The sequence below is a fragment of the Halovulum marinum genome (genome assembly GCF_009697225.1).
GTDB classification, from domain to species: Bacteria; Pseudomonadota; Alphaproteobacteria; order Rhodobacterales; family Rhodobacteraceae; genus Halovulum; species Halovulum marinum.
Map to the genome: position 1 here is coordinate 171657 of NZ_WIND01000002.1, position 54627 is coordinate 226283.

Consider the following 54627-nt stretch of genomic DNA (forward strand, 5'->3'; position numbering starts at 1 on the left):
GACGATGGCGACCTCGATCACCAGGTCGTAATAGCAGCGGGGCTTGAGGCGCGGCAGCATGGTCATCTGCGCGCGGCTTTCGATCTGGAACACGCCCACCGTGTCGGCGCGGCAGATCATGTCGTAGGTCGGCGTGTCGCCATCCTCGATCGAGGCCAGCGTTTCCCACCGCTCGTAATGGCGGGCCAGCAGGTCGAGGCCCTTGCGCAGGCAGGTCAGCATCCCCAGCGCCAGCACGTCGATCTTGAGCATGCCCAGCGATTCCAGGTCGTCCTTGTCCCATTCGACGATGGTGCGGTCCTCCATCGCGGCGTTTTCCACCGGGATCAGGCTGGTCAGCCGGTCGCGGGTGATCAGGAAGCCGCCGACATGCTGGGAGAGGTGCCGGGGAAAGCCGACGATCTGCTGCGCGAGGTCCAGCATCTGGTTCAGGTGCCGATCCTCGGGGTCGAGGCCGGCGCGGCGGGCATCCTCGGCGTCGACCTCTTTCGACCACGAGCCCCACTTGGTCGACGAGATCGCGGCGATGGCATCCTCGGACAGGCCGAAGACCTTGCCGACCTCGCGGATCGCGGACTTGGCGCGGTAGGTGATGACGGTGGCGGCGAGGCCCGCCCGCTCGCGCCCGTACTTGGCATAGATGTACTGGATCACCTCCTCGCGGCGCTCGTGCTCGAAATCGACGTCGATGTCGGGCGGCTCGCCCCGGTCCTCGGAGATGAAGCGCTCGAACAGCAGGTCGACCTTGGCCGGGTCCACTTCCGTCACCCCCAGCGCGTAGCAGACGGCCGAGTTCGCCGCCGAGCCGCGGCCCTGGCACAGGATCCCGCGCGAGCGGGCGAAGCGGACGATGTCGTAGACGGTCAGGAAATAGGGCGCGTAGTCGAGCCGGCGGATCAGGCCAAGCTCGTGCGCCAGCGCGCGGGCGACCTTGTCGGGCGGGCCTTCGGGCCAGCGGCGCCTGACGCCCAGCGCGGTCAGGCGTTCGAGGGCCTGCTGGCTGGGCATCGCCTCGCCGCCCAGTTCGGCAAAGACCGGGTCCTCGGGGTACTGGTGGCGCAGCTCGTCCAGCGAGAAGCGGATGCGGCGGAACAGGGTGCGGGCATTGTCCACCGCCTGCGGCAGGTCGGCGAACAGGCGCGCGGTCTCGGCCTCGGGGCGCAGGTGCCGCTCGGCGTTCGGCTCCAGCAGGGTGCCGGCGCGGGCCAGGGTGGTGCCCTCGCGGATGCAGGTCAGCACGTCCTGCAGCGGGCGGCGATCCGGGTGGTGACAGAGCACGTCGCCGACGGCGACCGGGGGCACGTCATGCGCCTCGGCCAGCGCGGCCAGCCGGGTCAGTCGGCGCTGGTCGCCGGGGCCGTGCAGCCGGGTCAGGGCCAGGTGCATGTGCCCGGGGCTGGCGGCGCGCAGCCGGTCCAGCACCTGCGGCAGGCAGGCTTGCACCCGACGGGCGGGCAGCACCGCCAGCAGCAGCCCGTCCAGGTGCGCCAGCAGATCGGGCAAGGCCAGGTGACATTCGCCCTTGGGCGCGCGCCGCTTGCCCAGGCTCAGCAGCTCGCACAGCGTGCGCCAGCCGCCGCGATCCTCGGGCCAGGCCAGCACGTCCGGCGTGCCGTCGGTGAACACCAGCCGGCAGCCGGGGGCATAGGCCAGCCGGGCCTCGCGCGCGGCCATGTGCCCGCGCACCACGCCCGCGACCGAGTTCCGGTCGCAGATCGCGATCCCGGCCAGGCCCAGCCTGGCGGCCATGCCGACCAGTTCCTCGGCATGAGAGGCGCCGCGCAGGAAAGAGAAATTCGAGGTGGCCGCCAACTCCACCCCGCCCGGGGGCAGAACACGCATCTCACCCTCGAACTTGCGCGAGTCGGGCCCGGGTCAAGGGCTGCCGCAGGCAGCGGCCGTCAGGCCGTTCACCCTTGACGCGGGCGCGACCCGCATCCCCATGCTCGCCCTCGGTCTGAGGGACACAGCTGTCCCTCAGACCTTGCCCAGCAAACCCCGTACCCTCACCACAAACGCCACGTCCCAAACCGGGCACCGGGAGCGCGCAGCGATCCCCGCCCCGAAGGGGGCTCGATGCCCCCGCCGGGGCGCGCCCCTCACGCGCGCTCATCCGAACACCCCGTGCATGTACCAGCGCGGCTGCACCGCCTCGCGCGCGTACAGCCCGTGGCGGAACATCCAGAACCGGTAGCCGTCGCCGTCCTCGACCCGGAAATAGTCCCGCGTCGGCGCGCTGCGCCCGTCGCGCCACCATTCGCAGGCGATCCGTTCGGGTCCTTCCGCCCGCGTCACCGCATGGCCCACTTTCCGCCAGCGAAAGCGCAGCGGCGGGCCGTCGGGGATCTGGGCGACGGTCTCGACCGGCTCCGGGCGCGCCAGCAGGAACAGCGGCCGCGACAGCGGCGGCACCGGCGCCTTGGCGGCGGGGCTGGCGGGCTCGCTGCCCGCGCGCAGCCGCGACAGGGGCAGGGTGCCGAAGGCGCGCTCGGGGATATGCGTGTCGGCGCCGACGAAGCCGCGCACCCGCTCGGGCCCCAGCCGCGCGCCCAGCCGGTCGACCAGCGCGGCGAAACCGTCCTCGGCGGCGCGGCGGTCCACCAGGTCGCCCTGCGCGCCGCCGAAACGTTCGCTTTGCGCGACGTCCAGCTTCACCAGGTCGAAGCCGAACCCGGCCTCGATGTCCTGCCGCAGCCCGGCGATGCGGTCCCGGAACAGGCCGGCGATCCGGTCGGCGCGGCGCAGCGGCCCGGCCGAGGCGACCTGCAGCCGCTCGACATGGCCGTCGACGCGGAACAGGCGCAGCTCCAGCCGGCGCGCGCCCAGGCCGCGATCCTCGAGCAGCGGCACCAGCGCCTCGGCCAGCAGGGCGATGGCGCGGTCGATGTCGCTCTCGTGGCTGATCGGGTCGAAGAACGCCTTCTCGGCGCTCAGCGCGGCGGGGGCGCGCAGCGGCGTCAGCGCCTCCTTCTCGCGCCCCAGCGCCCGGTCGAGCCGGGTCATCAGCGCCGCGCCGAAGCGCCGGGCCAGCGGCGCGCGGGGCAGGTCGGCGATGCAGCCCACGGTTTTCAGCCCGACGCGGGTCAGCGCGGTCGCGACCTCGGTCCCGATGCCCAGCGCCGAGACCGGCAGCGCATCGAGCGCGGCGCGGGCCCCGCCCGGAGCCGCCACCGCGCGCGGATGGCTGCCGCCCGAGGCGTGCAGCGCCAGCGCGCGGGCGGCGCCTTGCGTGTCGGCCAGCCCGGCGCGGGCGTGCAGGCCCTGGCCGCGCAGGCGGGTCAGCAGATCGTCCAGCAAACCGTCCTCTCCTTTCCACAGATGCGCGCAGCCGGTGATGTCGAGCATCAGGCGCGGCATCGTTCGTTCGCGCGGGTCGTCCTGTTCCAGCGCCACCAGCGGCGAATAGCGGTCGCACCAGGCCGCGAGCGCGTGCAGCAGGCCTGCGTCGGCCTGCCTGTCCGCCGGCTGCGCGTCCAGGTCCGGGCGCAGCGCGCGGGCGTCGGTCAGCGTCTGGCCCGGGCTCAGCCCCAGCGCCGCCGCCCCCGGCTCCAGCCCGGTCAGGCGCACGGCGTTCTTCACCGTGTCGGTCACCGCCAGCGGCGGCGCCTCAGGTCGCCCGTCGCAGATCCACGACCTGCCCCAGCGCGCCCGGGCGATCCGGTCGGTGGGCAGGTGCGGGAAGGCGAGGGCCAGATACCTCCTGTTCGGTCTGTCGTGGGCCATGGGTGAATGTCTTGCGCTTGGGGTTCCAGGTGACGGACCAGGCGCCGCTGCGCCCGTCGCGGCTGCGTTCCAGCACCAGCCTGTGGCAGGGCAGGCCGATGCCCTCGGGAAAGCTGGCGTCGGGGGGCGAGGGCAGCGGCTCCACCCGCCAGCGGGTCAGGGCGGCGTTGGCTTCCTCCGCGCCGCTCTGGCGTAGGATCAGCACCATCACGCCGCTGTCGCGCGCCCGGATCATCAGCCGCCGCGTCGCCACCCGGTCCAGCAGCTTCGGGTTGCCCTTCACGTGCAGCACCACGGCGGCGAGATCGGTGCAGCGCGCGCCCTCGTCCGCCGCCCAAAGGGCGGATTTCAGGTCCACCGGGTGCACCAGCGTCAGCGCGCCCGGATCCAGCCCGTACTGCGCCAGCCCGTCCGGGCAGAGCAGCCCCGCGTCGGGCAGCGCCGCCGGGTCGGTGACCCACAGCACCCGCCCCCGAGGCCCCCGGCACAGCTGCGCCAGCAGCGCCGCGACCAGCCCGGTCGCCGCGCCGATGCCGCGCGCCAGCGGGGCGCGGACCTCGTGCAGGCCATCCCGTTCCAGCCCGCCGCCCAGCACCGCGTCCGGGCCGGGCAGGCCAAGGCGCAGCCGCGCCGCCCGGCCCTTGCGGGGGCCGAGCGACAGGCGGTCGAGCGTGGCGGCGGCGTGCATCTCCATGCGCTGTCCCCGAGTCGTATGTTCGCGTTATGTTCTCATTACATCTCTCCCCCGGCGCCCGAGTCAAGAGCGGTCCCGCCCGGTAGGAACGGGGCCGCGCGCAGGGGCCGGAACGCAAAGGGAAATTACCTGGAGGCGTCCGCAAACCCTGTTGGCCCGCTTCGCTTTCGAGCAAAGAAGCCAACCAAACCAGCCGCTGTCACTAGCCTCGCACCGTGGCGCCGCAGCGGCAGATGTCCGCATTCAGCCCGGAGCGGACAGCAGCCGACCCTAAGAGCCTGACTCTGAACAGAATTCTTGATCGAGAAGTCGCAACCGGTCTATGCTTTCCTCCAGAAGCGGAGGCTCTGATCATTCTATGACCAAAGTATTACCATGGGAATTTGAAGCGCGCTCAGATCGACTGTTCATCCACTTCGATGTGGATGAACACTTCCTTAAGTTGGGCACCTTCATCGAAACGGCGGAGAGCGCGAGAAAGGTTATTGAGGCGCTCAATAGCACCTTTTTTCAAGGCTCGTTGGACTATGAACTAATAGTCCTACCGCCTGAAAGCGGTACCTTTCTATCGAAACTAGCCGTCCTAGTAGGGGTGCCCGGCGCAGTTTTTGCTTTCCTTAACAGTGACGTAGGGTCTGCCTATGTTGAAGGTTTAACCGGGAAGCCGCCAGCTGAATGGGCAAAGGAAATCGGGGAAAACCACCAAGAACGAATTCAAACCTTGCAAGGACTGGCCTCACCAGAAGATGAAGAGCCGCAGGACGGCGAAGAAGTCTTGGAGCCAACAGTGCCCTTGCCGGAAGATCATGACGCTGCGTGCCGCATGGGAGCGAAGATCGTAGTCGGCATGACGCGGGGCGTGTTCGAAAGAAGCAACGATGAACTTACCAAAATTGGTATGGAAATTGGTGACCTCTCTGACGCCCTAGACGCGCGAGCGGAATTCTTTGCTGCCTGTATCGAAGATCGCGATGTAAAGCGCATTGGCTTTTCAAGCGATGATGATTTCCCGATCCCTCGCAATCAATTCCCTGAGCGCGCCCAGAGACCCGCCCGAAAGGAAAAAGATGATGAGCCACCAGAATGGACGGTCACAATCGAAGGCATTTACGTGACCTCGCCGAACTGGGATCAGGAAGACCAGAAGACTCGTCAATGGAAGGGCAAGGACTCAATTCGTCGTGACTGCTTTTTCGTCATTGAAGACGCTGAGTTCTGGCATTTGGTGAAGCGGAAGGACTTGCACGTCGAGGTTCTGGATAATCTCAAGGTGCAGTGGGCATTTCAGATGATTGATGGAAAGCCCAAAAACCGCCGGGTGTTGCGTGTGCTAGAGTTCAATGGGGACATGCTTGCGGAACCTTTGACGCCCGATGCAATCAAGGCGCTTCTTGGCGATTTTACGACAGCGGATGCGCCACGCAGGCAGCCGTCACTCTTTGATGGCAAAGATGAGTGAAAGGGCCGGCGTCCCCCGGGGGGGCTTGGCGGAAGCGCGGCGGCCTGCCATCAAGGACGCATGAGCACGATCGTCACCGTCACGCTGAACCCCGCGCTGGACATCTCGACCGCGGTCGACGCGGTCGTCCCCGACGAGAAGCTGCGCTGCGACCCGCCGGCGCTGGACCCGGGCGGTGGCGGCGTCAACGTCAGCCGCGCCATCGCCCGGCTGGGCGGGCGCAGCCGGATGCTGGTCGCCCTGGGCGGCGGCGCCGGCGCGGAGATGCGCGCGCTGCTGCGCGCCGAGGGGCTGGAGCCCGAGGATCTGGGCGTCGGCCTGCCGACGCGGCAGAGCATCGCCGTCACCGACCGCGCCAGCGGGCAGCAGTACCGCTTCGTGCTGCCGGGGCCGGCGTGGCAGACCGCCGACTGGGGCCAGGCCGAGGCGAAGATCGCCGCCGCCGCCGGCGACGGCGACATCCTGGTGGCCAGCGGCAGCCAGCCGCCCGGCGTGCCGGCGGATTTCTGGCTGCGGGTGAACGCGGCGCTGGCGCCGCGCGGCGTGCGGACGATCCTCGACACCTCGGGGCCGGCGCTGCGCGCGGCCGAGGCCGCCAGCGCCACGCCGCTGGCGGTGCTGCGCATGGACCGGGCCGAGGCGCGGGCGCTGGCCGGCCGGCCGCTGGACGGGCCGGCGCAGATCGCCGAGGTGGCGCGCGCGCTGGTCGCCCGCGGCGCGGCGCAGACCGCCGCCGTGGCCTGCGGCGCCGAGGGCAACGTGATCGCCGACGCCGGCGGCAGCCATCTGTGCCGCGCGCCGAAGGTCGCGGTGGTCAGCAAGGTCGGCGCCGGCGACAGCTTCGTCGCCGCCTTCGCGCTGGCGCTGGCGCAGGGCGAGAGCGCGCTGGAGGCCGGCGCGCGCGGCACCGCCGCCGCCGCCAGCGCGGTCACCACCCCGGCGACGCAGCTGTGCGATCCGGCGCTGGCCGCGGCGCTGCGCGCGCAGGTCGAGATCGTGCCGCTGTAACCGGCGATTGACGCCACCGGGCGCTGCGGCCACACTCCGCCGCGCCAGTTCGGTATACCAATGCCGCGCCCGTCCGGGCGGCGGCGCCGCCGCGCATCTTCAAGGGAGGAATTTCATGACCCAGACCGCCATCGTCACCGGCGCCGGCAGCGGCATCGGCGCCGCCACCGCCCGCGCATTCCTCGAGGCCGGCTACAACGTCGCCCTGCTGGGCCGCCGCGAGGCGCCGCTGCAGGACACCGCCCAGGGCCACGAGCGCGCGCTGTGCCTGCCCACCGACGTCACCGACGACGCCGCCGTCGACGCCGCGTTCGACAAGGCCGCGGCGCGGTTCGGACGGATCGACGTGCTGTTCAACAACGCCGGCACCAACACCCCGGGACGGCCGATCGACGAGATCGGCGTCGACGAGTGGCGGCAGGTGATCGACGTCAACCTGACCGGCGCCTTCCTGTGCGCCCGCGCCGCGTTCCGGCACATGCGCGCGCAGGACCCGCAGGGCGGGCGGATCATTAACAACGGCTCGATCTCGGCGCATGTGCCGCGCCCCGGCTCGGTGCCCTACACCGCCAGCAAGCACGCGATCAGCGGCCTGACCAAGACGCTGAGCCTGGACGGCCGGCGCTTCAACATCGCCTGCGGCCAGGTCGACATCGGCAACGCGCTGACCGACATGGCCGCGCGCATGGTCGAGGGCGTGCCGCAGGCCGACGGCGCGATCAAGGCCGAGCCGGTGATGAAGGCCGGCGACGTCGCCCGCGCGGTGGTCCACATGGCCAGCCTGCCGCTGGACACCAACATCCAGACGATGACGATCATGGCCTCGGCGATGCCGTACATCGGCCGCGGCTGAGCCTGCGGCGCCCGGAACACCGACGGTCGCGCCGCCTGCGTGGCGCGACCGTCCCGGGCCGCGGGGCCGGGCGCCGGATAGGGGCGACCGGCGCATGTTCCTTGCGGGAAAGTTTTCTTGCGCACCCCGGGCGGCTGCACTTAGCCTTGGACGCGGGCAACAGGGTGGGGACATGGCGCAGATCAACGAGCAGCGAATGGCGGGAGACATCGACGGCGACTTCGTGGTGTTCCTGATCGGCATGCGGATCAACAGGCCCTGGAAGCTGCACAAATGGCTGCCGGTGGTCATGGGCATGCCCCGGATGCTGAAGGAACTGGATGTGCTGCCGGCAGAGGAAACCGGGTTCCTGGGGCACAACGGCCTGGGGCTGGGCACGATCGTCCAGTACTGGCGCAGCTTCGACCACCTTGAGGCGTACGCGCGCTCGAAGGACCATGCCCATTTCCCGGCCTGGATCGCCTTCAACAAGCGGATGAAGACCAGCCGCACGGATGTCGGCATCTGGCACGAGACCTACCTGGTGAAGGCCGGGCAGTACGAGGCGATCTATTCGGGGATGCCGCCCTACGGGCTCGGCCGGATCTCGCGCCTTGTCCCGGCGACCGGCAACCGCAACGAGGCGCGGGCGCGGCTGACCGGCTAGGGCCGGCCGCGCGGGCGGCGGATGCGCGGGCCTAGCGCGGCCCGCCCGCGGTGCCGCCGGGGGTCGTCACCGGCTTTTTCGGCGGGCGCTTGCGCTCGCGCAGCCAGATGTAGAGGCCGGCGCCGACGATCACTGCGGTGCCGGCGATGGTGTTGGCGTCGGGCGGCTGGCGGAACACCGCCCAGCTGATGATCGAGACGTAGATGATCTGGATGTAGACCATCGGCGCCAGCGTCGATGCCGGGGCATAGCGGTAGCCCACCGTCAGCAGCGAATGGCCCAGCGTGGCGAACAGCCCCATGGCGACGAACGCCAGCCAGTCGGCCACGCCCTGCGGCCAGGCCCAGCCGAAGAACAGCACCGGCGAGAGCAGCAGCGTCGGCACCCCCGAGGTGACGATCTGCCCGGTCGGGTTGTCGTCGCGCCCGGCGATCATCCGCGACAGCACGAAGTACATCGACGCGCAGGTCAGCGCGCCCAGCGACAGGAACATCGCCCAGTGGAAATCGGCGCCCCAGGGCTCGGTGATGATCAGCACCCCGGAGAACCCGACCAGGATGGCGAGAAAGCGGCGCAGCCCGACGGTCTCGCCCAGCAGCGGGATCGACAGCAGGCAGACCAGCACCGGCGAGGCGAAGAAGATCGCCGTGGTCACCGTAAGCGGCAGGTAGCTGAGCGCGGTGAAGTTCAACATCGTGCTGCCGAGCAGCATCAGCGCCCGGCCCAGCTGCAGGCCCGGCGCGTTCGGGCGCAGCACCGACAGCCCCTCGCGCGGCAGGAAGATCAGCAGCGAGGCGACGAAATTGCCGGCGTAGCGCACGAACGCCACCTGCAACGCCGGCAGGCCGGCGGCGGCCAGCCACTTGGCGCTGGTGTCGATCAGGGTGAAGCTGAAGAAGGCGCCGGCCATGATGGCCAGCGCCAGCCGCACCCGATCCTCGCGCGGACGCGGGGCGTGTCTCAAGATCGCGCCATCACGATTGCGCGACGTCCCGGTGGTCGTCCTCGAGGAACCAGCGCACGCTGTCCTCGAAGCTGTCGGGCGCGCGGAAGCCGAGGCGCACCGCCTTTTCCGGCAGCAGGCGCTGGCGCCAGCCCATGACGATCTTCTCGATCACCGGGTCGGCGTTCCAGGTGATCAGTTTCGCCGGTTCCGGCCCGGCGACGCGGGTCATGGCGTCGACCATCTCGCCCACGGTGTCGGTGCGGCCCGGCAGGTTGATGTTGCGGTTCGGCCCGAAATCCGCGCCGTCGATGGTGGCGGCGTGCAGCAGGTGCTCGACGATCATCCGCGGCGGCAGGTGCCACACCGGATAGTCGCGCGAGACCGGGCAGTTCGCCGGCTCGCCCTGCAGCGGCTCGCGGAAGATCGACGACATGAACGACGAGGCCGCCGCGTTCGGCCTGCCGGGGCGGATCGAGATCGTCGGCAGCCGCAGCCCGCGCCCGTCGAGAAACCCCTTGCGGCTCATGTCGTTGAGCAGCAGCTCGCCGATCGCCTTCTGGGTGCCGTACGAGGTCTGCGGGTTCAGCTCGACCCCGTCCGTCACCGGGTCCGGCGCCTCGCCGCCGTGCACCGCGCAGGAGGACGAGTAGACCAGCACCGGGCTGTCGCCCTGCCGGCGCGCGGCCTGGAAGATGTTCAGCGTGCCGTCGAGGTTGACCCGCATGCCGAGGTCGAAATCCGCCTCGGCCGCGCCCGAGACCACTGCGGCGAGGTGGAAGATCACGTCCTGCCCGCCTTCGTAGGCCTGCGCGACCGCCGATGCGTCCGAGATGTCGGCGGCCAGCGTGCGCACCGGGAACGGCGCCTCGGGCGCCTTCGGCTCGGCCAGGTCGATCAGCGTCATCGCGGTGATCTGCCGGCCGCGCAGCGAGCCGTCGGCGGCCAGGCGTCTGGCCAGTTTCTGGCCGATGAAGCCGCCGCCGCCGGTGATGAGGACCTTGGTCATGTCGTTTCCTTCCCTTCGGTTCAGCCGGCCATGCCGCCGTCGATGATGTGCGCCTGGCCGGTGGTGAAGCCGCTTTCGTCCGAGGCCAGGTAGACGCCCAGCGCGGCGATCTCGTCGGCGCGGGCGATGCGGCCCATGGGCTGGCGGGCGATGAATTCCTTCATCGCCTTCTCGTAGTTGCCGGTGGCCTTCAGCCGCTGGTGCAGCGACGGGCTGTCGACGGTGCCGGGGCAGATCGCGTTGCAGCGCACGCCGGTGGTGACGAAATCCTTGGCGACCGACTTGGTCAGGCCGATCACGGCGGCCTTGGTGGTGCCGTAGACGCAGCGGTTCGGCACGCCCATCACCGAGCCGGCGACCGAGGCGACGTTGACGATCGAGCCGGCGCCGCGTTCGATCATGCCGGGCAGCGCGGCCTGGATGGTGCGCACCATCGCCCGCACGTTCAGCTCGAACGCGAAGTCGAGATCGGCGTCGGTGGCGTCCAGCACGGTGCCGGCGTGCACCACCCCGGCGCAGTTGAACAGGATGTCCGGCGCCGCCGCGCCGACCGTCGCGCGCACCGCCGCGCCGTCGGTTACGTCCAGCGCCGCGGTCTCGCACTCCAGCCCGGCCAGCAGCTCGGCGTTCAGGTCGGTGGCGGTCACCTCGGCGCCTTCGCGGATGAAGGCCTCGGCGGTGGCGCGGCCGATTCCCTGGCCGGCGGCGGTGATGAAGGCGCGCTTGCCCTTGAGGCGCATGACGGGTCCCTTTCGTCCGTTTAAACTTAGAAGACCATTACGCCGCGCCCGCGGCATTGTCACGGGGGGCGCGCGCGCGGCGGGCGGTCAGGGCTTGCGGGTGTCGTCGAACAGCGCCGAGAACCAGTCCACCATCTCGGGCACCATGCGCTCGCCCCAGCCGGTGGCCTTGGCCAGCCCCAGCGCGTTCTTCGCCGCGCCGGACATCTGGCTGGCCGCGCCCAGCTCGTCCGCCATCTGCACGTAATAGCCGATGTCCTTGCGGGCGTTGGCGACGCTGAACGCCAGCTGGATATCTTCGTCGATCGCGTGCGCCTTGACGAAATCCATCATCCCCGAGCGCAGCGGCCCGGCCGCCATCACCTGGTAGACCGACGCGCGGTCGATCCCGGCGCGGTCGGCCATGGCGAACGCCTCGGACATGGCGCAGGCGGTGGTCATGGCGAAGAAGTTGTTGATCAGCTTGATCGTGTGCCCGGTGCCGACGGCGCCGAGGTGGAACACGTTCTCGCCCAGATCGTCCAGCACCGGCTTGACCGCGTCGTAGGTGGCGCGGTCGCCGGCGGCCATGACGTTCAGCTTGCCGTCGACCGCGTGCGCCGGGGTGCGCCCCAGCGGCGCGTCCAGCATCGTGCCGCCGGCCTGCGCCACCTGCGCCGCCAGCGCCTTGGTCGAGCCGGGCAGCGAGGTGCCGAAGTCGATCACCACCGCGCCCTCGCGCAGGCCCGCGATCACGCCGTCATCGCCCAGCATCCGCGCCTCGACCGAGGCCGAGGTGTCGACGCAGAGCATGACGATGTCCGAGGCGGCGGCAAGCTCGCGCGCGGTCCTCGCCTCGCTCGCGCCGCGGTCGACCGCCTTGTCGACCGCCGCGCGCGCGCGGTTGGCGATCACGGTCAGCGCATAGCCCTTGTCCTGCAGCCGACCGACCATCGCGGCCCCCATCAGGCCCAGGCCGATGAATCCGATTGCGGGTCTGTCGCTCATGGGAGTCCTCCGGAATTGCGTTCGTCACATGTGTCGGCGAGCACCTGGAGCGCACCCGGCCGGCCCGGCTCGTCCGCCATTCCGCGCCGGCGCCGTTGCCGCCGGTGGCGTGCGCCGGGCGCGGCGTCAGCCGGGCGATCAGCGGACGGTCGTCGGCGGTGGTGCTGGTCATGCAGGGTTCCATGTGCGCGGCGGATGCCGCAAGGTCAGGTATCAACCGTAACATGAGCGATTTCAAGTGGTCGCGGACCTGCGCGTCGCCGCCCGAGCGGAACCGGGCCCGATCGGGTCGTCCGGCGCCACGTCCTGTTGATCGCCGCGCAGCGGGGCGCGCACCGTCACGGCTCAGAACCGGCCCCGGGTGATGATGTCCTGCGCCAGTTCCAGCGCGGCGCGGCCGTCGGCGCCGGAGCACAGCGGCGCGGCGCCGTGGCGCACCACGTCGCACAGGTGGTCGATCTGCGCCGCCAGCGGCTCGGTCGGCGGCACCGGCGCGGCGGCGGTGCGCACCGCCGGCTCGGACCAGTCGCGGGCGCCGTCCCACAGCGTCAGCGACGGAAATCCCAGCGCGCCGGCGGTGCCGACGAAGCGGTAGCAGTCGTCGCCGCCGGCGGCGATCGCCGGGTTCTCGCCGGTGGCGGTCTCGAACCCCCAGGGGCTGGGCGCGCTGTCGGTGAACAGGATGGTGCCCAGTGCGCCGTTCTCGAAGCGCAGCGCGACGGCGCCGCTGTCCTCGGTCGCGCCGCGGCGGATCGCGGTGGACAGCAGCGGCTGCGCCTCGGCGATCGGCCCCAGCAGGTAGTGCAGCAGGTCGAGGTCGTGCACCAGGTTGATCAGCACCGGCGAGCCCGCGTCGCCGCTGCGCCAGGGCACGTCGAAATAGCCGTCCGGCTTGCGCACGCACCACATCCCCGAGACGCCGACCACCCGGCCGATGGCGCCGGTGGCCAGCAACGCGCGGGCGCGGGCGGCGACGGCGTGGGTGCGGCGGTGGTGGCCGACCAGCAGCGGCACGTCGGCGGCCTCGCAGGCGGCGATCAGCGCGTCGGCCTGCTCCAGCGTGGCGGCGATCGGCTTCTCGACCAGCACTGTCCAGCCCCGCGCCGCCGCCTGCGCGCCCAGCGGCGCGTGCAGCCCGGTGGGGGTGGCGATGATCGCCGCCTCGGCGGCGACGTCGACATCGTCGAGCGCGGCGAAGCAGGGCGCGTCGTGCGCGGCGCGCAGGGGCTCGGACGGATCGACCACGGCGGCCAGGGTGGCGCGGGGATGCGCGGCGACCGCCTGCGCGTGGCGCGCGCCGACCGAGCCGGCGCCGACCACCACGACGCGCACCGGGTCCCCCACGGACGGCGCCGCGCCCGCGCTCATCGCGGCGCCAGGTCCGGGGGCCGCAGCGCGCGCCCGGGCCGGGCCGGCGCCCGGGCCGGCGCCCGGACCGGCAACGCGGACGGCGAGGCGGGCAGGGGCAGGGGCCGCGCCGCGATCACATCACCGCGCCGATCTGCCAGGGCACGAACTCGTGGTCGCCCAGCCCCTGCGCCTCGGACTTGGTCTTCTCGCCCGAGGCGACGCGCAGCAGCGTCTCGTAGATCTCGCGGCCGACCTGCTCGACGCCGGCGCCGTCGAGGATCGAGCCGGCGTTGATGTCCATGTCGTCGGTCATGCGTTCGTACATCCGGGTGTTGGTGGCGATCTTCATCGACGGCGTCGGCTTGGCGCCGAAGGCCGACCCGCGGCCGGTGGTGAACGCGATCAGGTTGCAGCCCGAGGCGATCTGGCCGGTGACGCTGGCCGGATCGTAGCCGGGGCTGTCCATGAAGGTGAAGCCCTTCGCGGTCACCGCCTCGCCGTACTTGTAGACCCCGGTCAGCGGCGTGGTGCCGCCCTTGGCGGCCGCGCCCAGCGATTTCTCGAGGATCGTGGTCAGCCCGCCCGTCTTGTTGCCGGGCGAGGGGTTGTTGTCCATCGAGCCCTTGTTGCGGACGCAGTAGTCCTCCCACCAGCGGATCCGTTCGAGCAGCTTCTCGCCGATCTCGCGGCTGGCGGCGCGGGCGGTCAGCAGGTGTTCGGCGCCGTAGATCTCGGGGGTTTCGGCCAGCACGCCGGTGCCGCCCTGCGCGACCAGCAGGTCGCAGGCGTGGCCCAGCGCCGGGTTCGCGGTGATCCCCGACCAGGCGTCCGAGCCGCCGCACTGCAGCGCCAGCATCAGCTCGGACGCCGGGCATTCCTCGCGCCGGGCGGCATCGACCAGCGGCAGCATCTGCTCGATCTTCTCGATGCCCATTTCGACCGTCTTGCGGATGCCGCCGACGTCCTGGATGTTCATCTTCTGGAACAGCGGGCCGGGGACCAGCCCGTAGGCCTCGACCAGCCAGTCTATCTGGTTGATCTCGCAGCCCAGCCCGGCCATCAGCACGGCGCCGACGTTGGGGTGCTTGGCGTAGCCCCACATCACCCGCTGCAGCGCCTCGAAGCCGTCGCCGTCGCCGGCCATGCCGCAGCCGGTGCCGTGCACGAAGGCGGCGACGCCGTCGACGTTGGGATAGGCGGCCAGACGCTCGGGGGTGAAGTGCGCGGCGATCATCCGCGCCGCGGTCGCCGAGCAGTTCACCGAGGTCAGCACCGCGATGTAGTTGCGGGTGCCGACGCGGCCGGTGGCGCGGCGGTAGCCCATGAAGCTGTCGCGGCTCGCCGGTTCGGACGCGGGGCGCAGGTTGGTCGAGAACTCGTAGGTCTGCTCGACATTGCGGAATTCCAGGTTGTGCGTGTGCACGTGCGCGCCCTGCGCGATGTCCTCGGCGGCATAGCCGATCAGCTGGGCGTATTTCCTGACCGGGGCGCCCCCGGGGATGTCCTCGGCCGCCATCTTGTGGCCGCGCGGGATCAGCTGGGTCGCGCCGGCGGTGCCCACCTCCAGCGGGCGGACGGCGGTGACGACATTGTCGGAGGCATCGAGGCGGATGGTGTCGGGCATGGCGGACTCACTGGGAATTTGGAGCGAACCTATCAGGCCGCCCGGGGGGTTGAAAGACGTGATCGGTGCCGCGGCCGGACCCGCTCGGTGTTCCGCATGACGACCGGCCGGGCGATGGGGGTGATGCTGACCGCCCGTCGGCGCGGCGCCTGCGTGGTCGCGGCCCATACCAGGCCCATACCCGGCCCATGCCCGGCCCAGACCAGGCCCATACCAGGGAAGCCGCCGACGAGAAGGCGAAGACCGCGACCGATATTGGGCGGCAGCAGGGCGGTCCGCCGGCCTTCACCGCCGAGCGGGAGGATCGGGCCGGCGGCGCCCCGGTGCCGGGGCGCCGCCGCAAGCTCAGGCGCTCTTGACCTCGATGCGCTTCACCCTGGCCTGCGCCTCGGGGGTCTGCGGCAGGCGGACGGTCAGCACGCCGTTCCTGAACGACGCCTGTGCCTTCTCGCCGTCGACGCCCGGCGGCAGCGGGATCGTGCGGTAGATCGCGCCATAGCTGCGCTCGGACAGGTAATAGCCCTTCTTGTCCTCCTGCCGCTCGACCTTCTTCTCGCCCTTGATGGTCATCATGTCGTCGGTGACGGTGACGTCGATGTCCTTCATGTCCATGCCGGGCAGTTCGATCGAGACCTCGATCGCGTCCTCGGTCTCGACCACGTCCGAACGGGCATCGCCGCCGCCCCAGGGCCAGTCGAGCGCCCCGAGGCCGTCGCCGAAGCGGCTCCAGAACTTTTCGAAGACCTGGTTCATGTCGCGTTGCAGCGCCATGACCGGGTTCCGCTCGGAGGTCTTGGCATCGGGCGCGTCGTCCTTGCGCGCCCAGGGGATCAGGTCCTTGATCTGCATCTGTCGCACTCCATTCTCAGGCGGCTTTCACCGCGATCTTCCTGGGTTTCGCGGCCTCGGCGCGCGGCAGCGTCAGGGTCAGCACGCCGGCGCGCATCTCGGCCGCGATCTTGTCGGGGTCGAAATCCTCGGACAGGGCGAAGGCACGCTCGTAGTCGCCCTCGCCGTACTCGGCATAACTGAGTTGCAGGTTCTCGGGGCGCGTCGTCCGGGCCTGGCCGCGGATCGTCAGCACCCGGTTCTCGAGCGAGATGTCGACCGAGTCGGGCGCCACACCGGGCATCTCCAGCATCAGCGAGATGCCCTGCCCGGTTTCGGCGATGTCGGCCACCGGGCGAAAGACCGGAATGTCCCGCGTCGTCCCGGCAGGCTCGGTCGTCGGGGTCGTTGTCACTTCGTTGGTCATCTTCGATCCTCCTTTCAGGCCGCCCTGATCTCGATCCGGCGGGGCTTGTCCTGTTCGCGGCGGCCGATCACGATCTGCAGAACGCCATCGCCGAGGCGGGCCTCGACGTTCTCGGGGTCAGCCTCGAACGGCAGGCGGATGGCGCGGCTGAACCGGCCATAGCGGCGCTCGCGCCGGTGCCAGGTCGCGTCTTCGGCCGCGTCGGGCGCACGGCGCTGGCCCGCGATGGTCAGCACGTTGTCCTTGACGGTGATGTCGATGTCCCCGGACTCGACGCCGGGCAACTCCGCGGTCACCGCGGCCGCCTCGGGGCCCTGCCAGACGTTGACGGCGGGAAAGGCGGATGCGGTGCGGGGGATGTGGCCCCGGTCGAGTTCCCGGGTCATGCGGCGCATCAGATCGAAAGGATCGCCGCGCAGGTAGGCGGATGCGGGAAACAGCATTGGTCGCTCTCCTCTGGCGTTGCTTCACATCATCGCGGCTGAACGGTCCGCGAGGACGCCCGTGAGGAGACGACACGACAGGCCCGGCGGCGCGTGCTGCCGGTATTCAGTACGACCTCGGGCCGCCCCGATACTTGCGGGCGGGCGTCGGTCCGCTGCCATAGCCGGACCAGTCGCAGTAACGAAACCCCACCTGGGCGTTCCGGTTCTGATAAGGGAGCGCGGCGCGCAGGTTTCAAGTGGCCGGAAACCTGATCCGGTCGGAATTCGCCGTGCTCAGGCGCAGACCGCAGCCGAGGTATCCCAGCGGTGGATCGGGACGTGCGGCTGGCCCGACAGGCGCGCCCGCGCGGCCTGCCACATCTCGCGCCACATCCGCCAGTCGTGCAGCTCGGTCTCGGGGCGGGCACGCGAGCGGGCGGTGAAGCTGGGGAAATGGTCGCGGCCGGTAGGCTGGCCGGTGCGGTTGAAGCGGATGTCGAACGACCAGCGGTAGACGTCCGAACGGTTGGGCAGCGAGGCGTGCGGCGTCAGCGGGTGGAAGATCACCGCCGCGCCCGCCCGGCAGGGCAGCGGCACCGCCCGCTCGGCCGGCACCAGCGTGCGCGGGATGCCGGTCTGCACCCAGCCGCAGTGCTCGATCAGGCCGCCGCGGTGCCCGCCCGGGATCACCTGCAGCGGCGCGCTGTCCAGGGTTACGTCGGTGATCGCCAGCCAGACGGTGACCATGTCGGTGCGGTCGGCCTCGGGCAGGGTCACGCCGCGGTCCTGGTGCCAGTCGGTCAGGCTGACATGGGCGCGGGTCTCGTCGGCGTGCACCTCGCGCTGGGGCGGCTTGATGCGGATGTGCTGGATCGGGTTCGAGGTGATCTCGGGGCCGATCAGGCGTTCGACGATGTCCAGCAGCCGGGGATGGGTGATCATGTCGAAGGCGGCGGGGCCGAAGTGCATCGGCGTGTCCGCCGCGATCGCCCCGCCCGGCAGCGAGCAGTCCATCGGCTGGAACCAGTCGCAGCCGGCGGCATAGGCGGCCGACAGCTTGCCCCAGAAGTCGAGGGCCGCGCCGGGAGGGACGCGACCCTCTGCCCTCCACCCCTCGTAAAGCCGGTCCATCAGGGCGGAGTATTCCGCGTGCAGCGCGTCGAGGACGCCGCGGTCGACCGCGTCCTCGACCACCAGGTAGCCGTCCCGCCCGAAGGCGTCGATCTGTTCCGCGCTCAGCGTCACAGCAGCACCGAGACCAGCGACGGCCAGACCAGCAGCACCGCCAGCGCCAGCAGCTGGATGCCGATGAACGGCAGGAAGCCGCGGAAGATGTCGGTCAGCGAGATGTGCGCCGGGGCCACCGACTTCAGATAGAACGCCGCCGGCCCGAAGGGAGGCGACAGGAAGCTGACCTGCATGTTCATGGTGAACACCACGCCGAACCAGATCCCGACGTGGGCCGGGTTCAGGTCGCCGAGGTAGCCCAGTTCCTCGACCGGCAGGCGCAGCACGATCGGCAGGAACACCGGCATGATCAGCAGCACGATGCCGACCCAGTCCATGAACATGCCCATCACCAGGAAGATCAGCATCATCACCAGGATGATGCCCATCGTCGGCAGCTCGGCCCCGACGATCAGCGTGGCGACGTAGCTGGGGCCGCCGGCCAGCGTGTAGGCCGCCGCCAGCGCCGCCGCGCCGATCGTCACCCAGATGATCGTGCCGGTGGATTTCAGCGTGCGCATGACGCTGTCCCAGACGACCTCGAACGACATCTCGCGCCGGACCGCCGAGATCACGAACACCGCGATCACGCCCATGCCCGCCGCCTCGGTGATGCCGGTGATGCCGCCGTAGATCGAGCCCAGCACCACGCCGATGACGATCAGCGGCGCCACCAGGCCCTTGCCCATGTTCCAGCCGCGGGCGGTGGTCTCGCGTCCGAAGACGAAGAAGATCAGCACCAGCGACAGCACCAGCGCGCCCAGCAGCCACGGCAGGTCCGACATCATTCCCAGCGGGATCGGATCGACCCCCACGGTCACCGCGTTGGCGCCGGTGGCGGTCAGGAACAGCAGCCGCAGCGTCAGCACCGCGCCCGTGCCCGCCACCAGGCAGGACAGGAAGGCGAGGAACATGTTGCGCTTCTCGCTGCTGGTGGGATCGTTCGGGTCGGGCTCGGGCAGCGGCGCCTGGTCCGGGTTCAGCCGGGTGCGCACGATGATGTAGATGATGAAGAACGAGGCCAGCATGAATCCGGGCAGGAAGGCGGCGGTGAACAGCGCCTTGATCGAGGTCTCGGTCACCAGCCCGTAGAAGATCAGCACGATCGACGGCGGGATCATCGTGCCCAGCGAGCCGGAGGCGCAGATCGTGCCGATCGCCAGGTTCTGGTTATAGCCCAGCCGCAGCATCTGCGGCAGCGCGATCAGGCCCAGCAGAACCACCTCGCCGCCGATGATCCCGGACATGGCGGCCATGATCACGGCCATGACCGAGGTCACGATGGCGATGCCGCCGCGCGTGCGCGACAGCCACACGTTCAGCGACGAGTACATGTCCCGCGCGATGCCCGAGCGTTCCAGCAGCGCCGCCATGAAGATGAACAGCGGCACCGATATCAGAACGTAGTTCGTCATCTGCCGGTAGATCGCCTGGCCGAGCACGGCGAGCGGGCCGCGCCCGAACCTGGAGAAGTCGCCGCTCATCACCTCGCCGAACAGCAGGTCGGGGCCGAATTTCAGCACCAGGGTGACGAACGCCAGGAACGCCGAGGCGAAGCCCAGCGGCATGCCGATGGCCAGCAGCACGAACATGCTGAGCAGCAGGATCAGCGACAGGGTGCCGATATCAACCATTGTCGCGCTTTCCTTCCAGGGTGCGGCGGATGTTCTCGATCTCGATCTCGTCGATCTCGTCGGCGGGGGTGTGGTGCTCGGGCGCCTTGTTCCAGTCGGCGATCAGGTTCGACAGCGCCTGGATCGCGACCAGGCAGATGATGAACAGGATCGCCGGCTTGACCGTGGCCGGGATCGGCGGATCCCAGGCGGTGCCGAAGGTCTCCATCCGCAGCAGCTTGTCGCGCGATTCGTTGTAGCCGCCCCAGACCAGGCCGAAGGTGAACACCCAGATCAGCGCGACCGAGATGCAGTCCGACAGCTTCTGCCCCCAGCGGGGCATCATGTCGTAGATGATGTAGATGCGGATGTGGCTGCGCTGCTGCATCGCGTACTGACCCGAGAACAGGAACACGAAGGCCGCGATCCACAGCGACAGCTCGTTCGCCCACAGCGTCGGCTTCTCGAACATGTAGCGCGAGATCACCTCGTAGAACATCACGATCACGATGAAGACCACGCCCATCATCGCCAGCCGCGAGGTCACCAGCGACAGGATGTCGAAGAAGCCCTGCGGCTCGGGCTCGATGGCGCCGATGTGGTCCGAGAAGTAGAGCGACGTGGCCAGCAGCGCCGTGATCAGCAGACCCAGCATCAGCTGCACCATCGGCTGCCCTTCGGGGCGGATCATCTCGTGCATGCCGATCTCGGAGGTCCCGGTGGCGAAGGTGACGATCAGCCAGGTGACCATCAGGCCGGTCAGGACGAGGCTGGCGATCATCGCCAGCTTGACGGGCCCCCTGAACGGGCCGAGCCAGACGCTCTTGGAATGCATCCGCGGGTCCTCCGGAAACTACGCGGTGAAGATGAAACCGGCGAGCCCCGAAGGGCCCGCCGCAGGATCAGGCGGGATGGCCCGAAGGCCGTCGCGTCACTCCGACAGCAGGCCGAGCTGCTTCAGATATTCCTTGTGGCTCGCGACCAGCGCGGCCGCCTCGGGGCTGCGCGTCGCCCAGTCGTCCCACGCGGTCTGCGCCGCGGTGCGGAACGTGGCGCGGTCCTCGGCGGACCAGTTGTGCAGCGTGATTCCGGCCTCGGTCAGGCGGGCTGCTGCCTCGGCGTTGGCCTTCTCGAAGAACAGCGCCGACCGCAGCGCCAACTTCTCCATGGCGACCTCTACGATCCGCTTTTGGTGCTCCGGCAGGTTGTCCCACACGTCCTTGTTGCACGCCAGGTGATCCGACGGCATCGAGTGGAAGCCGGGGTAGGTGGCGTGCTTGGCAAGATCGAACAGGCCGATCGATTCGTCGTTCGCCAGACCCGAATAGTCGGCGCCGTCGATGATGCCGGTTTCGAGCGCGGTGAACACCTCGGTGAAATCCATCACGATCGGCGAGGCGCCGAGTTCGGCAAAGATCTCGGTCTCCATCCCCGGCGGCGAGCGGAATTTCCAGTCCTTCAGGTCCTCGGGACCGGCGAGCGGCTCGGTCGAGACCAGCGATTCCTGTCCGTAAACCCACCAGCCGATCAGCTGCATGCCGAATTCGTTGTACAGTCCCTGCGCGGCTTCGAGGCCGCCGCCGTAGTACAGCCAGGACAGCTGCTGGTAGGGGGTGTCGTAGCCGCCCATGATGTCGCCGACGAACTGGAAGGCGGGGTTCTTGCCGGTCTGGTAGGCGCCGCCGGTCATGTCGCAGTCGAGGATGCCGTTCGCTGCCGCGTCGAAGGTCTCGACCGTCGCGACGACGGACGAGGCGTAGAACATCTCGATCGAGATCTCGCCGTTCGACATCGTCTGCACGTCTTCGACGAACTGGGCCGCCAGCTTGCCCGACGTCTGCTCGGGGTTGTAGTGCGTCTGGATCCGCAGGGTGGTTTCCTGCGCGAAGGCGGCTGATGCGAGAAGTGCTGCCGTCGCGGTGCCCGCGACGAGATGCGTGAGTTTCAAAGTACCCTCCCTGTGCCGCGCTGGGGCGGCTTGGCTGCGTTCGGTTCGGACCCGTTCACGGCAGGTCGCTCCGCAGGCTAGACCAATTGCCGTGCCTCTGGCAATATCTTCGGTATACCAAGCGCCAGTTCTTTATCGTTGACAAACCGGAGGGCGCTGACGGGGAGGAAAAACCGCATGCCGCGCAGTCGCGCCAACGCCGACGACGGCGATTTCCGGACGCTGCCGCAGCAGGTCGCCGCGGAACTGCGCCGCCGCATCGTGCTGGGCGAGTTTCCCCCCGGCGCGCACCTGCCCGAGCGCGAGACCTCGGCCGCGCTGGGGGTCAGCCGGACGCCGCTGCGCGAGGCGCTGCGGATCCTGGCCAGCGAGGGGCTGGTGGTGATTCGGCCCGCCCGAAGCCCCGAGGTGGCGGACCCCTCGGCGCAGGACCTGGTCGACCTGTTCTCGGTGCTGCGGGTACTGGAGGCACTGGCCGGCGAGCTGGCCTGCCTGCGCGCCGGTCCCGCCGAGATCGACGAGATCCGCGCCTGCCACGCCCGGCTGCTGACCCTGGTCGCGCGGGGCGAGCCGGCGGCGTTCTTCGACGCCGACATGGCGTTCCACGAAGCGATCGTCCGCGCCGCCGACAACGCCGCGCTGCTGAAATCCCATGCCGACTACAATTCCCGCCTGCGCCGGGCGCGGTTCATGACCTCGCGGGTGGACACCGACCGCGCGCGGATCGCCTACGAGCACGCGCAGATCCTGGCGGCGATCGAGGCGCGCGACACGCGCTGGGCGGCGGCGACGCTGGACACGCACCTGCGCAGCGCGAACCGCAAGATCCTGGAAGCCTATGGCGAGGACGCCGCGGAAAAGCGGCGCCCCCGGACCGGACGCGCCGCCCGCTAGTAGGTGGCGCGCCCGCCGGACAGATCGAAGGTGGCGCCGGTGGTGAAGCCGCATTCCGCCGAGCACATCCAGGCGATCATCGCCGCCGCCTCGGACACCTCCAGGAACCGGCCGCGGGGGATCTTGGACAGCATGTAGTCGATGTGCTCCTGGGTGATCTGGTCGAAGATCGCGGTGCGCGCCGCCGCCGGCGTCACGCAGTTGACCGAGATGTCGAGATCGGCGTTCTCCTTGCCCAGGCTCTTGGTCAGCGCGATCACCCCGGCCTTGGCGGCCGAATAGGCGCCAGCGTTGGGGTTGCCCTCCTTGCCGGCGACCGAGGCGATGTTGACGATGCGGCCGTAGTCCTGCGCGCGCATCGCCGGGATCACCGCCTTGCAGCAGTGGAAGATGCCGGTCAGGTCGATGTCGATCACCCGGCGCCATTCCTCGACCGGGTAGTCGGCGACGGTGGCGTTGGCGCCGGCGATGCCGGCGCTGAACACGGCGATGTCGAGGCTGCCCAGCGCCTTGTGCGCCGCGTCGACGGCGGCGGCGACGCTGTCCCAGTCGGCGACGTCCGCCGAAATCGCGGTGGCGCCGATCTCGGCGGCGGTGGCCTCGGCCAGCGCGGCGTCGCGGTCGAGGATCGCCACCCGCGCCCCCGAGGCGATCAGCCGTTCGGCGACGGCGCGGCCGATACCCTGCGCGCCGCCGGTGACGATGCCTGCGCGGCCGTCCAGGTCGATTGCGTTCATTTCAGTATCCCCATCTGTGCTGTTCCCGTTCCCGTTCCGGTATACCGGCGCCGCGCGGTGCGTCGCCGGTGCCCTTGCGCGTCGCGCGTCTCAGTTCACCGGCGTCTCAGTTCACCGGCGTCTTCAGCGGCCGGTCGGCGAAGAACGCGGCGAGGTTGTCGCGCTGCAGCTGGCCCATCGCCTGCCGCGTCTCGACCGTCGCCGAAGCCTGGTGCGGCTGCAGCAGCACGTTGTCGAGTTCCAGCAAGCGCGGGTCCGGGTCGGGCTCGTTCAGGAACACGTCCAGCGCCGCCGCGCCCAGCTTGCGCGATTGCAGCAACGCGATCATCGCCTCCTCGTCGACCGTGGTCCCGCGCGAGATGTTGACCAGCATGCCCTCGGGGCCCAGCGCCTCGAGCGCCTGACGGGTGACCAGGCCGGCGGTTTCCGGCCCGCCCGCCAGCGCCACCACCAGGTAGTCGACCTGCGCCGCCATCTCGGCCGGGTCGGTGTAGTGGGTCCAGCCCGCCGGCACGTCCTTCGGCGCGCGCGAGGTGTAGCTGATCGGCATGTCGAACGCCGCCAGCCGGTCGGCGATGGCGCGGCCGATGCGGCCCAGCCCGACGATGCCGGCGCGCTTGCCGGACGCCTTGCGCAGCAGCGGATAGGTGCCCTCGGTCGCCCAGCGGCGCTGGCGCACCCAGGCGTCGGCCTGCACCATGTGCCGGGTCGCGGCCAGCAGCATGCCCACCGCCAGGTCGGCGACGTCGTCGGTCAGCACGTCGGGCGTGTTGGTCACCCTGATGCCGCGCGCGGTCGCCGCCTCGACGTCGACCGCGTCGTAGCCGACGCCGAAATTGGCGATCAGCCCCAGGCCGGGCAGCGCGTCCATCTGCCCGGCGCCGAACGGCGCGTGGCCCTTGAAGGCCACCGCCCGGATCCGCGTGGCGAGGTCCGCGCCCAGCGCCTCGGGCGCGCCGCGGTGCACGGTGTAGGCGGCGGCGAGCGCCTCGGTGTCCCAGTCCGGGTAGTCGCCGATCAGCAGCACATCGGGTTTCGTCATCAAAAGCTCTCCTGCGGTCTGGTGATGCGGGGCGTCGCGGGCGCGGGCCGCCGGGTCCGCTTTCAATGCCACCGGGAAGGGGGCGCCGTCCAGCCCCGCCGCCGTCCTGCCGCCTTCGCGCCGCCCTCGCGGGGGGCTTGACCTCGGGCCGGGGCGCGGGTCTTTTGTGACCCGACGGAAACCGGGGCAGCCGCAGCGCGGCTGCGGGGACATTCACGGATACTTTCACGGGCACATTCAGCGGAGAAAGCGGACATGGGGCGGACGCCGGGAAAGGCGGGCAAGCGGGCAGGCGGACAGGCCGGGGGCGCACGATGAGCGGCCCGCAGATCCTGGCGCTGGGCGAGCCGCTGGTCGAATTCACCGAGGTCGACCTGCCGGGCCACGGCCCGCACTACCGCATGGGCTACGGCGGCGACATCTCGAACGCCGCCATCGCCGCGGCGCGGCAGGGCGCCAGCGTCGGCATGCTGACGGCGCTGGGCGACGACATGTTCGGCGCCGGGCTGCGCGGGCTGTGGCGCGACGAGGGCGTGGACGCCGCCGGCGTCGCGGTGCATCCGGACGCGCCGACCGGGGTCTATTTCGTCAAGCCGCACGCCAGCGGGCGCGACTTCACCTATCTGCGTAAGGGCTCGGCGGCCAGTCTCTACGGCCCCGTCGACCTGCCCGAGGCGCTGATCCGCGACGCCCGGCTGCTGCATGTCTCGGCGATCAGCCAGGCGGTCAGCGAGCCGATGCGCGCCGCCGCCAGCGCCGCCATCGACATCGCCCGCGGCGCCGGGGTGAAGGTCAGCTACGACACCAACCTGCGGCTGAAGCTGTGGGACCTGGAGCTGGCGCGCGAGACGATCTTCGCGGCGCTCGAACGGACCGACGTCATCTTCCCCTCGGACGACGAGGCGCGGCAGCTGACCGGGCTGGAGGACGTCGACGCGATGCTGGACCGGTTCCTGGGCTTCGGCGCCGGGCTGGTGGTGATGAAGATGGGCGCCGAGGGCGCGGTCGTCGCCGGCCACCACCTGCGCGAGCGGATTCCGCCCGCGCCCAGCACCCCGGTCGACAGCACCGGCGCCGGCGACAGCTTCGCCGGCGCGTTCCTGGCCTATCTGCTGGAGACCGACGATCCGGTGCTGGCCGCGCGCCGCGCCGCGCGCGTCGCCGCCGGCACCGTGTCGGGCTATGGCGCGATCGACCCGATTCCCCGCCGCGAGGCGATCATCCAGACCGAGGACACGCCATGACCCCGAATGCCTTCAAGCGCGGCCTGCAGGCCGGCGAGGTCCAGTACGGCCTGTGGGTCAGCCTGTGTTCGGGGCTGGCCGCGGACATCGTCGCCGACGTCGGCTACGACTGGCTGCTGGTGGACATGGAGCATTCGCCGTCGGGGATCGAGACCGTGCTGCACCAGATGCAGGCGATCCAGCCGCACGGCTCGACCGCGCTGGTGCGCCCGCCCTGGAACGAGCCGGTGCAGGTCAAGCGGCTGCTGGATGCCGGCGCGCCGGGCTTCCTGTTCCCGATGGTGCAGACCGCCGGGGAGGCCGCCGCCGCGGTCGCCGCCTGCCGCTATCCGCCCGCGGGCATGCGCGGCGTCTCGGGGGTGCATCGCGGCAACCGCTGGGGCCGCGATGCGCAGTACCTGGAGCAGGTCGAGGACGAGACCTGCGTGCTGGTCCAGGTCGAGACCGCCGCGGCGCTGGAGCGCGCCGAGCAGATCGCCACCGTCGAGGGCGTCGACGGCGTGTTCTTCGGCCCCGCCGACATCGCCGCCAGCATGGGAAAGGTCGGCCGGCCGGCCGATCCCGAGGTGTGGGAGGCGATCTTCGCGGCCGCCGCCCGGGTGCGCGCCCGCGGCGTGCCCACCGGCACGCTGATCGGCGATCCGGGCCTGATCGCGCGCTGCCTGGACGAGGGCTTCCTGTTCGTCGCCGTCGGCACCGACCACGGCCTGCTGGCGCGCGGCGCCGAGGCGCTGCTGGCGCAGCACCGGCGCTGAGCCGTGGGGCCGCGTCACGGCGCCTATGACGTGGTCATCATCGGCGGCGCCGCGATCGGCGCCGCCTGCGCCTGGTTCCTGACCGGAGAGCTGGGCGCCGGCGCCCGCATCCTGGTGGTCGAGCGCGACCCGAGCTTCGCCCACGCCTCGACCAGCCACACCAACAGCTGCATGCGGCAGCAGTTCTCGAACCCGGTCAACATCCGCATCTCGCAGTTCGCGCGCGGCTATGTGCGCGACTTCCGCGCGGCGATGGGCGGCGATCCCGAGGTGCCCGGGATCGCCTTCGACCCGCTGGGCTATCTGTACCTGGCCGCGACAGAGGCGGGCGCCGCGGCGCTGCGCGCCAACAACGCGGTGCAGCGCGCCGAGGGCGCGGCGGCGGAGCTGCTGGAGCCGGCCGCGCTGGCCGCGCGGCTGCCGTTCCTGCGCACCGACGATCTGCGGCTGGCCAGCCTGGGCGGGCCGGACGAGGGCTATTTCGACGGCGCGACGATGATCGCCTGGTGGCGGCGCATGGCGCGGGCGCGGGGCGTCGAGACGCTGGCCGCCGAGGCGGTCGGGCTGGCGCTGGCCGGGGGCCGCGCCACCGGCGTGCGGCTGTCCACCGGGCAGACGGTGGCCGCGGGCTGGGTGGTCAACGCCGCCGGGCCGCGCGCCGCGCGCGTCGCCGCCTGGGCCGGCTTCGCGCTGCCGGTCGAGCCGCGCAAGCGCACCACCTGGGTGTTCACCACGCCCGAGCCGCTGGGCGCGAAGCTGCCGCTGACCGTCGATCCCTCGGGGGTGCATGTGCGCCAGGACGGCGCCGGGTACATGGCCGGCTCGGGTCCGGCGGGGGCGGACGCGGCGGTCGAGCCGGATGACTTCACCGAGGACCCCGATCTGTGGCAGGATCATGTCTGGCCGATCCTGGCGGCGCGCATCTCCGCCTTCGCGCGGCTGCGCGTCACCGCCAGCTGGGTCGGGCACTATGCCTGGAACCGGCTGGACCGGAACGCGGTGATCGGCGCCGTGCCGGGTTGCCCGAACCTGATCCTGGCCAACGGCTTCTCCGGTCACGGCCTGCAGCAGGCGCCGGCGATGGGGCGCGGCGTGGCCGAGCTGATCGCGCGGGGCCGGTTCCGCAGCCTCGATCTGTCGGAGCTGGGCCCGGCGCGGCTGCTGACCGGCACGCCCTTCGCCGAGCGCAACGTGATCTGACCGCGCCCGGTTGATCCAGCGCAAGGCGGCGGCCCGGGACGCGACCGCAGACTGCATCCGAACCGAGGGAGACCCGACCATGTCCATTGCATCCCTGCTGACCATCGTGCGGCCCGACGTGCCGGACGAGACGCTGATCGAAAGCTTTGCCATGTGCCAGGACGGGCACCTGATGGTGCTGGTCGTCAGCCAGGCGCCGCCGGCGCCGGCCTCGGCCTACGACATGGTCAACAGCGACGTCTGGCTCGAGGCCTCGCAGGAGGCGCGCGACTGGGCCAGCGCCCGCGCCGACGAGATCGAGCGGCTGCTGGCGCAGCGGTCGCAGCGCGGCGAGGTCAGCGCGCACGTCGCCGGGCCGGTGCACCTGGCCGACCTGGTCGCCTCGGCCAGCCGCTGCACCGACCTGGTGCTGCTGCCGATGGGGCCGGACCGCGACCGCGGCCTGGACCGCGCGGTGCTGAACGGCGCGCTGTTCGAGAGCGGCGCGCCGGTGCTGACCTACAACGCCAGCGCCGCCCCCGCCGGCACCTTCCACACCGCGCTGATCGCCTGGAACGCCACCCCCGAGGGCGGCCGCGCGGTGCGCGCCGCGCTGCCGCTGCTGCAGACCGCCGGCCGGGTGGTGGTGCTGCTGGTCGACCCCGAGCCGGGCACCCGCGGCCACGGCGCCGACCCCGGCGTCGACCTGGCGTTCTACCTCGGGCACCACGGCATCTCGGCCGAGATCCTGAAGGTGCCGTCCGAGGGCAAGCCGGTCGAGGAGGTGCTGGCGCGGCAGGCCCGCGAGCAGGGCGCCGACCTGCTGGTGATGGGCGCCTACGGCCACTCGCGCCTGCGCGAGCGGATCTTCGGCGGCACAACGCACGCGATCCTGGAACAGCCGCCCTGTCCGGTGTTGCTGGCGCACTAAGGCGAAGCCGGCCGGGCGCACCGAGGCGAAGCCGGCCCGGCGCACCGCGGCGCGGTCGGACGAGGGATCGGGGCAGGGCCGGCCGGCGCACCTGGGCCGGGCCGGCGCGCGGCCCTTGTGGGTCGCGCCGCGATCGTCTCTTATGCACCCGAGGCAGGTCCGTGCGCGGGCAAGGGGGAATGTTTGCTCTTCTACATCATCCGCGTCTACGCGATGCGCGCGCTGCTCTGGCTGCTGGGTGCGGCGGCGGTGCTTGCGCTGGCGGCGGCGGGGGCGCTGTACTTCTTCTTCGGCGGGGGCGAGCCCTATCGCGACATGACCAAGCCGCCGCTGCAGGACGGCGACGCGCTGCAGCCGGTGCTGCAGCTGGACCGCCCGCCCGGCGACATCGCCGTCGCCGCCGATGGCCGGATCTTCTACACCATCCACCCCGAGGCGGACCCGTCGGCGCCGATGCTGATGGTCGCCCGCGACGGCGAGTCGGTGCCGTTCCCGGCGCCCGAGCGGCAGCGCGCGCTGTTCCGCACGCCGCTGGGGCTGGACCTGGACGACGCCGGCCGGCTGTGGGTGATCGACGGCGGCGGTCACGGGCTGGACACGCCGCGGCTGGTGGCGCTGGACATCGACACCGGCGAGGTCGCGCACAGCCGCGATCTGTCCGACGTCGCGCCGCCGGGGTCGTACCTGCTGGACCTGCAGGTCGACGCCGCCGGCGGCTGGGTCTACGTCGCCGACGCCGGCTTCTGGGCGCGGCGGCCGGGGCTGATCGTCTACGACGTGGCGAGCGGGCGCGCGCGCCGCGTGCTCAACCGCCACGAGACGGTGACGGCGCAGGACCTGGTGATCCGCAACCCGGCGCGGGACATGCGCTATCTCGGCGGGCTGGTGGCGCTGAAGCTGGGCGCCAGCGCGCTGGCGCTGAGCGGCGACGAGGCCTGGCTCTACTATGCCGCCACCAGCCATTCGACGCTGTACCGCGTGCCGACCGCGCTGCTGCAGCAGCCGAACCTGCCGCATGTGCGGCTGGCGGTGGATGTCGAGACCGTGGCGCTGAAGCCGCTCAGCGCCGGGCTGGCGATCGATCCGGACTTCAACGTCTTCATCACCGATGTCGAGCACCGGGCGGTGCACCGGTTCAACGACACGCCGCCGGGTTCGGAACAGCCGGGCCGACTGGTCACGCTGCTGCGCGACGAGCGGCTGCGCTGGCCCGGCGCGCTGGCGTTCGGCCCCGACGGCTGGCTCTACCTGGCCGACAGCGCGCTGCCGGACGTGCTGAACCGCACCGCGGCGCATGTGGCCGCGTCCGCCCCCTACACCATCTGGCGCTTCCGCCCCGATGCGACGGGCGCGAACGGCGCGGCGCCGCAGACCCCCGGAGGATGACATGACCGACCGCAAGATCGCGCTGGTGACCGGCGCCGCCCAGGGCATCGGCCTGGCCTGCGCCGAGGCGCTGGCGGCCGACGGCGCCCGCGCGGTGCTGGTCGACCGCAACGCCGAGGGCGTGCGGGCCGCCGCCGCCGGCATCGGCGGCGGCGCCGTGGCCGAGGTCTGCGACATGGGCGCGCCCGAGCAGATCGCGGACCTGTTCGACCGCGTAGAGGCGCAGCTCGGCCCGGTCTCGATCCTGGTCAACAACGCCGGCGTGGCGCTGCCCGCCGAGTTCCTGGAGATGCCGCTGGACGAGTTCCGACAGGTGATCGACATCAACCTGACCGGCACCTTCCTCGCCACCCAGCGTGCCGCGCGCACCATGGTCGCCCGCGGCATCGCCGGGGCGATCGTCAACATGTCCTCGATCAACGCGCAGGTGGCGATCCCGACGATCGCGTCCTACTGCGCGTCCAAGGGCGGGGTGATGCAGCTGACCAGGGCGGCGGCGCTGGCGCTGGCGCCGCACGGCATCCGGGTGAACGCGGTGGGGCCGGGCTCGATCGACACGGCGATGGTCGCCTCGGTGAACGAGAACCCCGAGGCGATGGCCCGGCTGATGTCGCGCACGCCGCTGCAGCGGCTGGGCACCGCGCGCGAGATCGCCGACACGGTGGCGTTCCTGGCCTCGGACAAGGCCAGCTACATCACCGGCGAGACGATCTATGTCGACGGCGGCCGGCTGGGGCTGAACTACACGGTCTGAGGCCGGGCCGGCGGCGGCCCTTTGCCGGCGGCGCGAATCCCCCTGCACAGTGTCGGCCTGCGCTGGCATCCTGCGTCCTTGAGGCAGGAGACCGGAGGAGCCGCCATGCAGTACGCCATTCTGTGCTATCACGACGAAAAGGTCGTCACGTCCTGGACCAGGGCCGAGGACGACGCCGTGCTGGCGAAACTGGCCGCGGTCCACGAGGAGCTGAAGGCGCAGGGCCGGCTGGGGCCGGTGGTGCGCCTGTTGCCGACCACCACCGCCACGACGCTGAAGAAGGACCGCGAGCCGCCGCTGGTGGTCGACGGCCCGTTCGCCGAGACCAAGGAGGCGCTGCTGGGCTTCTACATCGTCGACTGCGCCGACCTGGAGGACGCGCTGGAGGTCGCCCGCGCGCTGGGCCGCGCCAATCCCGGCGGCAGCTACGAGGTGCGCCCGGTCGGCCTGTTCTTCCCGGACGAACGCGCGTCATGAGCCGCGGAACGGGATGGATCGGCGATCTGCTCGCCGCCGCCCGGCCGCAGGCGGTGGCGGCGCTGCTGCGCCATTTCCGCGATCTCGACCGCGCCGAGGAGGCGTTCCAGGAGGCGTGCGTCCGCGCCCTGCGCACCTGGCCCGAGAAGGGACCGCCGCGCAACGCCGCCGCCTGGCTGATCATGGTCGGGCGCAACGCGATGATCGACGCCGCCCGGCGCACCAAGCGCGAGGCGCCGCTGGCGCGCGAGGAGGCGATCCCCGACGCCGGCACCGGGCAGGACGCCACCGTCGCCCGCATCGACGAGGCCGACTATCGCGACGACATCCTGCGGCTGCTGTTCGTCTGCTGCCATCCGGTGCTCAAGCCCACTGACCAGGTGGCGCTGTCGCTGCGCATCGTCGGCGGGCTGTCGGTCGGGCAGATCGCCCGCGCCTTCCTGGTCGGCGACAGCGCGATGGAGCAGCGCATCACCCGCGCCAAGCGCCGCATCGCGCAGGCCGACGTCGGCTACGAGGTGCCGGGGCCCGTCGAGCGGGCCGAGCGGATCGGCGCGGTCGCGGGGGTGATCTATCTGGTCTTCAACGAGGGCTACACCACCGGCATCGCCGCCGAGGGCGCCCGCGCCGCGCTGTGCGAGGAAGCGATCCGCCTTGGCCGCCTGCTGCAGCGGCTGTTCCCGACCGAGCCCGAGATCATGGGCCTGCTGGCGCTGATGCTGCTGCAGCACGCCCGCGCCGGGGCGCGGTTCGACGACGCCGGCGAGGTGATCCCGCTGGACCGCCAGGACCGGGCGCGCTGGGACGGCGTGCGCATCGCCGAGGGGCGGGCGCTGGTCGACAAGGCCGCCCGCCACGCGCGGCCGGGCGGCTACCAGCTGCAGGCCGCGATCGCCGCGCAGCACGCGCGCGCCCAGGGCACGGACTGGGGCCGGATCGCGCAACTATATGCGGCGCTGGAGCATCTCCAGCCCTCGCCGGTGGTGACGCTGAATCGGGCCGTGGCGCTGCTGAAGGCGGGGCAGGCGGAGGACGCCTGGGGGCTGGTCGCGCCGCTGGCGTCCCAGCTCGACGGGTATTTCTATTTCCACGGCGCCCGCGGGGCGATCCTGCGCGCGCTGGGCCGCGCGGACGAGGCGCGGGAGGCGTTCGCGCAGGCGATCTCGCTGGCGAACACCGCCGCCGAGGCGGCGCACATGCGCGACCAGCTCGACGCGCTGTAGTTTTTCCGGGCGGCCTGTCGGGAGGGTTCCGGCGGCTGCGTCTTCAGAACGAGGGCGGCTCATGCCCCATTGCAACGGAGACGATTCATGACGGCCATCAGCAAGATTTCCCCCTGCCTCTGGTTCAAAACCGAGGCCGAGGAGGCGGCGAACTTCTACGCTTCGGTGTTTCCCGACTCCTCGGTCGACAAGGTGACGCGCGCCAGCATCGACACCCCGGGCACCAAGACCGGCGCGGTGCTGTTCGTCGAGTTCACGCTTTGCGGGCAGAGCTTCCAGGCGCTGAACGGCGGCGAGGACAAGCCCTTCACCGAAGCGATCTCGCTGTCGGTGCTTTGCAAGGACCAGGCCGAAGTCGACCGCTACTGGGCGGCGCTGACCGCCGGCGGCGGCGCCGAGATCGCCTGCGGCTGGCTGTCCGACAGGTACGGGCTGCGCTGGCAGGTCGTGCCCGAGCCGATGCTGCAGTACCTGCGCTCGGACGATGCCGAGGCCGCGGGCCGCGCGATGCGCGCGATGATGGACATGGTGAAGCTCGACGTCGCCAAGCTCGCTGCCGCCTACGAGGGGAGGGGCGCGGCATGAGACGCCTGCTGACCGCGGCGCTGATCGCGCTGCTGCCGCTGGACGCCGCCGCCGAGGACCCGGCCCTGCCCGGGATCGCCGACAGCGGGCTGATCGAGGCGAACGGCATCCGCCACTACTACGAGGTCCGCGGGCAGGGCGAGCCGTTCCTGCTGCTGCACGGCGGCCTGGGCTCGTCGGACATGTTCGCGCCGGTGCTGCCGCAGCTGGCCGAGGGCCGGCAGGTGATCCTGGTGGACCTGCACGGCCACGGCCGCACCGAACTGGGCGAGCGGCCGATGCGCTACGAGGCGATGGCCGACGACATGGCCGCGATCCTCGACGCGCTGGGGCACGAGAAGATCGACGTCATGGGCTATTCGCTGGGCGGCGGCGTCGCGCTGCGGCTGGCGATCCAGCACCCCGAGCGGGTAGACCGCCTGGCGCTGGTCTCGGCCGGGTACGCGCATGATGCGCTGTTTCCCGAGATCCTCGAGCAGGTGACCCGGCTTGGCGGGCAGATGGCGCCGATGATGCAAGATACGCCCATGTACAAGGGCTATGTCGCCGTCGCGCCGGACCCGGACGCCTTTCCCGACCTGCTCGACCGGCTGGGCGAGCTGGAGCGGCAGCCCTTCGACTGGTCGGACGAGGTGCGCGCGCTGCGCATGCCCGTGCTGCTGGCCTATGGCGATTCGGACATGATCCGCCCCGAGCACGCGGTCGATTTCTACCAGTTGCTTGGCGGCGGTCTGCGCGACGCCGGCTGGCAGCGCGAGCACATGGCGCAGAACCGGCTCGCGATCCTGCCGGGGCTGACGCACTATGACACCTTCCTCTCGCCCGAGACGGTGCGCGTGACCCGCGGCTTTCTGGACGGCAGGCAAACCCGGAGCGACTGGGCCGCGCCCGCGCAGAACTGAGTTTCAACCCGAGGAGCAGAACATGAGCTATTACGACATCATGGTGGCCGCAGTGCCGACCGCGAACCGCGACGCCTATCTCGAACATGCCGCCGAAATGGGCGCGGTGTTCAGGGAGTATGGCGCCGATCAGCTTGTCGACTGCTGGGGCGATGAGGTGCCGGGCGGCGAGGTGACCTCGTTCCCGATGGCGGTGCAGTGCAAGGATGACGAGACCGTCGCCGTCGGCTGGATCCGGTGGCCCTCGAAACAGGCGCACGACACCGCCTGGGAAAAGATCATGAAGGACCCGCGCATGGCGCCCGACGCCGGCAAGATGCCGTTCGACGGCAAGCGGATGATCTTCGGCGGCTTCAACCTGCTCAGGTAAGTCTGATCACGGGTTTCCTTCCCCGGCCCCGTGGCTAGGATGGTCGCGACGCACCCGCGCCGCGGCCATTCGCGTGGCTGCCCGGCGGGAAAGAACGCAGAGTTTTGGCGGCCGTAGGTGCCGCAGGGGAGGCGAGATGAGCAACATCGCGGTGATCGGTCTGGGCTCGATGGGTTTTGGCATGGCTTCTTCCTGCCTGCGGGCGGGGCACCGGGTCTGGGGCGTGGATCTGAACGCGGATGCGGTGGCGCGGTTCGTCGGCGAGGGCGGGCAGGCGGGGGATCTGCCTGCCGATCTGGACGCGGTGTCGGTGGTGGTGCTGAACGCGGGCCAGACCGAGGCGGTGCTGTTCGGCGAGGACGGGATCGTGGCGGGCCTGAAGCCGGGCGCGGTGGTGCTGGGGCATGCGACGGTGCCTCCCGCCTTCGCCAGGGAGATGGCGGCGCGCTGCGGCGAGGCGGGGGTGCACTACCTCGATGCGCCGATCTCGGGCGGGGCGGCGAAGGCGGCCTCGGGAGAGCTGTCGATCATGGCCTCGGGCACGGCCGAGGCATTCGCCGCCGCCGGGCCGGTGCTGGAGGCGACCGCCGCGACGGTGTTCGAGCTGGGCGACGCCGCCGGCGCGGGCAGCGCGATGAAGGCGGTGAACCAGCTGCTGGCGGGCGTGCATATAGCGACCATGGCCGAGGCGCTGACCTTCGGCATGACCCAGGGCGTGGCGCCCGAGAAGTTCGTCGAGGTGATCTCGAAATGCGCCGGCACCAGCTGGATGCTGGAGAACCGCGCGCCGCACATCGTCGCCGGCGACTACACGCCGCTGAGCCAGGTGAACATCTGGCCGAAGGACCTGGGCATCGTGCTGGACATCGCTAGGGACGCGAAGTTCGCGGCCCCGATCACCGCCGCCGCGCTGCAGCAGTTCCTGGCCGCCGCCGGGCAGGGCCTGGGCGGCGAGGACGATGCCGCCGTCGCCAAGGTCTATGCCCGCAACGCCGGGCTGACCCTGCCGGGCGAGGGCTGAGCCGTGGCCGCGCCGACCGTCGCGCTGGTCGCGCACGACGCCAAGAAGGCCGACATCGTCGACTGGGCGCGGACCCATGCGGGCGCGCTGCAGCCGTTCACCATCGTCGCCACCGGCACCACCGGCGGGCGGCTTGCGGACGAGGCCGGGCTGACCGTGGACCGGCTGCTGAGCGGCCCGCTGGGCGGCGACGCGCAGCTGGGCGCGATGATCGCCGAGCGGCGGCTGGACGCGCTGATCTTCTTCATCGACCCGCTGTCGGCGCTGCCGCACGACGTCGACGTGAAGTCGCTGCTGCGGCTGGCGATCCTCTACGACACGCCGCTGGCGGTGAACCGGGCGTCGGCGGACGCGATTCTGGCGGGACTTGCAAGGGACAAGACATGACGACGGTACTGGGCTGCATCGCGGACGACTTCACCGGGGCGACGGATCTGGCCGGGCTGCTGGCGCGCTCGGGGGTGCGGGTCAGCCTGCGCATGGGGGTGCCGGACGGGCCGCCCAGCGATACCGCCGCCGTCGAGGTGATCGCGCTGAAGTGCCGGACCGCGCCGGTTGCCGAGGCCGTTGCCGAGACGCGGCGGGCGCTGAGCTGGCTGCAGGCGGCGGGGGCGCGGCGATTCTTCTGGAAGTATTGCTCGACCTTCGACTCGACGGCGAAAGGCAATATCGGCCCGGTGGCCGAGGCGCTGATGGCGGATCTGGGCGCCGAGCAGACGATCTACTGCCCGGCGTTCCCGGAAAACGGCCGGTCGATCTTCATGGGCAACCTGTTCGTCGGGCGGCAGCCGCTGGCGGAAAGCCCGATGAAGGACCACCCGCTGACGCCGATGCGGGATTCGAACCTGATGCGGCTGCTGGCGCCGCAGGTGACGCGCCCGGTGGGTCTGGCCGACCGGCTGACGGTGGCGCAGGGCGCGGAGGCTTTGAAGGCCGAGCTTGACCGGCTGGCGGGCGAGGGCGTCGCGCATGTGGTCGTCGACGCCGTGGCCGACGAGGACCTGAGCACCATCGCGCAGGCCTGCCGCGACATGGGTTTGATGACCGGCGGCAGCGCCGTCGCCGCCCCGCTGCCGGCGCTGTGGCTGGCGGACGGGACGCTCAGCGCGGACGCCAAGGCAGCCTCGGTGCCGGATCTGGACGCCGGGGCGGTGGTGCTCTCGGGCAGCTGCTCGGCGATGACGCGGGCGCAGGTCGCCGACTATACCGGGCGCGGCAGGCCGGCGTTCCGGCTCGACCCGCTGGCGCTGGAGGCCGAGGGCCCGCAGGCGGCGCTGGACTGGCTGGCGGCGCAGGATCTGGGCGGCGCGCCGCTGCTCTACGCCACCGCCGAGCCCGAGGATGTACGCGCCGCGCAGGACAAGCTGGGCACCGCGCGCGCCGGCGAGATCGTCGAGCGGGCGCTGGCCAGGCTTGCCGTCGCCGCCCGCGAGCAGGGCGCGCGCCGCTTCGTGGTGGCGGGGGGCGAGACCTCGGGCGCGGTCACCCAGGCGCTGGCGGTGACGCGGCTGGACATCGGTCGGGAGATCGCCCCCGGCGTGCCGTGGTGCTTCGCGGACAGCGGCGGCAAGCAGATCGCGATCACGCTCAAGTCGGGCAACTTCGGCGCGCAGGACTTCTTCGCCGGGGCGCTCGACACGCTGGCCGCGCTGGAGGCGGCATGAGCGAGGCTGCGCTCCGCGAGCAGATCTGCCTGCTCGCCAGGTCGATGTTCGACCGCGGCCTGACCGGCGGGTCGACCGGCAACATCTCGGCGCGGACGCAGGATGGCGGCCTGCTGGTCAGCCCCACCGGCACCAGCTTCGGGCGGCTCGATCCGGGGCGGCTGTCGCGCTTCGACGCGCGGGGCACCCACATCGCCGGCGACAAGCCGACCAAGGAAATGCCGCTGCATTCGGCCTTCTACGACACCCGCAGCACCGCCGGCGCGGTGGTGCACCTGCATTCCTGCCACTCGGTCGCGCTGTCGATGCTGCCGGACGTGGACCCGGACAACTTCCTGCCGCCGCTGACGCCCTACGGGATCATGAAGCTGGGGAAGGTAAAGCTGCTGCCCTTCTTCCTGCCCGGCGATCCGGCAATGGGAGAGGCCGTGCGCGGCCTGGCCGGCAAGCGCACCGCGGTGATGCTGGCCAACCACGGCCCAGTGGTCGCCGGCAAGGACATCGAGGCCGCCTGCAACGCGATCGAGGAGCTGGAGGACACCGCCCGCCTTGCGCTGCTGACGCAGGGGCTGAACCCGCGGGGCCTGACCGGCGACCAGGTGCAGGAACTGGTGAGCAAATTCGACGTGGAGTGGGACGCATGAAATTCTCGGCCAACCTGGGCTTTCTGTGGGCGGACCGCCCGTTGCCCGACGCGATCCGCGCGGCCAAGGCGGCGGGGTTCGACGCGGTCGAATGCCATTGGCCCTACGAGGTGCCGGTGGAGGAGGTAAGTGCGGCGCTGGCCGAGACCGGGCTGCGGATGCTGGGCCTGAACACCGTGCGCGGCAACACCGCGAAGGGCGAGAACGGCCTGTCGGCGCTGCCCGGCCGCGAGGACGACGCCCGCGCCGCCATCGACCAGGCCATCGCCTATGCCGTCGCCATCGACACGCCCAGCATCCACGTCATGGCCGGCTTCGCCACCGGCGACGCGGCGTCCGAGGCGTTCCGCGCGAACCTGAGCTACGCCTGCGCACAGGCCGCGCCGCACGGCATCTCCATCCTGATCGAGCCGCTGAACCGCTACGACGCGCCCGGCTACTTCCTGACCACCACCGAGCAGGCGCGCGAGATCATCGCCCGGGTCGGCGCGCCGAACCTGAAACTGATGTTCGACTGCTACCACGTCCAGCTGATGGAGGGCGACCTGACCCACCGTCTGCGCGCCCTGCAGCCCGTCATCGGCCACATCCAGTTCGCCTCGGTCCCCGACCGCGCCGCCCCCGACCGCGGCGAGGTGAACTATGCCCACGTCTTCGGCGTCGTGCGCGACATGGGCTGGCCGACGCCGCTGGGCGCGGAATACAAGCCCGGCGGCGACACCGACGCGACGCTGGGCTGGCTGAAGGACCTGCGCGGCTAGGTGCGGCCGCGCAGCGCCCGGTTGCAGGCGGCGTCGACCGCCGCGTGCAGCAGCAGCGCGAACACCGCCAGCACGATCAGCGCGGCGAACATCAGGTCGATCTTCGCCCGGCCGTTCGCCAGCAGCATCAGGTAGCCCAGCCCGTTCGACGCCCCGACCCATTCGCCGATGATCGCGCCGATCGGCGCGTAGACCGCCGCCAGCCGCAGCCCCGAGGCGAAGCCGGGCAGCGCGGCGGGAATGCGCACGTGCCACATCAGCCGCGCCGGCGAGGCGCCCATCACCTGCGCCAGCCCGGTCCAGCCCGGCGGCGTGCGCATCAGCGCGTCGAAGAAGGCCGAGGTGACCGGAAAGAAGATGATCAGCAGCGCCATCGCCACCTTCGACCACAGCCCGTAGCCCAGCCACAGCGTCAGCAGCGGCGCCAGCGCGAACACCGGGACCGCCTGGCTGAACACCAGCATCGGCCGCAGCACCGCCCGCGCCGGCGGCGAGGCCGCCATCAGGACCGCCGCGCAGAAGCCGAGCGCCGCGCCGAGGAACAGGCCGATCAGCACCTCGGCGGCGGTGGTCAGCGCGTGCTCGGCCAGCAGCGCCCGGCTGGTCCACAGCGTGACGGCCACGCGGGCCGGCGCCGGCAGCAGGAAGGACGGCACGCCGGTCAGCACCACCACCGCCTGCCACAGCGCCAGCGCCAGCAGGACCGGCCCGGCAATGGTGCCCAGCCGCCTCATGCGGCCTGCATCAGTCGGCGGTGCAGCGCGCCCTGCAGGCTCAGGGTCGCGGCCGCGTCGAAGGCGCGCGGCGGCGGCTCGGCGCTGAGCGGCACCGGCCGGATGCCGTCCCCGGCCATCAGGCAGATGTGGTGGCCCAGCCGCGCGGCCTCGGCCGGATCGTGGGTGACGTGCAGCACCGTGCGCCTGGCCAGCAGCGCCGCCGACAGGTCCTGCATCTGCGCCCGCGTGCGCGCATCGAGCGCCGAGAACGGCTCGTCCAGCAGCACCACGGGGCGGTCCTCGAGCAGGGTGCGGGCCAGCGCGGCACGTTGGCGCTGGCCGCCCGACAGCGCCGCCGGACGCTTGTGCGCGTGCGCCGACAGCCCGACCCGTTCGAGGATGTCGCGCGCCGCGGCCCGGTCGCCGCGCCGGCCGCGCAGGCGCGCGCCCAGCAGCACGTTGCCCAGCACGTCGAGCCACGGCAGCAGCAGGTCCTGCTGCGCCATCAGCGCGACCCGGCCGGCCAGCGGCGCGCCGTCGCTGGCGCCGGCGTGCCCGTCCAGCGTCACCGGCCCGGCCAGCCCGGCGAACAGCCGCAGGACGGTACTCTTGCCCACGCCCGAGGGGCCGAGCAGGCAGGTCCAGCGCCCCGCAGGGGCGGCGAAATCGACCGGGCCGAACAGCGGTGCGCCGTCGACGCGGGCGCTGCCCGACAGCACCAGCCCCGGCGCGGTCACGGCGTCAGTCCCATCTGCCAGAAGCCGACCTCCAGCCGGGTGGCGGTGGCGAAGCGCCGGCACAGCGCCGGCCAGCGCGGGCTGTCCTGAGGCGCCGCGCCCAGGGCGCGGGCGCAGGCGGCGTCGAGCAGCGCGCCGACCTCGCGGCAGGTGTGCTGGTAGCCGTCGCCGCCATAGGTGGCGATCCAGTCGGCGTAGGGCGTGTTGCCGGCCTCGGCCGCCAGCCGGGCGCCGATCTCGCCATAGCCCAGCACGCAGGGCGCCAGCGCCGCCAGCAGCTCGAGAAAGTCGCCGCTGTGGCCCGCGTCCAGCACATAGCGGGTATAGGCGATGTTCTCGGGCCGCTCCTCGGCGGCCTCCAGCGCGCCGGGGTCGATCCCGGCGGCGGCGCAGCTGCGCAGGTGCAGGCGCATCTCGTCGTCCAGCAGGGCATGCACGGTCGCGGCGCAGGCGCGCATCTCGTCCAGGGTCGCGGCCTTGGTCACCGCCAGCGCCCAGGCGCGCGAGAAGTGGATCAGGAACAGGTAGTCCTGCACCAGGTAGTGCAGGAACGCGTCGCGCGGCAGGGTGCCGTCGCGCAACCCCTCGACGAAGGCGTGGCGGGTGTAGTCCGCCCACGCCGCGCCGGCGGCCGCGCGCAGCAGCGGGAAGGTGGCGCCGTAGCTCATGGCGCGCCCAGGTCCACCGCCAGTTCCGACACCGGGCGCGGCGCGGCGATCAGCCCGGCCTCGTGCAGGAAGGCCTCGAACCGGGCATAGCGGCCGTGGTCGAGCGCGGCGGGGCGCAGCGCGAAACGGGGCAGGGTGTCGGCCCAGGCCATCTCGTTCAGCTTGTCTTGCAGTTCCGGCGCAGTGCCCGAGAAGATTTGCCAGCTTTCCTGCGGGTGGTTGACGATGAACTGCGTCGCCTTCTCGGTCGCGGCCAGGAAGCGGCGGATCATGCCTTCGTCCATGGTTTGCGGGTTGGCGACGTAGATCAGCTCGTCATAGGCCGGCAGGCCCTCTTCCTCGAGGTAGAAGCAGCGGCCCTCGACGCCCTCGATCTGCATCTGGTTCAGCTCGAAGTTGCGGAACGCGCCGATCACCGCGTCGACCTGCCGGGACATCAGCGCGGGCGACAGCGACCAGTTGACGTTGACCAGCTCGATGTCGTCCAGCGTCAGCCCGTTGCGGGCGAGGATGGACGACAGCAGTGCCTCTTCCACGCCGGCGACCGAAAAGCCCACCTTGCGGCCCTTCAGGTCCGCGATGGTGGCGACGGGGCCGTCGCCCAGCACCAGCAGGCAGTTCAGCGGCGTGGCGACCAGCGTGCCGACGCGGGTCAGCGGCAGGCCCTCGGCCACCTGCAGGTGCAGTTGCGGCTGGTACGAGATCGCCAGGTCGGCGCGCCCGGCGGCGGCCATCTTCGGCGGATCGGCCGGATCGGCGGGGGCGATGATCTCGACCTCGAGGTCCTGTTCGGCGAAATAGCCCTGTTCCTGGGCGATGATGATCGGACCGTGGTCCGGGTTCACGAACCAGTCCAGCACCAGCGTCATCTGGTCCTGCGCAAGCGCGGGGGTGGCGGCGAGCAGGGCCGCGGCCAGGAGGGGGAGTCTCATGGGTCTTCTCCGGTTTGCTCGCCAAGGGCGACGAGGGCGATGGGGCCGTCCCAGACGGCGGCGAGGCGTTCGGCGGCGGTCCAGGCGCGCAGCCCCGTGCGGCAGCACAGCACGGCGCGCTGGCCGCGGGCGGGGCGGGGGCCGTCGGGGCCGAAATCGGTGGCGGTCAGGCGGCGCGCGCGCGGATGCGGCAGCGGGCCCTCGTGCGCGGCGCGCACATCGGCGATGAAATCGGCGTCGGACAGGTCCTGCACGGCGATGAAGCGCGGCGCGTGCGCGGGCTCCGGCGCGCCGTCGAAGCGGAAGCCGCCGAAGCGCAGCGTGCGGGCGTCGAGCGTGACCAGCCGGCCCAGCGGCGCGGGCGCGGCGCCGGTCAGCACCGCCAGCGCCATCTGCGCCTGCAGCGCGCCGATGATGCCGACGACCGGGCCCAGCACGCCGTCCTCGGCGCAGCTGCCCAGGCGCTGCGGCAGATCGGGAAACACCGCGCGCAGGCTGGGCGCGCCGCTTTCAGGCCGGCCGCAGAAGCCGCCCGCGTAGCCCTCCATGCCGACCACCGAGGCCGAGAGCAGCGGCAGGCCGCGCTCGCGGCAGTGATCCGACAGGATGTAGCTGGCGGCGAAGCTGTCAGCGCAGTCCAGCACCAGGTCCGCGTCCCGCGCCAGCGCCGCGACATTGGCCGGATCGAGCGCGGCGTGCACCGGCTCGACCGCGGTGTCGGGGTTCAGCGCCGCCAGGTGCGCGGCGGCGGCCGCCGCCTTTGGCCGGCCGATGTCGGACTGCCGGAACAGCGTCTGCCGGTGCAGGTTCGACAGCGCCACCCGGTCCGGATCGACCAGCCGGATCCGGCCCGCGCCCGCGCCGGCGAGGTATTGCAGCACCGGCGCGGCCAGCCCGCCCGCGCCGACCACCAGCAGCCGCGCGGCGCGCAGCGCCCGCTGCCCCTGCGCGCCGAAACCGGGCACGGCGATCTGGCGGGCGTAGCGGCTCATCGCGTCGCCGCCAGCCAGGCGCGCACGCGCGCCTCGGGATCGGGGTTCAGGGTGATGTCGGTGACCGCCGAGACCACGTCGGCGCCGGCCTCGAACGCGCCCGGCGCGCGCTCGACGCTCATGCCGCCGATCGCGACCAGCGGCAGCGCGCCGATCAGGCGCTTCCACTCGGCAATCCGCGCCAGCCCCTGCTCATGCCATCTCATCTGCTTGAGGATCGTCGGGTAAACCGGGCCCAGCGCGACATAATCCGGCGTCAGGGCCAGCGCGCGGTGAAGCTCGGCGTGATCGTGGGTGCTGATCCCCAGCCGGATCCCGGCGCGGCGGATCGCGGCCAGGTCGGCGCCGTCCAGATCCTCCTGCCCGAGGTGGACCCACCGGCAGCCGGCGTCGATCGCCTGCCGCCAGTGGTCGTTGACCACCAGCACCGCGCCGTGCCGGTCGCACAGCGCCTGCGCCGCGGCGATGGCGCCGGCCAGCGCATCGGCGGCGGCGTCCTTGATCCGCAGCTGCACCAGTTTCACCCCCAGCGGCAGCACGCGTTCCAGCCAGGCGGGGCTGTCGAGGATCGGGTAGAACCGGTCCAGGCTCATGACAGGAACGCCGTGCCGATCACCGGCGTCGAGGGCGCGGCCATGTCGCGCGGCTCCATCGGGTCGGCCTCGAACGCCAGGCGCCCGGCCTCGACGGCACGGGCGAAGCCCTCGGCCATCGCCGCCGGATCGCCGGCACGGGCGACGGCGGTGTTCAGCAGCACCGCGTCATAGCCCATCTCCAGCGCCTGCGCCGCCTGGCTGGGCAGGCCGAGACCGGCATCGACCACCATCGGCACCCCGGGGAACTGCGCGCGCAGCGTGCGCAGCCCGTAGAGGTTGGTCAGCCCCAGCCCGGTGCCGATCGGCGCGCCCCAGGGCATCAGCACCTCGCAGCCGGCGTCCAGCAGCCGGTCGGCCAGCACCACGTCCTCGGTGGTGTAGGGGAACACCCTGAAGCCCTCGGACGTCAGGATGTGCGCCGCCTCGAGCAGACCGAACGGGTCGGGCTGCAGCGTGTCGGCGTGGCCGATCACCTCGAGCTTGATCCAGTCGGTGCCGAACAGCTCGCGCGCCATCTGCGCCGTGGTCACCGCCTCGCGCACCGAATGGCAGCCGGCTGTGTTGGGCAGCACCCGCACGCCCAGCTCCTGCACCAGCGCCCGGAAATCGCCGCCGGCACGCTCGCCGCCCGACTCGCGCCGGACCGAGACCGTGGCGATGCCCGCGCCCGAGCGGCGGAAGGCGTCGGCCAGCACCGCGGGCGAGGGGTATTGCGCGGTGCCCAGCATCAGCCGCGAGGCGACCTCGGTGCCGTAGAAGACCGGCATCCTCAGCCCCCCTGCCGCGGGGTGACGACCTCGAGCCGGTCGCCCTCGCTCAGGGTGATGCCGACGCGGGCGGCGACCGGCACGAAGGTCTCGTTCAGGGCGGTGGCGATCTTCGCGTCGCCATAGCCCAGTTCGGCCAGCACCTCGGGCAGGGCCGCGGCGCTGACCTCGGTCGGTTCACCGTTCAGCTTGATCTTCATCCATCATCTCCGGTTTGGTGTCCTCGCAGATCAGCCCGGCGGTCATCCGCGCCAGCGCCGGCGCCAGCAGGAAGCCGTGCCGGAACAGGCCGTTCACCAGGATCGTGTCGCCCCGGCGCCGGATCCGGGGCAGGTTGTCGGGAAACGCCGGGCGGGCGTCGGCGCCCAGCTCCAGCACCTCGGCCTCGCCGAAGGCGGGATGCAGCGCGTAGGCGGCGCTGAGCAGCTCCAGCACCGCGCGCGCGGTCACCGGGCCGCGGCCGCCGCTTTCGATCTGCGTCGCGCCCAGCATGAACACGCCGCCGCCGCGGGGCACGATGTAGAGCGGATTGCGCGGGTGCAGCAGCCGCACCGGACGCCGCAGCGTCACCTCGGGCGCGCGCAGCACCAGCATCTCGCCGCGCACGCCGCGCAGGTCGGGCAGCCGGTCGCGCGCGGCCAGCCCGCGGCAGTCGACGGTCGGCCCCACGGGCGCCTCGGCGGAGATCGCGATGCCGCGCGCGGCCAGCCCGGCGCGCAGCGTCCCGAGCGCCGCGCGCGGGTCGAGATGCGCCTCGTGCGGGAAATGCAGCGCCTGGCGGACCTGTCCGGCCAGCTGCGGCTCGATGGCGGCCACGGCGTCGGCATCCAGTGCGACATGATTGGCGGTGCGGCGGGCGAGGCGCGCCAGCTCGCCCCGGTCGCGGCCCAGCGCCACCGCCAGCGTGCCGCCGCGGGTCACCGGCACGCCCTGCGCCTGCCACCAGTCCGCCGCCGCGCGGCCCAGCCGGACCACCGGCTCCTCGGCGGTCTCGCCCTCGCAGTCGGAGGCCAGCATGCCGCCGGCCCACCACGAACAGGCGTGCGGGCCGGGCGCGGGGGCGCGGTCGTGCAGGGTGACGGCGATGCCGCGCGCGGCCAGTTCGGTGGCCACGCACAGCCCGGCGACGCCGGCGCCGAGGACCGCGATGCGCCGGCTCATGGCCACAGCTCGTGGAAATGGTGCACCGGGCCGTGGCCGCCGCCGATGTCGAGCGCGTCGGCGGCGCGGATCGCGCCGTGCAGCCAAGCGTGGGCGCGGCTTGTCGCCTGTTCGGGGGTCGCGCCCTTCGCCAGTTCCGCCGCCAGCGCCGAGGACAGGCTGCAGCCGGTGCCGTGGGTGTTGCGGGTGGCGATGCGCGGCGCCGCGAACGCGCGCGTGCCGTCGGCGGTGACCAGAAGGTCGGTGCAGGTCGCGCCGGCGGCGTGCCCGCCCTTCATCAGCACCGCGCGCGCGCCCAGTCCGCGCAGCGCCCGGCCCTGGGCCTCGATTTCGGCGGCATCGGTCGCGGCGGCGTCTTGCGGCAACGGGCGGCCCAGCAGACGCGCGGCCTCGGGCAGGTTCGGGGTCAGGATGTCGGCGCGCGGCAGCAGCTGCGCGACCAGCGCCGCGACCGCGTCGCCGGCCAGCAGCGGATCGCCCGACTTGGCGACCATCACCGGGTCCAGCACCACCGGCCCGTCATAGCCGGCGAGGGCGCCGGCGACCTCCTTTACGATGGCGGCGCTGGCGAGCATGCCGATCTTGACCGCGTGCACCGGGATGTCGTCCAGCACCGCGGCGATCTGCGCCGCGACCATGCCGGGCGACACCGGCTCGGCGCGGGTCACGCCGCGGGTGTTCTGCGCGGTGATCGCGGTGATCGCGCTGCAGCCGTAGACGCCCAGCGCCGAGAACGTCTTGAGATCCGCCTGGATGCCCGCACCGCCGCCGCTGTCGGAGCCGGCGATGGTCAGGGCTGTCGGTGCGCTCATTGTGTCTGTCTCTCTGCCGGCAGGGGGAGAGGGACAGACGGGCCGGGTGCGGCCGCTTGTCGGACTCCGTTCCCTCCGCCGGTATTGCCCGGATCAGGTTCGATGGGTTGGCACGCGGCCTCTCAGCCCCTCTCGGGGCACCCCAACGGATTCGGCGCGACGTTAGGCGAAGCGCGCGGAGATTTCAAATCGCTTTCGCCCCGGCGCACGCTGCGGCGCCGTGGCGGCCGCTGCCGGCGCGCGTTAGGATGCGCGGCGGACGGAGTTGCTGGGCCGGGGAGGGCGCCATGTCATCGATCTACAGCGATCTGAAACAGCTGGGCGGCAAGACCGACCTGCCGGCCTCGCCCGACGAGGCGGAGTTGGAGCGGGTGCAGAACCCGCAGCAGGGCGTCGCCTATTGCGTGCGGTTCGTGGCGCCCGAGTTCACCTCGCTCTGCCCGATGACCGGGCAGCCGGATTTCGCGCATCTGGTGATCGACTATGTGCCCGGCGACTGGCTGGTGGAAAGCAAGTCGCTGAAGCTGTTCCTCGGCGCGTTCCGCAACCACGGCGCGTTCCACGAGGACTGCACGGTGTCGATCGGCCGGCGGCTGGTGGCGTTCCTGGCGCCGCAATGGCTGCGCATCGGCGGCTACTGGTACCCGCGCGGCGGCATTCCGGTCGACGTGTTCTGGCAGACCGGGCCGCAGCCCGAGGGCGTCTGGATCCCGGACCAGGGCGTGCCGCCCTATCGCGGACGGGGCTGAGTCGCCGGCGGCGACCTTTCGCCGAAGGCAGGGCGCCGCGGGTCGTGGCCGCGGCGCCCCTGATCGATGTGCCCGCGCCCGGTTCCGGCGAGCACGGGCGGGCGCGGACTCAGGCCAGGTCGAACCGGTCCAGGTTCATCACCTTGGTCCAGGCCTGCACGAAGTCCTGCACGAAGGTCGCTTCGGCGTCATCGCAGGCATAGACCTCGGCCAGCGCCCGCAGCTGCGCGTTCGAGCCGAACACCAGATCGACGCGGGTGCCGGTCCACTTCGGCGCGCCGGTGGCGCGGTCGAGTCCGTCGTAGATGCCGTCCTCGCCGTCGCGCGCCTTCCACATCGTGCCCATGTCGAGCAGGTTGACGAAGAAGTCGTTGCTCAGCGTGCCCGGGCGGTCGGTGAAGACGCCGTGGCGCGCGCCGCCGACGGTGTTGCCCAGCACGCGCAGGCCGCCGACCAGCACCGTCATCTCGGGTGCGGTCAGGGTCAGCAGCTGCGCCCGGTCGATCAGCAGCGCCTCGGTCGGCACCGCGTAGTCGGCCTTGAGGTAGTTGCGGAAGCCGTCCGCCTCCGGCTCCAGCACGGCGTAGGACTCGGCGTCGGTCTGCTCCTGGCTGGCATCCATGCGGCCGGGGGCGAACGGCACCTCGACCGCGTGGCCGGCGTCGCGCGCGGCCTTCTCGACCGCGGCCGAGCCGCCCAGCACGATCAGATCGGCCAGCGAGACCTTCCTGCCGCCCGACTGCGCGGCGTTGAAATCGGCCTGGATGCCCTCGAGCACCGACAGCACCCGCGCCAGCTGCTCGGGCTGGTTCGCCTCCCAGGTGCGGGCCGGCTCCAGCCGGATGCGGGCGCCGTTGGCGCCGCCGCGCTTGTCCGAGCCGCGGAAGGTCGCGGCCGAGGCCCAGGCGGTGGCGACCAGTTCCGGCACCGTCAGCCCCGAGGCCAGGATCTTCGCCTTCAGACCGGCGATGTCGGCCGCGTCGACCAGCGGGTGGTCGACCTCGGGGATCGGATCCTGCCAGAGCAGTTCCTCGGCCGGAACCTCGTCGCCCAGCAGGCGGAGGCGCGGGCCCATGTCGCGGTGGGTCAGCTTGTACCAGGCGCGGGCGAAGGCATCGGCGAACTGGTCCGGGTTGGCGTGGAACCGGCGCGAGATCTTCTCGTACTCCGGGTCCATGCGCATCGCCATGTCGGCGGTGGTCATCATCAGCGGCACCTTGCCGTCGCCGTCGACCTGGGGCGCCATGTCCTCTTCGCGAAGATCCCTGGCGGCCCACTGCCAGGCGCCGGCGGGGCTTTTGACCAGTTCCCACTCGTAGCCGAACAGCACGTCGAAATAGCCGTTGTCCCATTTCGTCGGGGTCGGCGTCCACGGGCCCTCAAGACCGCTGGTGATGGTGTGGCGGCCGTTGCCGGTGACATGGGTGCTGGTCCAGCCCAGCCCCTGCTCGGCGATGTCGGCGCCCTCCGGCTCCAGCCCCACCAGCGAGGCGTCGCCGGCGCCGTGGGTCTTGCCGAAGGTGTGCCCGCCCGCGGTCAGTGCGACGGTTTCCTCGTCGTTCATCGCCATGCGGGCGAAGGTGTCGCGGATGTCGCGGGCCGAGGCCAGCGGATCGGGGTTGCCGTCGGGGCCCTCGGGGTTGACGTAGATCAGGCCCATCTGCACGGCGGCCAGCGGGTTCTGCAGCACGCGCTCGCCGCTGTAGCGGCTGCCGGGCTTGTCGCTGGTCGCCAGCCACTCTTCCTCGGTGCCCCAGTAGATGTCTTCCTCGGGCTCCCAGATGTCCTCGCGGCCGCCGCCGAAACCGAAGGTCCTGCCGCCCATGGTCTCGATGGCGACGTTGCCGGCCAGGATCATCAGGTCGGCCCAGGACAGCGCCTTGCCGTATTTCTTCTTGATCGGCCACAGCAGGCGGCGGGCCTTGTCGAGGTTGGCGTTGTCCGGCCAGCTGTTCAGCGGCGCGAAACGCTGCGTGCCCGAGGACGAGCCGCCGCGGCCGTCGCCGGTGCGGTAGGTGCCGGCGCTGTGCCAGGCCATGCGGATGATGAACGGCCCGTAGTTGCCGTAGTCCGCCGGCCACCAGTCCTGGCTGTCGGTCAGCAGCGCGGCGATGTCGGCCTTGACCGCCTTCAGGTCCAGCTTGCGGAATTCCTCGGCGTAGTCGAAGCCGTCGCCCATCGGGTCGGTCAGAGAGGAGTTCTGGCCCAGGATCTTCAGGTTCAGCTGCTTCGGCCACCAGTCGCGGTTGGACCGCCCGCCGATGCCGTGGATGACCGGGCATGTCCCGGTCGGCGCGTCGTTCCCATCCATAGTGCTCTCCCTTCGTGGCTTTGCGGAGTTTTCTGGCTCGCGGGTCGAACGGCAGCCGCCGCGCGGCGGCGCCCGTCGAATCCTCGCGGCGACCTTAACAAAGCCGCTTCATCAAGCTAAGTTGGATTTCCTGATTGCGGCGATAAGTTTGGCTTATGAATAACCTGACCCTGAAACAGATGCGCTATTTCGAGGCGCTGGCGCGGCACGGCCATTTCGGGCGCGCCGCCGACGTCTGCGCGATCTCGCAGCCGGCGCTGTCGATGCAGATCCGGGAACTGGAGGCATCGCTGGGCTCGGCGCTGTTCGAGCGCAGCACGCGGCAGGTGCGCCTGACCGGCTTCGGCGAGGAGGTCGCGTCCCGCGTGCGCGAGATCCTGCGCGCCGTGGACGAGCTGGCCGATCTGGCCGACGCCGCGCGCGCGGGGCTGGTGGGGCGGCTGCGGATCGGGGTGATCCCGACCGTGGCGCCGTACCTGCTGCCGGCGATCATCGGCCGGCTGTCGCGGCGCCATGCCGGGCTGGACATCCGGGTGCGCGAGACGATGACGCCGCGGCTGATTCAGGAACTGGCCGAGGGCCGCCTCGACACCGCGATCGTGGCGCTGCCGATCTCCGAGCGCTCGTTCACCGAGGTGCCGCTGTTCAGCGAGGATTTCGTGCTGATCCGCCCGGCCGGCGATGCCCCGAAACCGGTGCCGAAGGCCGAGGACCTGCGCGAGATGCGCCTGCTGCTGCTGGAGGAGGGGCACTGCTTTCGTGACCAGGCGCTGGCGTTCTGCGACCTGTCGCAGGCGCGCCCCCGCGAGGTGCTGGACGCCAGCTCGCTGTCCACGCTGGTGCAGATGGTGGGCGCCGGCATCGGCCTGACGCTGCTGCCCGAGATGGCGGTGCCGGTCGAGGTGCGCTCGGCCGAGGTGGCGGTGGCCCGGCTGGCGCCGCCGCGGCCGTCGCGGACCATCGGCATGATCTGGCGCCGCTCCAGCCCGCTGGCCGAGCAGCTGCGCCAGATCGCCGAGATGGTGCGCGAGGCCGGCACGGCGACGCAGCGCAGCCCGGCCGCCTGAGCGCATCCGGTTTCTCGGTCATGGGTGCCGGAGCCGACCCGCCGCGCGCCGCAGCATCGCCCGGCCGCGCCTTGGCAAACCCGCGTCCGGTGCCTAGGTGCGGAGCCACGCAAAGGATCGCATCATGCAGCATTTCTCGCTTCTCGACCTGTCGCCGGTGCCCGAGGGGCACACCACCGCCGAGGCCCTGCGCAACACCGTCGCGCTGGCGCGCCACGCCGAGGCGCTGGGCTATCACCGGTTCTGGCTGGCCGAGCATCACAACATGCCGGGCATCGCCAGCGCCGCGACCGCCGTGGTCATCGGCCGGGTCGCCGCCGAGACCCGCCGGATCCGGGTCGGCGCCGGCGGCATCATGCTGCCGAACCACGCGCCGCTGGTGATCGCCGAACAGTTCGGCACGCTGGAAGCCTGTTTCCCGGCCGGATCGACCTCGGGCTGGGCCGCGCGCCGGGCACCGACATGGCGACCTACCGGGCGCTGCGCCGCCCGCCCGAGGCCGCCGACGGCTTTCCGGGCGACGTGGTCGAGCTGCTGTCCTATCTCGGCGATGCGCAGGACGGGGCGCGGGTGCAGGCGTATCCGGGGCAGGGCACGCAGGTTCCGGTCTGAATTCTCGGCTCCAGCCTGTACGGCGCGCAGCTGGCGGCGCAGCTGGGGCTGCCCTATGCCTTCGCCTCGCATTTCGCGCCGCGGCTGCTGGATCAGGCGCTGCGGGTCTACCGCGACGGCTTTCGCCCGTCGCGATGGCTGGACCGGCCGTACGCGATGATGGCGTTGGGGGTCTGCGCCGCCGACAGCGACGCCGAGGCGCGGCATCTGCACACCAGCCAGCAGCTGGCCTTCGCGCGGCTGCGCAGCGGCCGGCCCGGCAAGCTGCCGCGCCCGGTGGCCGACATCGCGGCCGAGGTGCCCGCGGCGGTGCTGGCCGAGGTGCGCGCGGCGCTGTCCTGCGCGGCGGTCGGCGGCCCGGACACGGTGCGCCGCGAAGTGCGCGCGCTGGTCGAACGCCACGCCCCGGACGAGGTGATGGCGACCGGGATGATCCACGACCACCAGGCACGCCTGCACTCGTTCGCGATCGCGGCCGAGGCGCTGGCGGAGCTGCTGCCGGGGGCGCGGGCGGCGCAGTAGCTGCCGCCGTTTCAGCGCGGGCATGCGGTTTGCGGCGGGCGGCGGCCGGCTCGACAGCCTGTCCACGCCGGACATGACGCGGCGCGGCGAAGCCTAGCCGCCGGTCTTCGGCGCCGGGGCGACCGGGGTCGGCAATGGCCGGCCGGCGAAGTGGGCGGCGAGGTTGTCCACCACCAGCTGCGCCATCGCGTCCCTTGTCTCGACCGTGCCGCTGGCGTGGTGCGGGTAAAGCGTGACGTTGGGCAGCGCGGTCAGCGCCGGGTCCGGCTGCGGCTCGTTCAGGTAGACGTCCAGCCCGGCGCTGCCCAGGGTGCCATCGCGCAGCGCCGCGATCAGCGCGGCCTCGTCCACCACGCTGCCGCGCGCGACGTTGACCAGCGTGCCCTGCGGGCCCAGCGCCTCGAGCACGGCGCGGTCGACCATGCCGCGGGTGGCGGCGCCGCCGGGAACCACCAGCACCAGGATGTCGGCCCAGGCGGCGAGGTCGCGGATCTGCGGGTGGAACGCGTAATCCACCGGCTTGCGGCTGCGCGCGGTATAGCCGATCTCCAGCCCCAGCGGCACGAGGCGCCGGGCGATGGCCTGGCCGATGTTGCCGAGGCCCGCGATCCCCGCGCGCTTGCCGTGCAGCGCCGAAAGCAGCGGGTACATGCCCTTGCGGCCCCAGTCGCCCGAGCGCACATAGGCGTGCGCCGCGATCAGTTGCCGGCGCGCGGCCAGCGTCAGCATCAGCGCGGTGTCGGCGACGTCGTCGTGCAGCGCCGCCGAGGTGTTGGTCAGCGCGATGCCGCGCGCCGACAGCGCCGGCAGGTCGATGCTCTCGAATCCGGCCGAGGCGCAGGCGACGATCTCGAGGTCGGGCAGGTGCGCCAGCTGGACTTCGGTCAGCGGCGTGTGGCCGTTGGTGACCACCGCCCGGCAGCCCGGGCCGTGCGCGGCGAGAAAGGCGTCCGGGTCGGCGGCTTCGTCCTGGCGGTGCAGGGTGTAGGCCGCGGCAAGCTGCGCCATCGCCATGGGGCGGGCGGCGTGCATCACCATCACCGGCGGCCTGCTCACGCGGGAGCCTCCGCCAGTTGCGCGCGGGCGCGGCGGCGCTCGGCCTGCACGTCGGGGTCGGGGTCGAGGCTGGCGGCCAGCAGCGCCCGGGTATAGGCCTCGCGCGGGGCCTCGAAGATCTGCCGCACCGGGCCCTGCTCGACGATCCGGCCGCCCTGCATCACCACCACGCGGTGCGCGAAGTCGCGCACCAGCGGCAGGTCGTGGGCGATGAACAGGTAGCTGAGCCCCAGCTCGTCCTGCAGCCGGTTGAGCAGGTCGATCACCTGCGCCTGAATCGACACGTCCAGCGCCGAGACCGCCTCGTCGCAGATGATCAGCTTCGGCTCCAGCGCCAGCGCGCGGGCGATGGCGATGCGCTGGCGCTGCCCGCCCGAGAACTGGTGCGGGTAGCGGTGAATGTGCTCGGGGTCCAGCCCGACCTGCCGCAGCAGGTCCTGCACGCGCGCGGCCCGGCGGTCCTTCGGCAGGATGCCGGGGTGGATCACGAACGCCTCGGCGATGATCTGGCCGACGGACATGCGCGGGTTCAGCGACTGCGTCGGGTCCTGGAACACCATCTGGATCTCGCGCCGCAGGGCGAACAGCTCCTTCGGCGGCATGGCGATCAGATCGCGCCCCGCGTAGAAGGCGGCGCCGGCGGTGGCGTCCTCCAGCCGCAGCAGGGTCTTGGCCAGCGTCGACTTGCCCGAGCCGCTTTCGCCGACGATCGCCACGGTCTCGCCCGGCAGCACGGTCAGCGACGCGTCCTGCAGCGCGGTGAAGTCGCCGAAAACCTTGGTCAGGCCCTGCACGTCGAGGATCGGCCCGATGCCGGTGTCCAGCGGCGCGGCCATCTCGCCGGTGCCGGGCACGGCGGCGATCAGCTTCGCGGTATAGGGGTGGCGCGGGGTGCGGTAGACCTCGGCGGCGCTGCCGGTCTCGACGATCTCGCCCGAGTTCATCACCACGACGCGGTCGGCGACCTCGGCCACCACGCCAAGATCGTGGGTGATCAGCAGCAGGCCCATGCCGGTTTCCTGCTGCAGCTCCTCGAGCAGGGCGAGGATCTGCGCCTGCACGGTGACGTCCAGCGCCGTGGTCGGCTCGTCCGCGATCAGGATGTCGGGTTTCAGCGCCAGCGCCATCGCGATCATCAGACGCTGCCGCTGCCCGCCCGAGAACTGGTGCGGATAGGCGTCGATCCTGCTTTCGGGCGCGGGGATGCCGACGCGGCGCATCAACTCCAGCGCGCGGGCGCGCGCCTCGGCGCGGGCGACGCCGTGCGCGGTCATGATCTCGGCGATCTGGAAGCCGACCGAGTAGACCGGGTTCAGGTGGCTCATCGGGTCCTGGAAGATCATCGCGATCCGGCGGCCGTTGATCTCGCGCCGGGCGTCCGGGGACAGGGTCAGCAGATCCTGCCCCTCGAACAGGATCCGGCCCGAGACGATCTGCCCCGGCGGGCAGTCGATCAGGTCCATCACCGCCGAGGCCGAGACCGACTTTCCCGAGCCGGACTCGCCCAGGATCGCCAGGCATTCGCCCCGGTCCAGGTGCCAGCTGACGTCGCGCACCGCGTGCACGGTGCCGCGCGCGGTGTGGAAGTCGACGGTCAGGTTGCGGACCTCGAGAAGATGCCCGGTCATTTCCGGCTCCGCGGCAGTTCCAGCCGCCAGCGCTGCACCGGGTCGAGCGCGGTGCGCATCCAGTTCGACAGCAGGTTCAGCGACAGCGTGGTCAGGATGATCGCCAGCCCCGGCCAGAACGACAGCCACCAGGCGGTGGTCAGGTACGGCCGGCCCTGCGCCACCATCAGCCCCCAGGTGATCTCGGGCGGCTGGATGCCGATGCCGAGGAACGACAGCGAGCTTTCGGCCAGCATCACGAAGGCGAAGTCCAGCGTGGCGATGGTGATCAGCGTCGGGAAGATCACCGGCAGGATATGGCGGAACACGATCCGCCGGGTCGAGGCGCCCATCACCTGCGCCGCCTGCACGAACATGCGCTCGCGCACCTCCAGCACCTCGGCGCGCGACGTGCGCAGGTAGACCGGGATCCGGGTGATCGCCAGCACGATGATCAGGTTCCCGACCGCCGGCTCCAGCATGTACAGCACGATCACCGCCAGCAGCAGCGACGGGAACGACATGATCACGTCGGCCAGCCGCATGATCACCTGGCTGGCCAGCCTGGCGGTGTAGCCCGCGATCAGCCCCAGCGCGCCGCCGATCAGCAGCGAGGAGGCCACCGCGCCGGCGGCGACCATCAGCGTGTTCTGCGCCGCGACGACGATTCGCGCCAGCAGCGGCCGGCCCAGCGCGTCGCCGCCCAGCCAGAACAGCCACGGCTTCGAGAAGTCGAACGGTGGCGCGTTGCGCCCGCGCAGGTTCTGCCGGGTGGCCGCGTCCTCCAGCAGCATCGGGCCGAACAGGGCGCAGAACACCATCAGCAGCAGGAACAGCGCCGCGGCGAAGGCGAACTTGTCGCGCCACAGCATCGCCAGGATCCGGCGCGCCGGGTGCGGCGCGTCGGCGATGGGTTGGGCGTCGGTGTCGGTCGCGGCCATGGGCTCAGTACCGGATGCGCGGATCGAGCACCGCATACAGCACGTCGATCAGCAGGTTCATGACGAAGATGGCGAGGGCGGTGACCATGATCGCCGCCAGCACCACGGCGAAGTCGCGCTGCAGGATCGAATCGATCATCAGCTTGCCGACGCCGGGAAAACCGAAGATCGACTCGACCACCACCGCGCCGTTCAGCAGCCCCGCGGCCTGGTCGCCGATCACGGTGATCACCGGCAGCATGGCGTTGCGCAGCGCGTGCACGAAGATGATCGGCCGGTTCTTCACGCCCTTGGCGCGGGCGGTCTTG

Annotated in this window: 56 protein-coding genes, 1 pseudogene and 1 riboswitch (2 of these 58 running past the window's edge); of the genes and pseudogenes, 24 read left to right on the top strand and 33 right to left on the bottom strand. The window is 71.6% G+C overall.

Going from position 1 to position 54627, the window contains the following annotated elements:
• From GE300_RS03840 to GE300_RS03850, 3 genes are all read right to left on the bottom strand, one after another.
• Positions 1-1842, bottom strand: partial view of an error-prone DNA polymerase gene (locus GE300_RS03840; RefSeq protein WP_154445082.1) — the 5' portion only. 1518 nt of this gene lie to the left of the window's left edge; 1842 of the gene's 3360 nt are visible here — the first part of the coding sequence; it begins with the start codon at positions 1840-1842; its stop codon lies off the left edge, out of view.
• A gap of 267 nt (positions 1843-2109) precedes the next feature.
• Positions 2110-3723 carry a Y-family DNA polymerase gene (locus GE300_RS03845; protein ID WP_154445084.1) on the bottom strand — a complete coding sequence of 538 codons (1614 nt, stop codon included), beginning with the start codon at positions 3721-3723 and terminating at the stop codon, positions 2110-2112.
• Positions 3608-4417: an ImuA family protein gene (locus GE300_RS03850; protein WP_154445086.1), complete on the bottom strand. Its 810-nt coding sequence runs from the start codon at positions 4415-4417 to the stop codon at positions 3608-3610. Before GE300_RS03850 ends, GE300_RS03845 begins: the two co-directional genes overlap by 116 nt.
• A gap of 358 nt (positions 4418-4775) precedes the next feature.
• Here GE300_RS03850 and GE300_RS03855 point away from each other — a divergent pair, with 358 nt between their 5' ends.
• The 4 genes from GE300_RS03855 to GE300_RS03870 all read left to right on the top strand — a co-directional run bounded on the left by GE300_RS03855 (position 4776) and on the right by GE300_RS03870 (position 8383).
• The gene (locus GE300_RS03855) at positions 4776-5876 is read left to right on the top strand and encodes a hypothetical protein (RefSeq protein WP_154445088.1); all 1101 of its coding nucleotides are present in this window, start codon (positions 4776-4778) and stop codon (positions 5874-5876) included.
• A gap of 60 nt (positions 5877-5936) precedes the next feature.
• A complete protein-coding gene (locus tag GE300_RS03860; protein ID WP_154445090.1) occupies positions 5937-6884 on the top strand; it encodes a 1-phosphofructokinase family hexose kinase in 948 nt (315 codons plus the stop codon).
• Between the two features lie 115 nt (positions 6885-6999).
• Positions 7000-7737 (top strand): SDR family oxidoreductase, encoded by a 738-nt coding sequence (locus GE300_RS03865; protein ID WP_154445092.1) that lies wholly within the window; start codon positions 7000-7002, stop codon positions 7735-7737.
• Positions 7738-7909: 172 nt separating this feature from the next.
• Positions 7910-8383, top strand: coding sequence for a DUF4188 domain-containing protein (locus tag GE300_RS03870; protein ID WP_154445094.1), 474 nt, complete (start codon positions 7910-7912; stop codon positions 8381-8383).
• A 31-nt stretch (positions 8384-8414) separates the two neighbouring features.
• On the opposite strand, the gene GE300_RS03875 is transcribed toward GE300_RS03870, so the two are convergent.
• From GE300_RS03875 to GE300_RS03935, 13 genes are all read right to left on the bottom strand, one after another.
• The gene (locus tag GE300_RS03875; RefSeq protein WP_233416760.1) at positions 8415-9347 is read right to left on the bottom strand and encodes a DMT family transporter; all 933 of its coding nucleotides are present in this window, start codon (positions 9345-9347) and stop codon (positions 8415-8417) included.
• A gap of 10 nt (positions 9348-9357) precedes the next feature.
• The gene (gene denD / locus GE300_RS03880) at positions 9358-10335 is read right to left on the bottom strand and encodes a D-erythronate dehydrogenase (RefSeq protein WP_154445096.1); all 978 of its coding nucleotides are present in this window, start codon (positions 10333-10335) and stop codon (positions 9358-9360) included.
• A 20-nt stretch (positions 10336-10355) separates the two neighbouring features.
• Positions 10356-11075: an SDR family oxidoreductase gene (locus GE300_RS03885; RefSeq protein WP_154445098.1), complete on the bottom strand. Its 720-nt coding sequence runs from the start codon at positions 11073-11075 to the stop codon at positions 10356-10358.
• 87 nt (positions 11076-11162) lie between these two features.
• On the bottom strand, positions 11163-12062 hold the full coding sequence (locus GE300_RS03890; protein ID WP_154445100.1) for an NAD(P)-dependent oxidoreductase: 900 nt from the start codon (positions 12060-12062) through the stop codon (positions 11163-11165).
• 345 nt (positions 12063-12407) lie between these two features.
• Positions 12408-13430, bottom strand: a complete 1023-nt coding sequence (locus GE300_RS03895) for a Gfo/Idh/MocA family protein (RefSeq protein WP_154445102.1) — start codon at positions 13428-13430, stop codon at positions 12408-12410.
• Between the two features lie 115 nt (positions 13431-13545).
• Positions 13546-15036 (bottom strand): UxaA family hydrolase, encoded by a 1491-nt coding sequence (locus GE300_RS03900; RefSeq protein ID WP_154445104.1) that lies wholly within the window; start codon positions 15034-15036, stop codon positions 13546-13548.
• Between the two features lie 345 nt (positions 15037-15381).
• The gene (locus GE300_RS03905; protein ID WP_154445106.1) at positions 15382-15885 is read right to left on the bottom strand and encodes an Hsp20/alpha crystallin family protein; all 504 of its coding nucleotides are present in this window, start codon (positions 15883-15885) and stop codon (positions 15382-15384) included.
• Positions 15886-15901: 16 nt separating this feature from the next.
• Positions 15902-16291 carry an Hsp20/alpha crystallin family protein gene (locus GE300_RS03910; protein ID WP_154445108.1) on the bottom strand — a complete coding sequence of 130 codons (390 nt, stop codon included), beginning with the start codon at positions 16289-16291 and terminating at the stop codon, positions 15902-15904.
• A gap of 14 nt (positions 16292-16305) precedes the next feature.
• Positions 16306-16734 carry an Hsp20/alpha crystallin family protein gene (locus tag GE300_RS03915; protein ID WP_154445110.1) on the bottom strand — a complete coding sequence of 143 codons (429 nt, stop codon included), beginning with the start codon at positions 16732-16734 and terminating at the stop codon, positions 16306-16308.
• 276 nt (positions 16735-17010) lie between these two features.
• The gene (locus GE300_RS03920; protein WP_325063086.1) at positions 17011-17961 is read right to left on the bottom strand and encodes a phytanoyl-CoA dioxygenase family protein; all 951 of its coding nucleotides are present in this window, start codon (positions 17959-17961) and stop codon (positions 17011-17013) included.
• Positions 17958-19577 (bottom strand): TRAP transporter large permease, encoded by a 1620-nt coding sequence (locus GE300_RS03925; RefSeq protein WP_154445112.1) that lies wholly within the window; start codon positions 19575-19577, stop codon positions 17958-17960. Before GE300_RS03925 ends, GE300_RS03920 begins: the two co-directional genes overlap by 4 nt.
• Positions 19570-20391 (bottom strand): TRAP transporter small permease subunit, encoded by an 822-nt coding sequence (locus tag GE300_RS03930; protein WP_154445114.1) that lies wholly within the window; start codon positions 20389-20391, stop codon positions 19570-19572. Before GE300_RS03930 ends, GE300_RS03925 begins: the two co-directional genes overlap by 8 nt.
• 96 nt (positions 20392-20487) lie before the next feature.
• On the bottom strand, positions 20488-21504 hold the full coding sequence (locus GE300_RS03935; RefSeq protein WP_154445116.1) for a TRAP transporter substrate-binding protein: 1017 nt from the start codon (positions 21502-21504) through the stop codon (positions 20488-20490).
• A gap of 177 nt (positions 21505-21681) precedes the next feature.
• On the opposite strand from GE300_RS03935, the gene GE300_RS03940 reads away from it, so the two are divergent.
• Positions 21682-22398 (top strand): GntR family transcriptional regulator, encoded by a 717-nt coding sequence (locus tag GE300_RS03940; RefSeq protein ID WP_154445118.1) that lies wholly within the window; start codon positions 21682-21684, stop codon positions 22396-22398.
• Here the strand turns inward: GE300_RS03940 and GE300_RS03945 are convergent.
• The gene (locus tag GE300_RS03945) at positions 22395-23135 is read right to left on the bottom strand and encodes an SDR family NAD(P)-dependent oxidoreductase (protein ID WP_154445120.1); all 741 of its coding nucleotides are present in this window, start codon (positions 23133-23135) and stop codon (positions 22395-22397) included. The genes GE300_RS03940 and GE300_RS03945 overlap by 4 nt on opposite strands.
• A gap of 106 nt (positions 23136-23241) precedes the next feature.
• Positions 23242-24177 carry a 2-hydroxyacid dehydrogenase gene (locus GE300_RS03950; RefSeq protein WP_154445122.1) on the bottom strand — a complete coding sequence of 312 codons (936 nt, stop codon included), beginning with the start codon at positions 24175-24177 and terminating at the stop codon, positions 23242-23244.
• Between the two features lie 314 nt (positions 24178-24491).
• Here GE300_RS03950 and GE300_RS03955 point away from each other — a divergent pair, with 314 nt between their 5' ends.
• The 16 genes from GE300_RS03955 (at position 24492) to GE300_RS04030 (ending at position 38073) form a co-directional block, all read left to right on the top strand.
• The gene (locus GE300_RS03955) at positions 24492-25421 is read left to right on the top strand and encodes a sugar kinase (RefSeq protein WP_154445124.1); all 930 of its coding nucleotides are present in this window, start codon (positions 24492-24494) and stop codon (positions 25419-25421) included.
• Complete coding sequence (locus tag GE300_RS03960) at positions 25418-26176, top strand: HpcH/HpaI aldolase family protein (protein ID WP_154445126.1); 759 nt, start codon at positions 25418-25420, stop codon at positions 26174-26176. Before GE300_RS03955 ends, GE300_RS03960 begins: the two co-directional genes overlap by 4 nt.
• 3 nt (positions 26177-26179) lie before the next feature.
• Positions 26180-27376 carry an NAD(P)/FAD-dependent oxidoreductase gene (locus GE300_RS03965; protein WP_325063087.1) on the top strand — a complete coding sequence of 399 codons (1197 nt, stop codon included), beginning with the start codon at positions 26180-26182 and terminating at the stop codon, positions 27374-27376.
• Between the two features lie 79 nt (positions 27377-27455).
• Complete coding sequence (locus GE300_RS03970; protein ID WP_154445128.1) at positions 27456-28286, top strand: universal stress protein; 831 nt, start codon at positions 27456-27458, stop codon at positions 28284-28286.
• 183 nt (positions 28287-28469) lie between these two features.
• Entirely contained in the window at positions 28470-29672 is a 1203-nt protein-coding gene (locus GE300_RS03975) for an L-dopachrome tautomerase-related protein (protein WP_154445130.1), read from the top strand.
• 1 nt (position 29673) lies between these two features.
• Positions 29674-30426, top strand: a complete 753-nt coding sequence (locus GE300_RS03980) for an SDR family NAD(P)-dependent oxidoreductase (protein WP_154445132.1) — start codon at positions 29674-29676, stop codon at positions 30424-30426.
• A gap of 105 nt (positions 30427-30531) precedes the next feature.
• Positions 30532-30903: a YciI family protein gene (locus GE300_RS03985; RefSeq protein WP_154445134.1), complete on the top strand. Its 372-nt coding sequence runs from the start codon at positions 30532-30534 to the stop codon at positions 30901-30903.
• Positions 30900-32126, top strand: coding sequence for an RNA polymerase sigma factor (locus GE300_RS03990; protein ID WP_154445135.1), 1227 nt, complete (start codon positions 30900-30902; stop codon positions 32124-32126). The genes GE300_RS03985 and GE300_RS03990 overlap by 4 nt, the downstream gene beginning before the upstream one ends.
• A gap of 87 nt (positions 32127-32213) precedes the next feature.
• Positions 32214-32711, top strand: a complete 498-nt coding sequence (locus tag GE300_RS03995) for a VOC family protein (RefSeq protein WP_154445137.1) — start codon at positions 32214-32216, stop codon at positions 32709-32711.
• Positions 32708-33613: an alpha/beta fold hydrolase gene (locus GE300_RS04000; RefSeq protein WP_154445139.1), complete on the top strand. Its 906-nt coding sequence runs from the start codon at positions 32708-32710 to the stop codon at positions 33611-33613. The genes GE300_RS03995 and GE300_RS04000 overlap by 4 nt, the downstream gene beginning before the upstream one ends.
• A gap of 22 nt (positions 33614-33635) precedes the next feature.
• Positions 33636-33983, top strand: coding sequence for a DUF1428 domain-containing protein (locus GE300_RS04005; RefSeq protein ID WP_154445141.1), 348 nt, complete (start codon positions 33636-33638; stop codon positions 33981-33983).
• 136 nt (positions 33984-34119) lie between these two features.
• Positions 34120-35004 (top strand): L-threonate dehydrogenase, encoded by an 885-nt coding sequence (ltnD, locus tag GE300_RS04010; RefSeq protein ID WP_154445143.1) that lies wholly within the window; start codon positions 34120-34122, stop codon positions 35002-35004.
• A gap of 3 nt (positions 35005-35007) precedes the next feature.
• Positions 35008-35391, top strand: coding sequence for a methylglyoxal synthase (locus GE300_RS04015; protein ID WP_325063088.1), 384 nt, complete (start codon positions 35008-35010; stop codon positions 35389-35391).
• Positions 35388-36668: a 3-oxo-tetronate kinase gene (gene otnK / locus GE300_RS04020; protein WP_154445145.1), complete on the top strand. Its 1281-nt coding sequence runs from the start codon at positions 35388-35390 to the stop codon at positions 36666-36668. Before GE300_RS04015 ends, otnK begins: the two co-directional genes overlap by 4 nt.
• Entirely contained in the window at positions 36665-37312 is a 648-nt protein-coding gene (otnC, locus tag GE300_RS04025; RefSeq protein ID WP_154445147.1) for a 3-oxo-tetronate 4-phosphate decarboxylase, read from the top strand. Before otnK ends, otnC begins: the two co-directional genes overlap by 4 nt.
• On the top strand, positions 37309-38073 hold the full coding sequence (locus GE300_RS04030) for a hydroxypyruvate isomerase family protein (protein ID WP_154445149.1): 765 nt from the start codon (positions 37309-37311) through the stop codon (positions 38071-38073). Before otnC ends, GE300_RS04030 begins: the two co-directional genes overlap by 4 nt.
• On the opposite strand, the gene GE300_RS04035 is transcribed toward GE300_RS04030, so the two are convergent.
• Genes GE300_RS04035 through thiD form a run of 10 tightly spaced genes read right to left on the bottom strand, consistent with a single transcriptional unit; the run spans position 38070 to position 45454 of the window.
• Positions 38070-38807, bottom strand: a complete 738-nt coding sequence (locus tag GE300_RS04035; RefSeq protein ID WP_154445151.1) for an ABC transporter permease — start codon at positions 38805-38807, stop codon at positions 38070-38072. The genes GE300_RS04030 and GE300_RS04035 overlap by 4 nt on opposite strands.
• Positions 38804-39526, bottom strand: coding sequence for an ABC transporter ATP-binding protein (locus tag GE300_RS04040; RefSeq protein WP_325063089.1), 723 nt, complete (start codon positions 39524-39526; stop codon positions 38804-38806). Before GE300_RS04040 ends, GE300_RS04035 begins: the two co-directional genes overlap by 4 nt.
• The gene (tenA, locus tag GE300_RS04045) at positions 39523-40194 is read right to left on the bottom strand and encodes a thiaminase II (RefSeq protein WP_154445153.1); all 672 of its coding nucleotides are present in this window, start codon (positions 40192-40194) and stop codon (positions 39523-39525) included. The genes GE300_RS04040 and tenA overlap by 4 nt, the downstream gene beginning before the upstream one ends.
• Entirely contained in the window at positions 40191-41126 is a 936-nt protein-coding gene (locus GE300_RS04050) for an ABC transporter substrate-binding protein (RefSeq protein ID WP_154445155.1), read from the bottom strand. The genes tenA and GE300_RS04050 overlap by 4 nt, the downstream gene beginning before the upstream one ends.
• Positions 41123-42118: a HesA/MoeB/ThiF family protein gene (locus tag GE300_RS04055; protein WP_154445157.1), complete on the bottom strand. Its 996-nt coding sequence runs from the start codon at positions 42116-42118 to the stop codon at positions 41123-41125. The genes GE300_RS04050 and GE300_RS04055 overlap by 4 nt, the downstream gene beginning before the upstream one ends.
• Positions 42115-42711, bottom strand: a complete 597-nt coding sequence (locus tag GE300_RS04060; protein ID WP_154445159.1) for a thiamine phosphate synthase — start codon at positions 42709-42711, stop codon at positions 42115-42117. Before GE300_RS04060 ends, GE300_RS04055 begins: the two co-directional genes overlap by 4 nt.
• On the bottom strand, positions 42708-43481 hold the full coding sequence (locus GE300_RS04065; protein WP_154445161.1) for a thiazole synthase: 774 nt from the start codon (positions 43479-43481) through the stop codon (positions 42708-42710). The genes GE300_RS04060 and GE300_RS04065 overlap by 4 nt, the downstream gene beginning before the upstream one ends.
• 2 nt (positions 43482-43483) lie before the next feature.
• Positions 43484-43681 carry a sulfur carrier protein ThiS gene (thiS, locus tag GE300_RS04070; RefSeq protein WP_154445163.1) on the bottom strand — a complete coding sequence of 66 codons (198 nt, stop codon included), beginning with the start codon at positions 43679-43681 and terminating at the stop codon, positions 43484-43486.
• On the bottom strand, positions 43659-44642 hold the full coding sequence (locus GE300_RS04075; protein WP_154445165.1) for an FAD-dependent oxidoreductase: 984 nt from the start codon (positions 44640-44642) through the stop codon (positions 43659-43661). The genes thiS and GE300_RS04075 overlap by 23 nt, the downstream gene beginning before the upstream one ends.
• A complete protein-coding gene (gene thiD, locus GE300_RS04080) occupies positions 44639-45454 on the bottom strand; it encodes a bifunctional hydroxymethylpyrimidine kinase/phosphomethylpyrimidine kinase (protein ID WP_154445167.1) in 816 nt (271 codons plus the stop codon). The genes GE300_RS04075 and thiD overlap by 4 nt, the downstream gene beginning before the upstream one ends.
• Before the next feature lie 53 nt (positions 45455-45507).
• Positions 45508-45609: riboswitch (TPP riboswitch) on the bottom strand.
• A gap of 132 nt (positions 45610-45741) precedes the next feature.
• Between thiD and queF the strand changes: the two genes are divergently transcribed.
• Positions 45742-46203 (top strand): preQ(1) synthase, encoded by a 462-nt coding sequence (gene queF, locus GE300_RS04085; protein WP_154445169.1) that lies wholly within the window; start codon positions 45742-45744, stop codon positions 46201-46203.
• A gap of 109 nt (positions 46204-46312) precedes the next feature.
• Here queF and katG read toward each other — a convergent pair whose 3' ends face one another.
• On the bottom strand, positions 46313-48514 hold the full coding sequence (gene katG, locus GE300_RS04090) for a catalase/peroxidase HPI (RefSeq protein ID WP_154445170.1): 2202 nt from the start codon (positions 48512-48514) through the stop codon (positions 46313-46315).
• A 155-nt stretch (positions 48515-48669) separates the two neighbouring features.
• Between katG and GE300_RS04095 the strand changes: the two genes are divergently transcribed.
• Together GE300_RS04095 and GE300_RS04100 are read left to right on the top strand one after the other, a co-directional pair.
• Positions 48670-49581: a hydrogen peroxide-inducible genes activator gene (locus GE300_RS04095; protein WP_154445172.1), complete on the top strand. Its 912-nt coding sequence runs from the start codon at positions 48670-48672 to the stop codon at positions 49579-49581.
• Between the two features lie 124 nt (positions 49582-49705).
• Positions 49706-50715: pseudogene (locus GE300_RS04100) on the top strand (LLM class flavin-dependent oxidoreductase).
• Between the two features lie 93 nt (positions 50716-50808).
• Here GE300_RS04100 and GE300_RS04105 read toward each other — a convergent pair.
• The 4 genes in view from GE300_RS04105 to GE300_RS04120 are tightly spaced (at most 4 nt apart) and all read right to left on the bottom strand, a layout consistent with a single transcriptional unit that may run on beyond the window.
• Positions 50809-51771 (bottom strand): 2-hydroxyacid dehydrogenase, encoded by a 963-nt coding sequence (locus GE300_RS04105; protein WP_325063090.1) that lies wholly within the window; start codon positions 51769-51771, stop codon positions 50809-50811.
• Positions 51768-53399, bottom strand: coding sequence for an ABC transporter ATP-binding protein (locus GE300_RS04110; protein ID WP_154445174.1), 1632 nt, complete (start codon positions 53397-53399; stop codon positions 51768-51770). The genes GE300_RS04105 and GE300_RS04110 overlap by 4 nt, the downstream gene beginning before the upstream one ends.
• Positions 53396-54319, bottom strand: coding sequence for an ABC transporter permease (locus tag GE300_RS04115; RefSeq protein WP_154445176.1), 924 nt, complete (start codon positions 54317-54319; stop codon positions 53396-53398). Before GE300_RS04115 ends, GE300_RS04110 begins: the two co-directional genes overlap by 4 nt.
• 4 nt (positions 54320-54323) lie before the next feature.
• Positions 54324-54627, bottom strand: the final stretch of a protein-coding gene (locus tag GE300_RS04120) for an ABC transporter permease (RefSeq protein ID WP_154445178.1). Its footprint extends 611 nt past the window's final position; 304 of the gene's 915 nt are visible here — the last part of the coding sequence; its start codon lies off the right edge, out of view — the gene reads right to left on this strand; the stop codon is at positions 54324-54326.

Excerpts from the sequence above, each read along its gene's own strand:
- GE300_RS03845 (WP_154445084.1), bottom strand. The coding sequence starts at position 3,723 with ATGGCCCACGACAGACCGAACAGGAGGTATCTGGCCCTCGCCTTCCCG.
- GE300_RS03850 (WP_154445086.1), bottom strand. The coding sequence starts at position 4,417 with ATGGAGATGCACGCCGCCGCCACGCTCGACCGCCTGTCGCTCGGCCCC.
- GE300_RS03855 (WP_154445088.1), top strand. The coding sequence starts at position 4,776 with ATGACCAAAGTATTACCATGGGAATTTGAAGCGCGCTCAGATCGACTG.
- GE300_RS03860 (WP_154445090.1), top strand. The coding sequence starts at position 5,937 with ATGAGCACGATCGTCACCGTCACGCTGAACCCCGCGCTGGACATCTCG.
- GE300_RS03865 (WP_154445092.1), top strand. The coding sequence starts at position 7,000 with ATGACCCAGACCGCCATCGTCACCGGCGCCGGCAGCGGCATCGGCGCC.
- GE300_RS03870 (WP_154445094.1), top strand. The coding sequence starts at position 7,910 with ATGGCGCAGATCAACGAGCAGCGAATGGCGGGAGACATCGACGGCGAC.
- denD (WP_154445096.1), bottom strand. The coding sequence starts at position 10,335 with ATGACCAAGGTCCTCATCACCGGCGGCGGCGGCTTCATCGGCCAGAAA.
- GE300_RS03885 (WP_154445098.1), bottom strand. The coding sequence starts at position 11,075 with ATGCGCCTCAAGGGCAAGCGCGCCTTCATCACCGCCGCCGGCCAGGGA.
- GE300_RS03890 (WP_154445100.1), bottom strand. The coding sequence starts at position 12,062 with ATGAGCGACAGACCCGCAATCGGATTCATCGGCCTGGGCCTGATGGGG.
- GE300_RS03895 (WP_154445102.1), bottom strand. The coding sequence starts at position 13,430 with ATGAGCGCGGGCGCGGCGCCGTCCGTGGGGGACCCGGTGCGCGTCGTG.
- GE300_RS03900 (WP_154445104.1), bottom strand. The coding sequence starts at position 15,036 with ATGCCCGACACCATCCGCCTCGATGCCTCCGACAATGTCGTCACCGCC.
- GE300_RS03905 (WP_154445106.1), bottom strand. The coding sequence starts at position 15,885 with ATGCAGATCAAGGACCTGATCCCCTGGGCGCGCAAGGACGACGCGCCC.
- GE300_RS03910 (WP_154445108.1), bottom strand. The coding sequence starts at position 16,291 with ATGACCAACGAAGTGACAACGACCCCGACGACCGAGCCTGCCGGGACG.
- GE300_RS03915 (WP_154445110.1), bottom strand. The coding sequence starts at position 16,734 with ATGCTGTTTCCCGCATCCGCCTACCTGCGCGGCGATCCTTTCGATCTG.
- GE300_RS03925 (WP_154445112.1), bottom strand. The coding sequence starts at position 19,577 with ATGGTTGATATCGGCACCCTGTCGCTGATCCTGCTGCTCAGCATGTTC.
- GE300_RS03930 (WP_154445114.1), bottom strand. The coding sequence starts at position 20,391 with ATGCATTCCAAGAGCGTCTGGCTCGGCCCGTTCAGGGGGCCCGTCAAG.
- GE300_RS03940 (WP_154445118.1), top strand. The coding sequence starts at position 21,682 with ATGCCGCGCAGTCGCGCCAACGCCGACGACGGCGATTTCCGGACGCTG.
- GE300_RS03945 (WP_154445120.1), bottom strand. The coding sequence starts at position 23,135 with ATGAACGCAATCGACCTGGACGGCCGCGCAGGCATCGTCACCGGCGGC.
- GE300_RS03950 (WP_154445122.1), bottom strand. The coding sequence starts at position 24,177 with ATGACGAAACCCGATGTGCTGCTGATCGGCGACTACCCGGACTGGGAC.
- GE300_RS03955 (WP_154445124.1), top strand. The coding sequence starts at position 24,492 with ATGAGCGGCCCGCAGATCCTGGCGCTGGGCGAGCCGCTGGTCGAATTC.
- GE300_RS03960 (WP_154445126.1), top strand. The coding sequence starts at position 25,418 with ATGACCCCGAATGCCTTCAAGCGCGGCCTGCAGGCCGGCGAGGTCCAG.
- GE300_RS03970 (WP_154445128.1), top strand. The coding sequence starts at position 27,456 with ATGTCCATTGCATCCCTGCTGACCATCGTGCGGCCCGACGTGCCGGAC.
- GE300_RS03980 (WP_154445132.1), top strand. The coding sequence starts at position 29,674 with ATGACCGACCGCAAGATCGCGCTGGTGACCGGCGCCGCCCAGGGCATC.
- GE300_RS03985 (WP_154445134.1), top strand. The coding sequence starts at position 30,532 with ATGCAGTACGCCATTCTGTGCTATCACGACGAAAAGGTCGTCACGTCC.
- GE300_RS03990 (WP_154445135.1), top strand. The coding sequence starts at position 30,900 with ATGAGCCGCGGAACGGGATGGATCGGCGATCTGCTCGCCGCCGCCCGG.
- GE300_RS03995 (WP_154445137.1), top strand. The coding sequence starts at position 32,214 with ATGACGGCCATCAGCAAGATTTCCCCCTGCCTCTGGTTCAAAACCGAG.
- GE300_RS04000 (WP_154445139.1), top strand. The coding sequence starts at position 32,708 with ATGAGACGCCTGCTGACCGCGGCGCTGATCGCGCTGCTGCCGCTGGAC.
- GE300_RS04005 (WP_154445141.1), top strand. The coding sequence starts at position 33,636 with ATGAGCTATTACGACATCATGGTGGCCGCAGTGCCGACCGCGAACCGC.
- ltnD (WP_154445143.1), top strand. The coding sequence starts at position 34,120 with ATGAGCAACATCGCGGTGATCGGTCTGGGCTCGATGGGTTTTGGCATG.
- otnK (WP_154445145.1), top strand. The coding sequence starts at position 35,388 with ATGACGACGGTACTGGGCTGCATCGCGGACGACTTCACCGGGGCGACG.
- otnC (WP_154445147.1), top strand. The coding sequence starts at position 36,665 with ATGAGCGAGGCTGCGCTCCGCGAGCAGATCTGCCTGCTCGCCAGGTCG.
- GE300_RS04030 (WP_154445149.1), top strand. The coding sequence starts at position 37,309 with ATGAAATTCTCGGCCAACCTGGGCTTTCTGTGGGCGGACCGCCCGTTG.
- GE300_RS04035 (WP_154445151.1), bottom strand. The coding sequence starts at position 38,807 with ATGAGGCGGCTGGGCACCATTGCCGGGCCGGTCCTGCTGGCGCTGGCG.
- tenA (WP_154445153.1), bottom strand. The coding sequence starts at position 40,194 with ATGAGCTACGGCGCCACCTTCCCGCTGCTGCGCGCGGCCGCCGGCGCG.
- GE300_RS04050 (WP_154445155.1), bottom strand. The coding sequence starts at position 41,126 with ATGAGACTCCCCCTCCTGGCCGCGGCCCTGCTCGCCGCCACCCCCGCG.
- GE300_RS04055 (WP_154445157.1), bottom strand. The coding sequence starts at position 42,118 with ATGAGCCGCTACGCCCGCCAGATCGCCGTGCCCGGTTTCGGCGCGCAG.
- GE300_RS04060 (WP_154445159.1), bottom strand. The coding sequence starts at position 42,711 with ATGAGCCTGGACCGGTTCTACCCGATCCTCGACAGCCCCGCCTGGCTG.
- GE300_RS04065 (WP_154445161.1), bottom strand. The coding sequence starts at position 43,481 with ATGCCGGTCTTCTACGGCACCGAGGTCGCCTCGCGGCTGATGCTGGGC.
- thiS (WP_154445163.1), bottom strand. The coding sequence starts at position 43,681 with ATGAAGATCAAGCTGAACGGTGAACCGACCGAGGTCAGCGCCGCGGCC.
- GE300_RS04075 (WP_154445165.1), bottom strand. The coding sequence starts at position 44,642 with ATGAGCCGGCGCATCGCGGTCCTCGGCGCCGGCGTCGCCGGGCTGTGC.
- thiD (WP_154445167.1), bottom strand. The coding sequence starts at position 45,454 with ATGAGCGCACCGACAGCCCTGACCATCGCCGGCTCCGACAGCGGCGGC.
- queF (WP_154445169.1), top strand. The coding sequence starts at position 45,742 with ATGTCATCGATCTACAGCGATCTGAAACAGCTGGGCGGCAAGACCGAC.
- katG (WP_154445170.1), bottom strand. The coding sequence starts at position 48,514 with ATGGATGGGAACGACGCGCCGACCGGGACATGCCCGGTCATCCACGGC.
- GE300_RS04095 (WP_154445172.1), top strand. The coding sequence starts at position 48,670 with ATGAATAACCTGACCCTGAAACAGATGCGCTATTTCGAGGCGCTGGCG.
- GE300_RS04110 (WP_154445174.1), bottom strand. The coding sequence starts at position 53,399 with ATGACCGGGCATCTTCTCGAGGTCCGCAACCTGACCGTCGACTTCCAC.
- GE300_RS04115 (WP_154445176.1), bottom strand. The coding sequence starts at position 54,319 with ATGGCCGCGACCGACACCGACGCCCAACCCATCGCCGACGCGCCGCAC.